This window comes from Lysinibacillus sp. FSL K6-1151 (genome assembly GCF_038630755.1).
Lineage (GTDB): Bacteria > Bacillota > Bacilli > Bacillales_A > Planococcaceae > Lysinibacillus > Lysinibacillus fusiformis_D.
On record NZ_CP152040.1, the window covers coordinates 3,176,589 to 3,234,259 of the forward strand.

45 protein-coding genes, 1 other RNA gene, 1 pseudogene and 2 other annotated features (2 of these 49 cut by a window edge) are annotated in these 57,671 nt (G+C 36.7%); of the genes and pseudogenes, 10 read left to right on the forward strand and 37 right to left on the reverse strand.

Annotated elements, in window-relative coordinates; translation table 11 throughout:
* The 3 genes in view from MHI04_RS15315 to MHI04_RS15325 are tightly spaced (at most 2 nt apart) and all read left to right on the forward strand, a layout consistent with a single transcriptional unit that may run on beyond the window.
* Window positions 1-1,757, forward strand: the 3' portion of a protein-coding gene (locus MHI04_RS15315) for a hypothetical protein (RefSeq protein ID WP_342534990.1). It extends 1,048 nt beyond the left edge of the window; only the last 1,757 of its 2,805 coding nucleotides appear in the window; its start codon lies off the left edge, out of view; it ends in the stop codon at window positions 1,755-1,757.
* 2 nt (window positions 1,758-1,759) lie between these two features.
* Window positions 1,760-3,427 (forward strand): site-specific integrase, encoded by a 1,668-nt coding sequence (locus MHI04_RS15320; protein ID WP_342534991.1) that lies wholly within the window; start codon window positions 1,760-1,762, stop codon window positions 3,425-3,427.
* Entirely contained in the window at window positions 3,417-4,145 is a 729-nt protein-coding gene (locus MHI04_RS15325; protein WP_342534992.1) for a hypothetical protein, read from the forward strand. The genes MHI04_RS15320 and MHI04_RS15325 overlap by 11 nt, the downstream gene beginning before the upstream one ends.
* Window positions 4,146-4,266: 121 nt before the next feature.
* On the opposite strand, the gene MHI04_RS15330 is transcribed toward MHI04_RS15325, so the two are convergent.
* On the reverse strand, window positions 4,267-6,171 hold the full coding sequence (locus tag MHI04_RS15330) for a zinc-ribbon domain-containing protein (protein ID WP_342534993.1): 1,905 nt from the start codon (window positions 6,169-6,171) through the stop codon (window positions 4,267-4,269).
* 639 nt (window positions 6,172-6,810) lie between these two features.
* Here MHI04_RS15330 and dgt point away from each other — a divergent pair.
* Window positions 6,811-8,169 (forward strand): dGTP triphosphohydrolase, encoded by a 1,359-nt coding sequence (gene dgt, locus MHI04_RS15335; RefSeq protein WP_342534994.1) that lies wholly within the window; start codon window positions 6,811-6,813, stop codon window positions 8,167-8,169.
* A gap of 138 nt (window positions 8,170-8,307) precedes the next feature.
* On the opposite strand, the gene MHI04_RS15340 is transcribed toward dgt, so the two are convergent.
* Window positions 8,308-9,591 carry a replication-associated recombination protein A gene (locus MHI04_RS15340; protein WP_342534995.1) on the reverse strand — a complete coding sequence of 428 codons (1,284 nt, stop codon included), beginning with the start codon at window positions 9,589-9,591 and terminating at the stop codon, window positions 8,308-8,310.
* A gap of 130 nt (window positions 9,592-9,721) precedes the next feature.
* On the opposite strand from MHI04_RS15340, the gene MHI04_RS15345 reads away from it, so the two are divergent.
* Window positions 9,722-10,453, forward strand: coding sequence for a hypothetical protein (locus tag MHI04_RS15345; protein WP_342534996.1), 732 nt, complete (start codon window positions 9,722-9,724; stop codon window positions 10,451-10,453).
* 96 nt (window positions 10,454-10,549) lie between these two features.
* On the opposite strand, the gene MHI04_RS15350 is transcribed toward MHI04_RS15345, so the two are convergent.
* The gene (locus tag MHI04_RS15350) at window positions 10,550-14,770 is read right to left on the reverse strand and encodes an ATP-binding protein (protein WP_342534997.1); all 4,221 of its coding nucleotides are present in this window, start codon (window positions 14,768-14,770) and stop codon (window positions 10,550-10,552) included.
* A gap of 156 nt (window positions 14,771-14,926) precedes the next feature.
* Here MHI04_RS15350 and MHI04_RS15355 point away from each other — a divergent pair.
* Window positions 14,927-15,907 (forward strand): annotated as a pseudogene (locus tag MHI04_RS15355) (replication-associated recombination protein A); the annotation flags it as partial.
* Window positions 15,908-15,990: 83 nt separating this feature from the next.
* Here the strand turns inward: MHI04_RS15355 and MHI04_RS15360 are convergent.
* The 16 genes from MHI04_RS15360 to hisS form a co-directional block, all read right to left on the reverse strand.
* On the reverse strand, window positions 15,991-16,707 hold the full coding sequence (locus MHI04_RS15360) for a hypothetical protein (RefSeq protein WP_058844056.1): 717 nt from the start codon (window positions 16,705-16,707) through the stop codon (window positions 15,991-15,993).
* 271 nt (window positions 16,708-16,978) lie between these two features.
* The gene (locus MHI04_RS15365) at window positions 16,979-17,497 is read right to left on the reverse strand and encodes a hypothetical protein (RefSeq protein WP_036124364.1); all 519 of its coding nucleotides are present in this window, start codon (window positions 17,495-17,497) and stop codon (window positions 16,979-16,981) included.
* A gap of 210 nt (window positions 17,498-17,707) precedes the next feature.
* Window positions 17,708-18,094, reverse strand: a complete 387-nt coding sequence (locus MHI04_RS15370) for a hypothetical protein (RefSeq protein WP_036124366.1) — start codon at window positions 18,092-18,094, stop codon at window positions 17,708-17,710.
* Window positions 18,095-18,223: 129 nt separating this feature from the next.
* Complete coding sequence (locus tag MHI04_RS15375) at window positions 18,224-18,985, reverse strand: tRNA threonylcarbamoyladenosine dehydratase (protein ID WP_036124368.1); 762 nt, start codon at window positions 18,983-18,985, stop codon at window positions 18,224-18,226.
* 638 nt (window positions 18,986-19,623) lie between these two features.
* Window positions 19,624-20,706 carry a MupG family TIM beta-alpha barrel fold protein gene (locus tag MHI04_RS15380; protein WP_036124370.1) on the reverse strand — a complete coding sequence of 361 codons (1,083 nt, stop codon included), beginning with the start codon at window positions 20,704-20,706 and terminating at the stop codon, window positions 19,624-19,626.
* A gap of 24 nt (window positions 20,707-20,730) precedes the next feature.
* Window positions 20,731-22,056 carry a PTS sugar transporter subunit IIC gene (locus tag MHI04_RS15385; RefSeq protein WP_036124372.1) on the reverse strand — a complete coding sequence of 442 codons (1,326 nt, stop codon included), beginning with the start codon at window positions 22,054-22,056 and terminating at the stop codon, window positions 20,731-20,733.
* A 46-nt stretch (window positions 22,057-22,102) separates the two neighbouring features.
* Window positions 22,103-22,423, reverse strand: coding sequence for a PTS lactose/cellobiose transporter subunit IIA (locus tag MHI04_RS15390; protein WP_036124376.1), 321 nt, complete (start codon window positions 22,421-22,423; stop codon window positions 22,103-22,105).
* Window positions 22,424-22,440: 17 nt separating this feature from the next.
* Window positions 22,441-22,752 carry a PTS sugar transporter subunit IIB gene (locus MHI04_RS15395; protein ID WP_036124378.1) on the reverse strand — a complete coding sequence of 104 codons (312 nt, stop codon included), beginning with the start codon at window positions 22,750-22,752 and terminating at the stop codon, window positions 22,441-22,443.
* 228 nt (window positions 22,753-22,980) lie between these two features.
* Entirely contained in the window at window positions 22,981-24,156 is a 1,176-nt protein-coding gene (locus MHI04_RS15400) for a GNAT family N-acetyltransferase (RefSeq protein WP_342534998.1), read from the reverse strand.
* A gap of 96 nt (window positions 24,157-24,252) precedes the next feature.
* Window positions 24,253-24,522, reverse strand: a complete 270-nt coding sequence (locus MHI04_RS15405; protein ID WP_340811772.1) for an HPr family phosphocarrier protein — start codon at window positions 24,520-24,522, stop codon at window positions 24,253-24,255.
* A gap of 19 nt (window positions 24,523-24,541) precedes the next feature.
* Window positions 24,542-25,261 carry an SIS domain-containing protein gene (locus MHI04_RS15410; RefSeq protein ID WP_340812709.1) on the reverse strand — a complete coding sequence of 240 codons (720 nt, stop codon included), beginning with the start codon at window positions 25,259-25,261 and terminating at the stop codon, window positions 24,542-24,544.
* A 4-nt stretch (window positions 25,262-25,265) separates the two neighbouring features.
* A complete protein-coding gene (locus MHI04_RS15415; protein ID WP_058844065.1) occupies window positions 25,266-25,988 on the reverse strand; it encodes a GntR family transcriptional regulator in 723 nt (240 codons plus the stop codon).
* Between the two features lie 26 nt (window positions 25,989-26,014).
* Entirely contained in the window at window positions 26,015-27,175 is a 1,161-nt protein-coding gene (nagA, locus tag MHI04_RS15420; protein WP_340811775.1) for an N-acetylglucosamine-6-phosphate deacetylase, read from the reverse strand.
* A 190-nt stretch (window positions 27,176-27,365) separates the two neighbouring features.
* A non-coding RNA gene (gene ssrS, locus MHI04_RS15425) (6S RNA) lies at window positions 27,366-27,565 on the reverse strand.
* Between the two features lie 140 nt (window positions 27,566-27,705).
* The gene (gene aspS, locus MHI04_RS15430; protein ID WP_101966510.1) at window positions 27,706-29,475 is read right to left on the reverse strand and encodes an aspartate--tRNA ligase; all 1,770 of its coding nucleotides are present in this window, start codon (window positions 29,473-29,475) and stop codon (window positions 27,706-27,708) included.
* 65 nt (window positions 29,476-29,540) lie between these two features.
* The gene (gene hisS / locus MHI04_RS15435; RefSeq protein WP_342534999.1) at window positions 29,541-30,809 is read right to left on the reverse strand and encodes a histidine--tRNA ligase; all 1,269 of its coding nucleotides are present in this window, start codon (window positions 30,807-30,809) and stop codon (window positions 29,541-29,543) included.
* 254 nt (window positions 30,810-31,063) lie between these two features.
* Window positions 31,064-31,306 (reverse strand) — a binding site (T-box leader).
* A 164-nt stretch (window positions 31,307-31,470) separates the two neighbouring features.
* Between hisS and MHI04_RS15440 the strand changes: the two genes are divergently transcribed.
* Window positions 31,471-33,054 (forward strand): SH3 domain-containing protein, encoded by a 1,584-nt coding sequence (locus MHI04_RS15440; protein ID WP_101966511.1) that lies wholly within the window; start codon window positions 31,471-31,473, stop codon window positions 33,052-33,054.
* Between the two features lie 491 nt (window positions 33,055-33,545).
* Here the strand turns inward: MHI04_RS15440 and MHI04_RS15445 are convergent, their stop codons facing one another.
* Both MHI04_RS15445 and MHI04_RS15450 read right to left on the reverse strand, forming a co-directional pair.
* Entirely contained in the window at window positions 33,546-34,952 is a 1,407-nt protein-coding gene (locus MHI04_RS15445) for an AbgT family transporter (RefSeq protein WP_058845150.1), read from the reverse strand.
* 128 nt (window positions 34,953-35,080) lie between these two features.
* The gene (locus MHI04_RS15450) at window positions 35,081-35,224 is read right to left on the reverse strand and encodes a hypothetical protein (protein ID WP_157492983.1); all 144 of its coding nucleotides are present in this window, start codon (window positions 35,222-35,224) and stop codon (window positions 35,081-35,083) included.
* 290 nt (window positions 35,225-35,514) lie between these two features.
* Here MHI04_RS15450 and MHI04_RS15455 point away from each other — a divergent pair, with 290 nt between their 5' ends.
* The gene (locus MHI04_RS15455) at window positions 35,515-36,870 is read left to right on the forward strand and encodes a lytic polysaccharide monooxygenase (protein WP_342535000.1); all 1,356 of its coding nucleotides are present in this window, start codon (window positions 35,515-35,517) and stop codon (window positions 36,868-36,870) included.
* 338 nt (window positions 36,871-37,208) lie between these two features.
* Here the strand turns inward: MHI04_RS15455 and MHI04_RS15460 are convergent, their stop codons facing one another.
* From MHI04_RS15460 to MHI04_RS15490, 7 genes are all read right to left on the reverse strand, one after another.
* The gene (locus tag MHI04_RS15460) at window positions 37,209-38,309 is read right to left on the reverse strand and encodes an alpha/beta hydrolase (RefSeq protein ID WP_342535001.1); all 1,101 of its coding nucleotides are present in this window, start codon (window positions 38,307-38,309) and stop codon (window positions 37,209-37,211) included.
* A gap of 272 nt (window positions 38,310-38,581) precedes the next feature.
* Entirely contained in the window at window positions 38,582-38,797 is a 216-nt protein-coding gene (locus MHI04_RS15465; protein ID WP_036124402.1) for a DUF2642 domain-containing protein, read from the reverse strand.
* A gap of 71 nt (window positions 38,798-38,868) precedes the next feature.
* Complete coding sequence (gene dtd / locus MHI04_RS15470; RefSeq protein WP_036124403.1) at window positions 38,869-39,309, reverse strand: D-aminoacyl-tRNA deacylase; 441 nt, start codon at window positions 39,307-39,309, stop codon at window positions 38,869-38,871.
* A 35-nt stretch (window positions 39,310-39,344) separates the two neighbouring features.
* A complete protein-coding gene (locus tag MHI04_RS15475; RefSeq protein WP_036124404.1) occupies window positions 39,345-41,540 on the reverse strand; it encodes a bifunctional (p)ppGpp synthetase/guanosine-3',5'-bis(diphosphate) 3'-pyrophosphohydrolase in 2,196 nt (731 codons plus the stop codon).
* Window positions 41,541-41,744: 204 nt separating this feature from the next.
* A complete protein-coding gene (locus MHI04_RS15480; protein ID WP_058845311.1) occupies window positions 41,745-42,659 on the reverse strand; it encodes a pseudouridine-5'-phosphate glycosidase in 915 nt (304 codons plus the stop codon).
* Between the two features lie 4 nt (window positions 42,660-42,663).
* Entirely contained in the window at window positions 42,664-43,755 is a 1,092-nt protein-coding gene (locus MHI04_RS15485) for a carbohydrate kinase (protein ID WP_036124406.1), read from the reverse strand.
* Between the two features lie 120 nt (window positions 43,756-43,875).
* Window positions 43,876-45,126, reverse strand: coding sequence for an MFS transporter (locus MHI04_RS15490; protein WP_271910509.1), 1,251 nt, complete (start codon window positions 45,124-45,126; stop codon window positions 43,876-43,878).
* 189 nt (window positions 45,127-45,315) lie between these two features.
* On the opposite strand from MHI04_RS15490, the gene MHI04_RS15495 reads away from it, so the two are divergent.
* Complete coding sequence (locus MHI04_RS15495) at window positions 45,316-45,774, forward strand: MarR family winged helix-turn-helix transcriptional regulator (RefSeq protein ID WP_271910511.1); 459 nt, start codon at window positions 45,316-45,318, stop codon at window positions 45,772-45,774.
* Between the two features lie 450 nt (window positions 45,775-46,224).
* On the opposite strand, the gene MHI04_RS15500 is transcribed toward MHI04_RS15495, so the two are convergent.
* From MHI04_RS15500 to MHI04_RS15535, 8 genes are all read right to left on the reverse strand, one after another.
* Window positions 46,225-46,737, reverse strand: coding sequence for an adenine phosphoribosyltransferase (locus MHI04_RS15500; RefSeq protein WP_036124410.1), 513 nt, complete (start codon window positions 46,735-46,737; stop codon window positions 46,225-46,227).
* A 13-nt stretch (window positions 46,738-46,750) separates the two neighbouring features.
* On the reverse strand, window positions 46,751-49,090 hold the full coding sequence (gene recJ / locus MHI04_RS15505) for a single-stranded-DNA-specific exonuclease RecJ (protein WP_342535003.1): 2,340 nt from the start codon (window positions 49,088-49,090) through the stop codon (window positions 46,751-46,753).
* 164 nt (window positions 49,091-49,254) lie between these two features.
* Window positions 49,255-50,046, reverse strand: coding sequence for a tryptophan synthase subunit alpha (gene trpA / locus MHI04_RS15510; RefSeq protein ID WP_342535004.1), 792 nt, complete (start codon window positions 50,044-50,046; stop codon window positions 49,255-49,257).
* Window positions 50,043-51,254, reverse strand: a complete 1,212-nt coding sequence (trpB, locus tag MHI04_RS15515) for a tryptophan synthase subunit beta (RefSeq protein WP_058845305.1) — start codon at window positions 51,252-51,254, stop codon at window positions 50,043-50,045. The genes trpA and trpB overlap by 4 nt, the downstream gene beginning before the upstream one ends.
* Window positions 51,254-51,868, reverse strand: a complete 615-nt coding sequence (locus MHI04_RS15520; protein ID WP_058845304.1) for a phosphoribosylanthranilate isomerase — start codon at window positions 51,866-51,868, stop codon at window positions 51,254-51,256. The genes trpB and MHI04_RS15520 overlap by 1 nt, the downstream gene beginning before the upstream one ends.
* A complete protein-coding gene (gene trpC, locus MHI04_RS15525; protein WP_342535005.1) occupies window positions 51,865-52,656 on the reverse strand; it encodes an indole-3-glycerol phosphate synthase TrpC in 792 nt (263 codons plus the stop codon). The genes MHI04_RS15520 and trpC overlap by 4 nt, the downstream gene beginning before the upstream one ends.
* Entirely contained in the window at window positions 52,653-53,684 is a 1,032-nt protein-coding gene (trpD, locus tag MHI04_RS15530) for an anthranilate phosphoribosyltransferase (protein WP_089934892.1), read from the reverse strand. The genes trpC and trpD overlap by 4 nt, the downstream gene beginning before the upstream one ends.
* Complete coding sequence (locus MHI04_RS15535) at window positions 53,684-55,051, reverse strand: chorismate-binding protein (RefSeq protein WP_340809270.1); 1,368 nt, start codon at window positions 55,049-55,051, stop codon at window positions 53,684-53,686. Before MHI04_RS15535 ends, trpD begins: the two co-directional genes overlap by 1 nt.
* A 99-nt stretch (window positions 55,052-55,150) precedes the next feature.
* Window positions 55,151-55,395: a binding site (T-box leader), on the reverse strand.
* A 322-nt stretch (window positions 55,396-55,717) separates the two neighbouring features.
* Between MHI04_RS15535 and MHI04_RS15540 the strand changes: the two genes are divergently transcribed.
* Window positions 55,718-57,406: a methyl-accepting chemotaxis protein gene (locus tag MHI04_RS15540; protein ID WP_058845300.1), complete on the forward strand. Its 1,689-nt coding sequence runs from the start codon at window positions 55,718-55,720 to the stop codon at window positions 57,404-57,406.
* 74 nt (window positions 57,407-57,480) lie between these two features.
* Here MHI04_RS15540 and secDF read toward each other — a convergent pair whose 3' ends face one another.
* Window positions 57,481-57,671, reverse strand: the end of a protein-coding gene (gene secDF, locus MHI04_RS15545) for a protein translocase subunit SecDF (RefSeq protein WP_058845299.1). The gene runs 2,077 nt beyond the window's last position; only the last 191 of its 2,268 coding nucleotides appear in the window; its start codon lies off the right edge, out of view; its stop codon occupies window positions 57,481-57,483.

The window sequence follows — 57,671 nt, forward strand, 5'->3', positions numbered from 1 at the left end:
AATTTGACTATATTCTTCTTCATAGTCAAGAAACACCTATGAACATTTTTATGACCCTGTGTACATATTTAAATTTTGAGTTTGATTTACACTGTAATGAAACAAAAAAACTTTGGTTCAATTACATTAATCAAAAATTCAATAGTAGCCATGCAGTTGAGAGCACTATTCGTAACTATATTCGAACTTGTCTCAATAGTACAGAAATTTTACTAAAAACCATTGGTGAAAAAGAAATCTATAATTGTACTACAGCTCATTTAAAACTAAATATTTTTACTGAAAAATATACTAAAGAAGCCAGATACGAATTAAGCAGGTTTTTATCTAAGGTTTATGATTCACGTGTTGCAAATGGGTTGGAAATATATTACAAAAAGGAATTCCCTTCTTATTACAATGGCATAAGAAATGTTGACAAAGAAACCTATACTTTAGAAGACTATAAAAAATATTTTGATTACTTGAATTCAAAAGATTTACACCTTAGTAAAGCAATAAAATCTGCTATAGCCCAAATAAATGGCGATTACAGTGACAGATATGATTCGACTTGGTTATATTGCTTACTTCACCTTAATAACGCTTGGAGACACTATGATGTAACAACTTTTCCAGTAGTTGATCTTAGTGGTCTTACGGTCTCGAAATTCCCCCCTATAGAAGCATTAGAGAAAATTAAAAATGTAGGATTAAGTAACGAAGATATTAACTTAATTATTTTCAGATGTAAATCTTTGAGATTAAAACATTCCAAGACAAATAAGAAAAGGCATTTTTTTTGCTCAAAAGATTTATCTAATACACTTGCTCATGCAATAGTAATCTGTATTTTAAGAAACTCTATAGTGACTCCTTTATCAAACATGATTATTGAGACTGATAATAAAAAAAGAAATATTAAGGATAAATTTTTAAATACATTATTCCAAGGAGATGCTCTCCTTCCTAAATTCAAATCAAAACAATTTAATAGAACGGTTATTAGTTTAATTTATTCTATTATAAAAAAACAGACAAACGGTAACCCGTTGGATATTGTAAAAGTTGTTAGAAGTCATATAGATATTGAAACAACAAATATTTATACTAATATTCCACAAGAAGATATTGATTTTATTACTACTCAGCTTTTTGACTTAGGAAACTACGGTCATATTTACGATACTTTAACAAAATTACTGATGAATCCCGAAGAATATAAAAATAACCAACAAGACAAAGCAGTTACTAAAATCATCAAACATTTATTTGGCGATGTATATCATATTGAAAGCACAATACAGTTAATTAGAGAAATATCGCAAGAACGAGAAAGCGTTATTAGCATGCTTACTGAACAGTCTTACGAAAAAAATCAGCAGCTTAAATTAACCCTCTCCTTAGGGCAGTTACCTGCTAAACAAAAGGATTATCAATGTATTTTAAAGCAATGTAAGTTCCCTGATTTTGACTGTAATATGTGCCCTTTTGCTGTTTTCAATTTTTATAATATCAACCAATTATGTGAAGAATTCATAGTATTCCTTGAGGAGTATCTAAATAAATTTCATAAAATTGAGTATACAGCTGAAAAAACTAGATTAGCTAACCGATTATATTTTTATTTAATGTTATTACAAGAATTTAAAAACTCCTTTGGAGAAGAAACATTAAACCTTTTCTTACCCTTTAAATTCAATGATTTAAAGCAAATTTTAAAAGAGATTCCTAGTGCGAAAGAATTTACTACACTATCATTTAAGAAAAGAGGTTAAGAATGGCTATAGAAGTACTTGATTCATATGTAAAAGATGCAGATATAGAATCAACAAATAACTTTCGAATATCTGATGCATATGATAATCAAATGTTTGAAGATATATTTTACGATCAAATAGAACAAGGAAATTTAATAACAACTGATTACAATTCTCTTACTTGGAATTTTTATTATAAAACTAGGCAAACACCAAACAAGTTTGATTTTAATAAAATCAATATTTATGGGTCAAAAAAGCTTGATGAAACAGTTAATATTGAACTCGTTCTGAAAGCTTGGGTTTTAAGTAATATTAGTGATCGCTCAATAGAATCTTTAAAGAAATATTTTGATTATACAGTCGAATTTTTACTCATGTCTGATTTCTTTTCAAAAAGTAAATTGGACTTCTGTAATGAATTCTTAATGAGCAATGATGATCGCAAACGCTGGAATTTGTGCATTCCTATATTAAATTTACTAGACTTTCTAGATAATAGTTCATTTGATGATTACTACAAATTATTAATTCAAATTAAAGCTTCTATTAACGTAGAAAATGTTTCGGGGCAAACTAGAGAATTGCCCAATGTTAAAGATGTATTAGTAATCTCACAAATAGTAGATAACTTTGAAAACAACTTAGAATACAAATCTGATGATTATTACGTATTTTTCCCCATTATTTTATGGTGGAAACTTACTAATATTATTCCTATGAGACCGTCTGAATTTGTAAGTATTAATAAAAACGCTTTAAGTATTGAAAACGGGAAGTTTTATATATCATTACCTAGAATTAAAATAAGAAAAAATAGTCGCAGAATACAAATAGTAAACAAAATCGCTATTCCAGAAGAAATTTATACTTTAATAAAAGATTACTTATTTGCTACCAATAATGATAATGAACGAAATAACCTTTTCTCGGTTAAAGGCATCTCAAAAAAACTTCCTGTTTCATCAAGATATTTAGATTTAAATTATGAAATTATGTCTCGACTGTTAAATCGTTTTTATGACTCAATAGTTACAGTAAGGTATAAAGCAATTTTCGAAGAAAAAGTGAGACTGAATGATACAAGGCATTTTGCGTTCATTAATCTAATGAGGCAGGGGTATCACCCAGTAGAAATTGCCCGTTTAGGTGGACATACCTCTTTACAAGCACAATATCATTATCAGCAGCATTTGGATTATTGGGTTGAATTTGAAACTTTACAACTCCTCTATTCTACTTCTAAATCAATTTTTGATAATGATGGCGGGGAACACTATCCAATAAATATAGACTTTATTTTAAATAAAGTCGTACATCCTATAGAACCTACCTATAAAGCTAAATTGGAATTAGGATATTGTACAGATCCATTAATGCTCTGTAGAACAAAAGATTGCATTAATTGTCCTAACTGGGGAATTGATTTGGATGAATTTAATGCTAAAAAAAACATCATTAAAAAACGATTACAAGAGTTAGAAAGCAATATTGATAAAGCCCTTACATCTTTAAAAAAACTGTATGAAATAACACTAAATGATTGCTTTAACGATGATGAATTTTCTAATTTAAATCCTCTATTTCAAAAAGAATTATTTAACGCTCGACTGAAATTAGACGAAGAGCAATCTAAATTATCAAAATTCAAATATAATATTTTGAAGGGTAAAATATATGCAAACTAGAGTGGGAAGAAAAAAGACTGATTTTCCAGTGGGAAAATATAAATACATTCTAAGTTCATTTCTTAAAAATAAACCTAACACGACAAAAATATCATACTTAGGTATATCAAAGCATGCTACGGAACTATTCCATGAAAATAATATTGATATTTTGATATCTCATCATTATTGGAAAAATGGAGTTGGAAAACGCTTAGTAGATGAATATAATTCACTATTAAACCATCAGGAATCATTAAATCCAAGTGAAACTATTATTAGCACAAGAGAAACAGTTAATAAATTCCCAGTGGCAGATGATAATAGTAAACGTAAATTAATTTCAACTCTCGAGATGAATGAAAAGAAGTTATATCGATACGTTGAAAAAAACAAAAAGCTTGAAAATCAAATACAAATTTTAGAAAACGAAGTAAATGATTTAAAAATATTAAACCAATCTCTTAGCAAAAAAATCGAATACTATGAAAATACTTTATTTCAGTGGTTAGAATTAAGTAATAAGAAAGATATTCCATTAATTAATTTATCGAACACTAGCAAATCCAGAAACAAGTTTACTGAAAAGTTTCTAAAAGATATATTTACAGAAAACCCATTTGATTTGTTTAAACAGATTACCTCTTTGAATCATGAAGAATATTTAGATAAAAATACAATTAATTTCAACATCAGGAAAAAACAAAAAGATAGTTTATTGGATGATTTTGACCTTTAGACATCATCTTTTGCTCCAAATATGAGTCTAATCATACTACTCTTTTTTGAGACATTATTTTATAGAGATATACTACCGATAACTGATTGAACTAAGCTGAGTTTGACCCAGCTTAGTTTTTTTAATAACATTTAGGGCATCCTGTACCAAGAGAATTATCTTTTTTGTTTCTATTACAAATCGCGGCTTGCCATTCATGTCCACGTTCACATTGCCACCATACTTTTTTTCCACTTCTTCTTGTTACTTGATATGGAGTTAAATCTCCATTTTTAGTTGGATGCCATTCTTTAGACAGGAAGAAGTTATTTTCGGCTAAAGTGTTACCATCTCTAATTTTCTGAGTATAATTAGCTCTACTACATCGGAGACATTTACGCCCTTTTGCTCGATTACTTACAGAGGCTTGCCACTCATGCCCCTCTTTACATAACCACCATACTTTTTTATTACTATATTTCGATACCAAACCAGGTTTTAACACCCCGTTTTTGGTGGGATGCCATTCTTTTGTTAATTTTGGAAATTGGTCTGCTAAAGAATTTTCTTTTTCTAAGAAAGACATGTTGTTATATATTTGACCTAAATCTCTATCTATATCAATACTCACATTCTTTAGTGATATTCTCTGCTCTAAAGATGTTGAAAGCCTTTCAATAAAATAAAAGATAAATTCAATTGATTCTTTTAGTGATTCAAATGAGTTATTCTCTCTTTGAAAAATAATACAAGACTTATCAGGAAGAGGAGGACAACCATCTTCACGTATTCTTATTAAATGACATTTACCATGCAATTCATTATTTTTTCTGACATCTTTTTCTGCATTTTGATGATAATAAGATCCGTCATATTCAATAGCTAAATTCAATAATGGTATAAAGACATCAATCTCTTGGTTATGATAATTAAATCGATTAATGGTATCAGGAAACGCATTTTTTAAATAGAAAAAAATGATTTGTTCTGGAAATGAGGTTTGTCGGATTGAGTTGCATTCGGAACAACCCGTTCCACGTGTCCTACTGGAAATGGACGCCTTCCATTCATGTCCTTTTTCACAAACCCACCAAACTCGTCTTTTACTACCGGGAAGTACATCTTTTGGAGTTACTTCCTCGTTTTTATCGTAATCCCATTCTGTGGATAATAAAGGAAATGTATTTAGTAAACAATTATCATTATTCACTTTTACATTAGTGCAATAGGGGCATTTACACCCTGATGTGGTGCGAGAGCGAATTACAGCTTGCCACTCATGTCCCTTTTCACAAATCCACCATACTTTGCGGTTGCTTCCATATGTCACATCAATGGCTGTTAATTTTTCGTTTTTCAAAGGATGCCATTCAGTAGCAACTTCGGGATATAGGTATTGGAGAGACATTTCTAATATAGTTTTTTGATTGCAGCAAAAAGGACAACCTGTACCCCTGACTCTGTGAGATATGCTGGCTTGCCACTCATGCCCGACTTTACATATCCACCAAGCCTTTTTATCACTACCTGATGTAACCTCATTTGGAGTGAATTTGTTTTTTGTAGAATGAAACTCATTTATAAGTCCCGGATGCGTAACTGCTATACTGTTCTCCATTGCTACTTTTTTATTGCAACAGAAAGGACAACGGGTTCCATTAGCTCGGTGGCAAATTGATGTTTTCCACTCATGTCCATAAAAGCATAGCCACCAAACACGCTTATTGCTTTGAGGAGCTAATTTGCAAGGATCAAGATTTATATTTTTTTCTTTGTACCATTCTTCTAATAAATTGGGATGCAATGCAGCAAGCGAACCTTCATAAGTAACTTTTAACCCACTACAATATGGACATCCTCTATTTAACAATGTTCTGTTACAAATCTTACTTTGCCATTCATGTCCAAAATTACACCTCCACCAAACTATTTTGTTACTACCATAAGTCAGATTAGAGGGTGACAATTCTATGTTTTTACCATAGTTCCATTCTGGATGTAATTCTGGGTACCTTTCGAATAATAAATTTGATTGTACAATTTTCATTAGCGCTCCTCCTTTCTATCGTAGTGTCTTCAAATCCAGACGAAATATTACAATAGAATCCTTCTAGGTTAATATCACTAGTTCTTTGGATAAGAGGGACTTTTAAGAATTATCTTTTGATGATTATGTAGCTGAAAAAATATGTTACTAAGATAAAATTATGTAAAAAAGATATATTAAACATTCTTTCTGAACTACCCATTAAAATGAGACAATACCTACTTTTTTAAGGGAATATTTTATGACTAAATCTTCAAATGAAGATAATTAAATCGAAACGGAAGTTATAGGGATGTGCTTATTCATTGGGGATAAAATATCTAATGTTCCAATTTGGGTAAATCAATACAATACCACGGAATATAGGCATTTATAAAATTCTATACAGGTTTTTCGCAACAGTTTAAACTAGATGCTCCTTAGTATGAATGAACTTGGGACATCTATATTTAATATTTAATCTTTAATATTTCATCACCCGAGACCGTACAACAACTGAGGATTGCTTTTGAAACATATGGCATTGACGCTCTCGAATCTAAGAAAGGCTTACAATGTATACTTATATTATTTCGTTTATAGCTACCTGCAGGTAAATCATGGTAAAATTCATCTATATAGATATAGGGAGATGAAAGTATGACTAAAACATTTAATAATGTAAATGAAATTAGAAGTAAGAGGTTTCATGGTAGCGAAAAAAGAGATGGTTTTGATACAAGAAATGAATTCCAAAGAGATTATGGTAGATTAATACACTCGCCATCTTTTAGAAGATTACAAGGCAAATCTCAAGTATTTGGTGCTGGTTCCGGTGATTATTACCGAACAAGGCTAACACATACACTTGAAGTAGCTCAAATTTCTAGACAAATTGCAGATAGGTTATCCAAGCTGGATCATGTTATTAAGTTACCTGATAATCCTGGTTTAAAAATTGATCCTCTTGTTGTCGAATGTGCTGCTTTAGCACATGATTTAGGACACCCTCCATTTGGGCATAAAGGAGAGCAAGACTTAAATGAGTTCTTAAAAGCTGCTAATAAAGAGAATTATCAAAGTAGAGAACTGAGCTTTAGATACGAGGGGAATGCTCAGAACTTTAGAATCCTTATGAATTTAGAAGAAAGATACGGTAACTTTAGTGGTTTGGATTTAACACATGCTGTTTTATTGGGAATTAATAAATATCCTTACTCAATTGATGAAAATGAGGAAAAGGGTTTGTACCATACAGAGTGGGAAAAAATCCAAGACATTAGAAATCAGTGGGGTATTCCGAAGGGGAAAGCAACTCTAGAAGCTCAACTTATGGATATATCTGATGATATTGCTTATTCAACTCATGATATAGAGGATGGGATGAAAGCAAAGAAGATTATTCTCAATAATCATTTTCTATTAGAAAATGATTGGTTGAAAGATGCACTTATTGACCAAGTTTCTAAAGCTAAACAAAAGGACCCAGATTTATGGGAGGGGGTTTCAATCGAAATTGAAATCGACACCGTAATGGGTTCATATTTAAAAATCTGGAATGAAATAAAACAAAGATCTAATAATGAGTCGATTGCTCGTCAAGAGTTAAAAGCTTATTATGTAAATAAATTTGCTAGTAGTGTAGGCGTTATAAAAAATGATGATTGGTATAAAGTCTCACTAGTTAAAAGTGAGGATCCTAACATTGAAGATAAATATCTGTGGCGTCAAATGATAATACTTAAAAAACTTGCATGGGTTACATTAGTAGAGGATTTAAGGGTGCAACGACTTCAAAAAAGAGGTGAAATTATAATAAAAGGTTTATGGGAGGTTTTCTCTGATAGAGAGAAAGGTATGAAAATTATACCTAGACACTGGATAACAATATATCAAAATTCAGGATCACCTTGGGAGCGATTTATAGCAGATTATATATCTGGGATGACTGATTCATATGCAGAAAAGTTATATGAAGAATTATTCGGAAGCAGAGCTGGTAATATATACGGTGAATAATCTATATTGTCCCCTGTCCTAGCAAGGGGACTTTCTACAAAAAATCCATGAGAAATTTATTCTCATGGATCCTTTAAATCTATTTTTGATTCACCTTAATCTATATCTTCTTCAACTCTTTCTAAATCCAGCTCCAAATTATTTTGTATTATTTTTTAAATCTTTTAGCCTCTGATATGTCATACCTAGAAGTTTTTCATGACCGCCAAATTTCGGATCATAATATTTTGTTTCCAATAGTTCCTTAGGTAAATATTTTTGATTAACCCACCCATTTGGATAATCATGCGGATATAAATAAGACAAACCGTTTCCTAATTTAGTAGCTCCATCATAATGTGAGTCTTTTAAATGTTTAGGAATATCAAATGCTCTTTCATTTTTCACTGTATTTATTGCCTTATCTAAAGCTTTATAGGCAGTATTACTTTTAGCTGATAAGCAAAGTTCAATTGTTATTACTGAAAGTGGGATACGCCCTTCAGGAAGACCCAATCTTTCCACTGTTTGAATTGCTGGTAAAACTTGAGCACATAGTTCTGGATTAGCTAATCCAACATCTTCATATGCAATAACAAGTAAACGTCTCGAAATAGCTAGTAAATCTCCACCTTCAAGTAACCTAGCTAAATAATATAGGGCAGCATCTACATCACTGCCTCTTATACTTTTTTGAAAGGCTGACAATAAATCATAGTAAACATCGCCTTTCTTATCATGTTGGAATCCTCTACTAGCTATAATTTCTTTTACAGTATCTGTTTCAACAATATACTGACCAATATCATCTCTATCTGATCCCCAAACAATTGTTTCTAATAATGTCAAAGCAGACCGAGCATCTCCTGTAGCATTGCTTATTAGATCTAATTGCTCATCACTTATCAGGATTTTAAATTCACCTAAACCTTTTTTTTCATCTGACAAAGCATTCTTTAAAACTTTTTTTATAGAGTCAGTGCTTAAATTCGACAACTCTTTAATTTGACCAACACGTGACAATATAGCGCCTCTAACACTATGATAAGGGTTTTCTGTAGTCGCACCAATTAATACGATTGTACCGTCTTCTAAGGCCTTTAAAAGGGCATCTTGTTGAGTTTTATTTAGTAGATGTATTTCATCAATGAAGAGTAATGTATTTCTAGTTAATTTAGACTCATAAATGACATCATCAATTTCTTTTTTACCAGCTGTTGCTGCATGAAGAGCTGTAAAATCTTTTTTTGTACTGTTTGCAATTGCAAATGCTATTGAGGTTTTTCCTGTTCCAGGAGGGCCATACAGAATTAAAGAAGGAATAAAACCATTTTTTACAGATTTATACAATGTCGATTTTGGACCAATAATTGTATCTTGTCCTATTATTTCTTCAATTGCAGTAGGCCGCATTCTATATGCTAAGGGTTCATTAAATAGCATCCTCTTCCTCCTAAATTCTTAAACTATTAATAGATTTTTTTATAAGTATAACAAAAATCTCGCTAGAATATCAGTTCTGTATTTACTAACAAATTACACTTCATTAATATTAAAGTAAGGGAGGTATATAATGGTAATAAATAATGAACAAGCACACAAATTTTTTTTAGAACAAGGCATTACCCATTTATTTCACGCTAATACTCTTGGCACTTCTTGTACCTTTATTAATGCAGGAGGATTATTATCACGAGGTTGCGTAGAAAGGAATGGATTATTCCAGACTGTTCAAAGCTCCGATACAGCTGATAAGACTTTTGATGTTTGGAATGATATTTTCTTAGATAGTGCAGATTTACATAGTCTATTTAATAGAATTAATTTTTATGGCCCTGTACTTTTCAAAATTAAAGTAGATATTTTATTAAGTGAAAATCTACCTGAATTATATGTTACAAAAAGTAACCCACGAGATTGGACCGTACAAGAAACTAAAAATGATCACTACTTTACAAACTTTGATGCATTCAAGCGTGTATATAAACCGGGTAAGTCTTTTCAGGAAATGTTGACACTTAAAAACACATTTTCTCCATTACCATTTGAAGGATATCTAGAAGAAATTATTTTAGATAATCCCCAAAGATCTTTAATGATAAATTCTGCATACAAAGATGTGTATCAAGAAAGCTATACTATTCTAAAGAACTGCATGGATAACAGCCCATATAACTATAACAATGTGAACATTACTACCAGAAATTGTTGGCCATTTTGTAATTGCGATGACATGTATCAGGAAACATTTGAATCTACAATTAGAAAACTTTTCTTAAAAAGAGCTCTAATAACTAATACTTAAATCCTCAATAGATAAATATCCCCAATAATTTTACATGAGAGATACAAGAATATGCCGAAACGTAAATAACAAACGTTTCGGCATATTTATATAGTATCAAAAATCTTTTACATTACTATCTATATACTCGTCTAAAATTTTGTATTGAATCCTATCTTTTTCTACCCAACAAATAAACCACTCTTCTTTTCGCGACCTATCTGACCATTTTTCCATATAGCACTCCCATACTAATTCTAAATTACATGCAGCTAGAAATTCTTGTAAAGATTCCATTTTAAATAATAAGTTGCTTTCAAACCCAAAATATTTCGAATCAAATGCAATTATATCACCCATCTGATTTTTCCATACACTTTCGGAAGACTGAATTAAATTAAAGTATTTGACAAGGTTATGATTTGGCATTAAATAGGTATATGTTGATCTTTCTAAACTGTTAATATCCGTATTACTTTCCCACAAATATTCCCAAATTGAATCTTCAAATTTAATTCCTTCGTTATTCTCATTATAAAAATTAGCTTCAAAAGCAGGGTGCCAAAAATGCTCGAATGCATAAACACCTGATGAATGTGGCCATGAAACACCTAGATTTCTCTTCTCTAGCCTTGTAGAAATATATTTATCTTTATCATTTTCGGACAATAAAATTGCTTTAGTTTTAATACAAAATTCATCTTTATCTTCAAATTTCTCACCTTTATTTTGCTGTACAAGCAGTTGTGCCAAAGAAATATATTTTTCTTCTTCAAAATCGATAAAAATAAACTTTTCTAGTTTATTAAATTCTTCTTTTGACAGAGCCCAATCCTTACTAGGCTTATAGGGTAATAAATTAGATATTAAATTAGTATCCTTCTCTTTCGGCGGAGGAATTATTAATGTAGGATCATAATTTCTTATAAACGAATCCCATATTCCTGTATAATCTCTATATATTTTTTTTGTTCCTAAATAATGTTCATCTTCTTTCAACACCATAATTTCCGTTTCTTGAGGCGTATATATACAATCATTTTCCTTAGAGTTAAATCGATGTCGAAAAGCTAAAAGCCTTCTTTGTGACTCTTTCTCTTTAAACTGCATATACTCTGGTGTATATAATCTTTCTTCTTCATAAATTGGATAATTATCAGTCAATCTAGCCAATAATTCATAAAATGCTAACCATTGATATTTTTTTCCAATACGTTCTACCTTATTCTCATATCTATCGTAGTTTTGTAAATTCCTATCGTAATATCCATGTATCTTTTCATCATAACCATATTCGATTATTCTCATAATAGCTATGTTACTTAAGTCTTGATCATTAAATTGATTTTTCCAATCCCTTAATGCACTACCAAATGTATATCTACCAAAATCTCCGTACCTACCTGTACCTCGCCCATATTCAGTAGTCATTGAATTAACAATGTAATCAAAACCACTATACTTAAGGTTCATCTCTTCCTTAATCTCATTACGTTTTTGATCTATATCTTGAATAGTATATGAATTTCTAAACCATCCACTTGAATACGGTGGGTTAATTTTCAAATAATTTTTAGGACTTGCAATTCCTTTGTCCATAAAAAATAATATAATGCCTCTTGCATAATCTCTGATCAGTATATTTGGATATACTTCATCTTTTTTAAAAATATTATTGTATATAATGTCTACTATGTCTTTAACTTCGGAAATCGATTCCAACCTAACAATCGCTCCATATATACTTGCTAATAATCTTTCTAAAATATACGGATCATTAATACTAATAAATTTTGTTAAACTATCTACCATAATTTTAGGCTCTTTTAAATATACTCTTGTTAATGCATTAGTAGTAATATCTCGTAAAGATTTATTAGTACATATAAGTAGCCAAATTAAGGTGTTAGAAAGTAGTAAGAAATTCTCGTATTTAAAACTTTGATAGCTTATATTTTCTTTCAAGACAAGTTCTATTAGTTTTTTAGAGACTTCTATATTATTATTTATTGCTATTGTCCAACTACTATCTCGATCAGATATAGACATTTCAAATAATAATTCATTGAGGAATAGAATATTAATAGGTGAATCTTTAACTATAGCTTGCTTAATTAACCTTTCATATGTTAACCCTACCAAATCTATATCATCTTGCGCTAAGCAAATTTTTATCCATCTTTTTGTATTATTATTAATATATTGTACATTTCTCCATGAAATCCCTCTAATAAAAGATTCAGCCAATCCAATTCTAATATTTTTGTCTTCTAAAACATCTAATAATTCCAGTTTTAATTTTTCAGCAAATACAATAGTCAAACTTTCATTTATACCAGCATAAAAATAATCATCCGAATTAATTAAATCCGTTATTATTTCTGGATTATTATTATATCTCTCAGTTATATTCAATGAGATGTAAATATCTGAAAATCGCTCATACGTGAAATAAACTAATCCCTTACCTTTATATCCATTATTTACAGTCAACAAACTTTCTTCTACTAACCCTAATATTAGTTCTCTATAACCTGATGTATATGTACTAGATACATCTTTTATTATTTGATAGAATTGTTCATCTTCAATATATTGTTCTTCATTTTCTAGAAATGTCTCTGCAAGGGCTCTCAAAATCTTGTCTACTAAATTTATTGAACTTGGAAATGAGAACCTTGGATCTATTGATAATCTCCCATTAACTTTATCTACATATTTTTCTAACACTTCAACTATGCTCCAGCCTTTATAACCATCGTACTTTTCATCAAAAGCTTCACAATAAATTTGCAAAAACAAAGGATTATAACACTCACTCTCCATAGAAGGAAAAATTAGAGGATTTATTTTATAAAAATTAAAAAAAGGTCCTAATTGTTCTATTGTTAACTCTTCAAATCCTTTATGTTCTAACCTATGTAATGGAAAATCTTTATCTATATTTTCTGGTAAGATACTTCTGATAAAGTTGCTTCTAACAGATAAGACTACAGAAATCCACTCAAATCCTTTAAAATAGTTCAAAAAATTCAAGAGATAATTTCTCCAGAAAAATTTACCTTCACCTTCATTCATTGCATCAATAATTAGCAGCATTTTTTTATTTTTCTTTTTCGCTCTATTATTCATCTCATGAAAGAAATAATCCTTAGAACCTTTATAATCTATTAGGCTTAACATTTGATTAATAGGAGGCTCTTTAGTGTTTAAATGTTGGCCCAAATACATCAAAACCGTATGTCCATTTATCGCCAATTCTTTCGCATTATCAGCTAGTAAATGTGACTTTCCTATACCACCATCCCCATAAATCAAAAGAAAGGGTTCTTTTATTAAATACGGATTATACAAATTTACCTTTTCTTGTATTTCTCTCTCCTTCGTATAAATTTCATTAATTGAACTCAAAAAAAATGATTTAATATGATTAAAATTTTCTTCGTACATTTTATATTTTAATTCGTCAAGCTCTCTACTGAATTTCTCTATTTCATTCAAAAGTATATTAAGATTTCCGCTTATATAAAAATCTATAGAATAATATTTTGATTCATTTAGAGTATTTAGCAAATCTGTTATGAAGGTTTTATCTATCTGTGATTCAGATAAATGATCATTGAATAAGATTTCTAACTCCGTAATTTTTCTATTTAAATTATCGAAATCATTTCCAAATTCAATAATTACCGAGCTATTTGCAACTAAGGATTTAAAAATTTTATTATGTTTAGTTTCCACGTTAGCTTCTGCATTATATCTTTTGCCTAAATCATTTATGTTTCTATCTAAGAACTCATTTAAATATTCTTCATCAAATCTCTTTATATGGGATTTTTGTTCCATTTCGTAGAGATTTGATTCTAAATAATTCTTTAAGCCCTCAGTATTCTCAATAATACTACTTTGAATGTTTGCAATAATACTCATTTCATTAGTTTTAAATTTTGTATCTCTAATATTTTCCAAGTAATTCAAAAGATCTTCAAAATAAGCATAGACTGAGGGGTCGTTTGATAATTCTTGTAACTTAGCATTTCTTCTATAATCATTGATTGAATGAAGAGCTAATTCAGATAAATACTCTATAAAATCTACTTTCGATTGATTCTTAAAATCTGCTCCAAAAACATAATGAAATATTAAATAAGAATTTTTCTCTTTATTTAAAAACTGCTGAAATGTATTTGAATCAACAGAAGTACCTTCATATTTTTTTTGAAAATCTTTAATTTTTTTCAACTTATTCTTTATATACATTTTTTTAAATATTGGACCAGCTATTAAATCAGCAATTTTTCCAATAACTGGTTTAAAAGCGAATGTTATTATTGACAAATTAACCACCTCTATCTAATCAATACAATAATTATAATCTATAGCTATATTAAGTTAAATGCTTAAAAATAATCCATAATTTCTTGGATAAAATTATTACAATACTGCCACTAATACATTTTGTCATTTTATCCAGCCATTATTAGTTATACATAGATATATCGTTTCAATAAATTACAGCAAGATACTTTGTTACCACATGTTGAAAATGGCTCAATTGTATTAATTGGGGCCACAACAGAAAATCCTTACCATGACGTCAATCCAGCTATTCGTTCACGCTGTGGAGAAATTTACCAGCTAAAACGACTAACAAAGGAAAATTTAATTGAGTTGATTGAAAAAGCACTAGCAGATGAAAAACGAGGGTTAGGTAAATATCATTTTGTATTAACACCCACTCAAATTGAGCAAATTGCAGGAGCCGCAAACGGGGATGCGCGGAAGGCATTAACACTACTAGAATCCATTTATTATGCGAGTGATGAGGTTGATGGGCAGACGCTTGCAGCCGATCATGTTATTGAGCATCTCATTAACCGAATTGGTGTTTATGGCGATAAAAAAGGTTCACATTTTTATAATTTACTTTCCGCCTTGCAAAAATCTGTACGTGGCAGTGATACCAATGCTGCTTTATATTATTTAGCGCATTTACTGGAAACAGGCGATTTAGTGGCCGTCAGCAGGCGCCTGCTTGTGATGGCTTATGAAGATATTGGTCTTGCCAATCCCGATGTTGGTCCTCATATGCTGGCTGCCATCCAAGCAGCTGAACGACTAGGGTTACCTGAGGCACGTATTCCACTCGCAAGCGCCGTCATAGAAATGTGCCTTGCCTCTAAATCCAATTCTGCCATAGCTGCAATAGACGCTGCCATTACAGCAATTCATGAAGGCAAAACGGGTGATATTCCTCATCATTTACGAGATGCTCATTACGAGGGAGCGAAAGATTTAGGACATGTTGGCTATCAATATCCACATAACACACCCATTGGCACTTTTGGTGGTTGGGTAGACCAGCAATATTTACCGGATGAACTTGTAGGAACAGAATTTTATAAACCTGTTATTGCTGGAGAAGAAAAACGAATGGCAGGCATCTATGAAAAGCTCAAATCGTTCCATCAATAACAGCACAAAAGCAAAGTCACGATTTCCAGTACTGATAGTGACTTTGCTTTTTTACAAAATAACAGGATGGGCTGCTTTGATGATCATCCTGTAAAGCTCTGGTTATTTGCTGTGTATCGCTCTTTATAAAACAAATTTAATGGTTCTGCTACATGTCGAAGTAATGACAGAAGGGATTCTTTCCCATCCTCTTCATTGACCTTACTATGCAAAAAAACAATCAAATTATACGATTGATACAACACACTCGCGAATTCTTGATTGTTTTCTCTCACTTCAAAGCGAATTGCTTTTACAGCAATAGCTTGTGCAATTTTTTGTTCTCTTGTTTCATAGGATGGCTCTCTAGTTAATTCATCATCCGTCACTCTGTATAACCGCTTTAATGCACCATATACCTCTTGGTTTCCACTAAACCGATCCTTTAACCACTGCAAGACAAATTGTATAAGAATAACTGCATATATAAGGGAAAGACATGCATCACCACGCGACTTTTTTGCTAAGCGCTGGAAAGATTCTGCTTGTGTCACTAATTCAAAAAGAATTAAACGAATTGGGTACAGCATGGCATGACCACTATTAATGTATAACTTTTCTCGATCCCTATACATTGCCAACCAAATATCTTTGACCAATGAAATAGATTTTCTTGTAGAGAGCGCTAATTGACACTGTATAAGTTCCTTCTCAATCGTTGGTTGGATAAGTCGTTGAAATAAATGCTCATCTTCCTCACTAACTAGTAAAAGCGGTTTTTCCAAATTCGCCAAATCTAATTTTATACCGTTTACAATCATTGCCTAGCCCCCTTTCAATAAGTTCTTACAGTGTTGAATAAAATGATCATAGGAGAACCCATTTTTTAACTATAATTCGACAAAAAATCATAATTCCCTTTAAGTAAAATGGTCTTTTTTTACTTTCCAAATAACAAAAAAGAACCCACGAAACAAAACGAAGCAAGTAAATCCACTTTTTTCTAGTATAGAAAAACGAGAATTACTTACAAAAGTTACGTAGATTCTTGTCGTATAGGCTATTTTCTGAAAATAGCTAGTCTAATAATGTCTAGGCTGTCAGTTCTTCATCAACAAATGCTTTGAACTGTTCCAGACACTGCTTCACATCACCCTTTTGTGCAAGCACTTCATTGCGTATCGTTGTCATTTTCTCTTCATCCTCTAGCACTTCCGTTAAGAGAGCAAAGATATCTGTTAATAATAATTCATTCTCTTCCTGTTCAATTCCCGGTAAGGAATAAGCTGCTATTGTTAATAAACGCTCCACTTTTTCAGGCGTTTTTTGCAAGGCATTCGAAGAATAATAGGTCGATGCAGCTAAAAAATAACATAATTTTGCACAACAATCGATAAACAAATGCCAATACGTATTTGCGCTTGGTAATTCCCCTGATCGATGATCAACATACTCTTTATAATAAGTTGTTACTTGACTATATAAAGGATTCAACCCTCTCATAGCTTTCGGATAATTATTAGATGTATCCAAATAGTCAAATACAATGGCATTCATTTTCTCTTGAAGTTTGACAATATCTAAATGATCACGAATTACTTGAATTTCCATTTCCCCACTCTCCCATATGTCATTTGCTGTTTTAACTTCCTGGCTATTTACTAAGTAGCTCGGAGCATCCCAAACAAACTGATCGATTATCTAATGGATGATTTAAATTATATCAATAAACTATATGGAGTAGTGAGGACATGAAAAAAATAAGACAATTTCGTGAATTAATAGCATTTTATGTACATAAGACGAACTATTTTGGTAAAATTATACCCTTTGTACATAATCATCAAATAACCAGGGTTCCTTTGCGCGATCAACAATTTCAATAATGCTCCCCTGCATATATTTTTTAATGCGCTTTTGAGGTATATAAAAATAAGCATTGTTCATAATTAACCATTCACTTAATGTTACATTATTATCTGCTTGATGATTCGTTAAGATTTTCTTATGCCGCAGAACATCCGCCATTTTATAAAAACCATCGGACAATTCATAGGCAGATACATCAAAATTAAAAATGGGGCTGACTACTTGTCCAACATCAAAAATATGTATAGTTTGCTTCTCTTCATCAATCGCTAACTCTACAGTGCTAATTTCATCGAAAAGATTTAAACCTCTATATTCCATTTGATAAATTTTTTCCATCTGTATGCGCCTCCTTTTTTCAACGGTCTAATTGTAACATAGAAAAAGTAGCTACTTCTCAAAACAATGAGGCAGCTACTTCTACGAAAATAATCCATTATGTTGTTTTTTTTTAGTAATTCTCTGACATTATCCTTGTACGCGCGTAATTTTTACATCTTTTAAGATGGTATTGACTACCCAGCTCGCCGCAATTAAACCTGCTACGGACGGTACAAAGGCATTGGATGAAGGCGGCATCTTTGCCTTACGAATTGCCGCATCAGGCTTACCAACATGCTCTACGACATCAGGACGTACAACAATTGGACTTTCATCAGAAAAAACAACCGTTACACCCTTATGAATACCCTCTTTACGAAGCTTTGTACGAATTATTTTTGCTAATGGATCTGTATGTGTTTTTGATATATCCGCAATTTGGAAACGAGTAGGATCCATTTTATTTGCTGCACCCATACTCGAAATAATAGGAATATTACGTTGCAAGCATTCCTTCATTAGATGAATTTTGTACATCACTGTATCGCTTGCATCAATGACATAATCAATGCCTTGTGCGAAAAACTTTTCATAGGTTTCTTCCGTGTAAAACATGTGCATATCAATGACTTCACATGCTGGGTTAATATCTGCAATGCGCTCTTTCATGACAGCTGATTTAGATTTGCCTACAGTTGATAGATATGCCACTAGTTGTCTGTTGACATTTGTAATATCGACATTATCCTTATCAACTAAAATAATGCGACCGATTCCACTTCTTGCGCATGCCTCGGCTGCAAATGAACCAACACCACCTACACCAAGTATGGCAACCGTTGTATTTTTTAATTTTTCGAGACCCTCTGTTCCTATAGCGAGCTCGTTACGTGAAAATTGATGTAACATCCTGACACTCTCCATCTGTATATTTTATTAGTAAACCTAGTTATATACTAAGATAAAATCAAAATCTATCTTACATTTTATCATGTTATTGTTCAAGAGAAAATTATAAAGAAAAAAATGAAGATTGCCTACTGAAAACCATCCAAATAAAAGTAATTAAACAAGGATTTTAAAATAAAGTCGGAATGCTTCCTCGGCATTATTTTCTAAAGGGAAACCGTTGATTTCCACTCCAGGCTGATACTTTCCACATGCGGTGTCGAGCTGCTTTCCCCGCAGGAGTCACCGTCCTTCGCTATATTCAACATCTATATAAAGCAACTCCATCCATATATGTTGATGAAAAGTAAACTTTTAAAGTGAAAAACGATGCTGACGAAGAATAAAATCAACGAATGTAAACAATTAGAAATGTTTACGATTGATCAATTAGTACGACAAGATCATTAAGTGCGAAAATTAGAAACCACTATTAATTTTTCGTTTATTTATCCATTAGTAGCAAACCCCTATTCTGATTATGGAATGGTTTATCAACTATTGAACAAAGAAAGAAAAATGACAAAAGCCATCGAGAGTGAAGTTCTCGATGGCTACAGTCTGTGAGATTGATGACTCAATCCCTTTCTCACCTTTTTTCATTTTGTAAAGCCGAATGATGCCCATGGTTGAATATGTGCTAATAAAAATTGTTCTTCCTCAACAACGCTAGCGATAACATTGCTCGACCCGGCATTTGGGATTTCTTTTAGAACAATTTGTAGCTCTCCCTTATAACGAACATCCAAATTATTATCAATCGTGATATCGCCTCTTTTTAATGGTCGTGTATCATGCACAGGAAAATCTCCGTTTTTATATTTAACCCGAGATTGTGTGCTACGAATGACATACTCAGAGACATCCCCTCTATTAAAATGGGGCTCTTTAAAAAGAATCGTTTCCTCTAAAATACTCGTGTCTGCTGACGGGACAACCTTTATTTCAAGCTTATTGCGATTTAATTGACCTAACGCACGTATTTCCTCCTCTGAGGCATACATATTGCCAATAATACAATCATCAATGAGCCCTGTATGCCATAAATCTTTCGCTTGTACAGTGATAGGAAGATGACGATGCTCCTCTAATGTAGGTAACCCGTACTCCGTTTGCTCCCAAGGCCCAAATTGACCATGCTGCGAGGAGATCATCGCGGCAGTTCTCAAGTTGTGTGCTTTAAAGTGTTGGGATGTTTGTAAAAAGTGCTGACGAGATAGCCCAGTAAAGCGTCTTGGATAAAAATTATGACACCCGATAATGTTCTCTTTATTGGGCTGGTAAGAAACAATATTGTCTACATATTTCGTCCCGTTACTAATGTTTAATTCTATTTTTAGATTACTTGCGTCAAGTGACATCAACGCTTCTTCCTGACCAGAAAATCCCATATCTAAACGTAAGGCTGCCAAATAATAATGTTCCTTCAAATAGCCAATATCTTTAAAGGTTAAGCCTAAATCATCAAAAACAGCTGGTGCGATATCAGCCGATATGTCAAAACCAAGCTGCTGCGCAAAGGCATTAATTTGCTGTAATTTCTGACGCTCCCCCTCCTGTTTTAATGACATCAAACAGGTAAAGATCCGATCAAAGCCATTGTCATGAGCAAGTTGAACATAGCGCTTCATTTCGTCTAGTGTACTATGCTGTGGATATAGCGAAATTCCTAATCTTCTCACTTCAAACCCTCCGTTAATTGACGCTTATACTTCTACTTTTTCCCCTTGGGATTCCACAACAGATTGTTCGCTCTGTGCTGCTAAAGCAGCCTTTTGTTCATTCTGTCTTGACAAGCGATTAGCCATGGATAAAAATGGTAAATAGATACAAATAGCTACAACAATTAAGACAATACTCAGTACAGCTCCACGCCAAGATTGCGTGACTAGGAAACCATTAATAATTGGAGGCGTCGTCCATGGAACAGCAATCGTTGCTGCTGGCACCCAACCCCATTTTGTTACAAAGAAAGCAATTGTCACATTGACCATTGGTGTCAAAATAAATGGTACAAATAAAATTGGATTTAAGACAATTGGTAAACCAAATAGTAATGGTTCATTAATATTAAATAATCCGGGAGCAGCGGATAATTTACCAACCGTATTATATTGTTTGTTTTTACGAGCAATAATGAATATTGCGATAATTAAAGCGATCGTTGTACCTGAGCCACCCATATTAATAAAAGCGTCAAAGAACGGTTTGTTAATAATGTAAGGTGCGACTTTTCCAGCAGAAATGGCTGCAACGTTAGCATCAATTGCTTGTAGATTAATCGATTGCATAAACGGCTCGATAATATTTGCCCCATGAATACCAAATGTCCATAAAAATGTTGGAATGAAGGCTAAAATAAGTCCAGCTACCCATGTATTTGTTAAGCCCATAAATGGCTCTTGAATCGATGAATAAAACGTTCCAATAATATCAGGTATATCAAACCCAGCAGAAATGATCGTACGAACTAATGCTAATAAACCAATTGTTATAATTGCTGGAAGTAATGCTGCAAATGACTTTGACACAGCGGATGGCACACCTGCAGGCATTTTAATTAAAAGCTTTGGATTGCCAGATAAACGAGAAAATAGTTCTGCGGAAATTAAAGCGGTAATGAGGGCAACAAATATTCCTCCTGTACCTGTCGTTAAACCCGTTAATCCCCCTTCACCAAACGTACCAAATGTCATATAACTGGCAAGCCCTATTACCCCACCAGATAATGCATCCTTGTCATAGCTTTTTGTCAGATGATAGGCAACACAAAAGGCTAATAATAGAGAGATAATTCCAAATGTCGCTCCCCAAATATTCCCCCCAAACTGTGTCCATGTCTCATGCTTCCAAATGGCATCGAGTGCATTTTGATATAATTTAATGGGCAAATTGTTAATAAGTACAGCTAATGATCCAACAATTGTCAACGGCATGATCGTAATAAAGCCGTCACGAATAGCAACTAAATGACGCTGATTCCCAACCCTAGCAGCAACCGGTACAAATTTTTCTTCTAAAAAACGGAACATCCACATACACTCCCTTTGCTTTTTATTGTGACATCAAAATTTGATGTTACTCCCCTTTGATTCGTTCATATAACTCAATCATTTCTTGCGCTAAATCGCGAAAAGTAATAGCATTCATTAAATGATCTTGCGCATGAATTAATAACATGGAAACCTCTACTTTTTCTCCCCTTGCTTCTTGAGACAGTAACCCCGTTTGAGCATGATGTGCTTCAATTAAAGACTCATTTGCTAATTTAATTTTTTCTTTTGCTTCCTCAACTTGCCCCTTTTTTGCTAGCTGAAGAGCTTCCATACACTCACTTTTCGTATTGCCACTATGCACAATAAGACCCATAATGGACTCCATTAATGCTGCTTCTCCCATTCCCTTTAACCCCTTTTTCATCCAATTAAGTGTAGTGCTTGCTTCAGGACATTTTCACCATTCATCATGCCATAATCTGCCATATTGATGACATCGATTGGAAAGCCCCTATCCTTGAATTTTGTTTCAAATGACCCCTTTAAATAGCGAACCTGAGGACCTAATAACAGCACATCCGCTTTTTTCGTCGCTAATACTTTTTCCACCTCACCTTCAGCAATGGCATAAATATCAGCTTCAATATTTTGCTCTTGAGCAGCTTTTTGCATCTTAGATACTAATAAACTAGTACTCATGCCCGCTACACACACTAACATAATATTTTTCATTCGAAACACTCCTTTTTATGTTTTTTTGATTGTGTAATCGCTTACTTATTTTGAGAATAGCACCTATTGGTATATACCACAATACACTTTTTACATTAATTTTATATCCGTGTAATTATTTACAAAATTGGGCTACTGTTTTTTATAGCAACATAAACGATTCTACTCAACTGGTATAGTCCAGAAAAAAAACCCAAAAAAATTTAAAATTTTCAAACCATTTAGTGCTTAAAAATACTCATAAAATGCTGGCTTTTCAGTAGGCAATGCCCTTTGCCATCGTTGTAGAGTCTTTTCCACTGTCGATTGATTAGCATAGACAACAGCCTCTTTGACGGAAAGATAACCAACCATCATTGCAGAAAAAAGATTAATTGGTAGTGTTAACATATGCTTGTCAGAGACCGAATTTGTCTCAATTATGGACACTTGACCATTTTTATTTATTTGATAGACATGCTCATTCCAATGACAAAATGGATCGTCAATACGTATCGTCAATGTTTCTGTGATATCTCCCCATGGATACCGCTGCATAAAAGCTGCAACGTCTACGACTCTAACCATCACATCCTGTATGACTTCCCTTTTGAATTGCGGCTCTTTGAAATAAAAACCAAAGGGATAATGATTGCTAGTAACACCTGTAATTTGATCGACACTTGCTGCATGTGACGTAATATAACGCCATATGGCTTGCTCCGCTAAATAATTAGCTACAATAAAGTCTTGAATGACAAACGTCCCCTGCTGAATGGTATAACGAATATAGCCCTCTATTTTATCTGCTTGAAAATAGGCTGCAAAATGGCTGTCAGGGCTCCTTCTCTCAATTCTTTTCCACCAGGCATCATCTCTTACCATACCTCCATTTTGCAATATTGCCATTATATTATGAAAATCCTTTATTTCCTTGAACAGCTCAGGCTCAACCCATTCAAAGCTCATCCGTTTGACGATATCCAGTTGTTTCCCAAACGACGGAAATTGTGCTTGTGGGATCGTGTAATGAAGCTTCTCAAAAAATAATTCCCAACCAAAATGTCGATAGAAGGACACAGAAAAAGGCGCTAAAACTGAAATGGTTTGCCCATTATCACGCATTTTTTGTAGGGCTTCTATCATGAGCCTTTTAATAACCCCTTGTTGTCGGTACTCAGGATATGTTGCAACAAAGCCGATTCCGCCCATTTTATAAGGAACACCATGAACCGTCATGTTGAGTGGCAATATTAAAAGTTGACCGACAATCTTTTTATGATCATAAGCTCCTAATGTCGTACTCTGCTCTATCCAATAATGAAAGTCCTCTCGTCGAGCCCCTGTGTATTTATTCGGAAAACAATAATCTCTTAATTGATGAATCTGCCTATAATCATTAGGCGAGACGATGTGGATATCCATATAATCACCCCTATTTTAATTCTGAAAATTCAGTTATTTATAAAAGATTCTTCTGCAGTGAGATGAAAACAATCACTGCAAGAATCTTTTGTCCTCTTAACATTCTTCTCCTATTTCTTTTGACACCATGATTTCTGTTACGGTTTGAAATAATTTTTCAATATCTGGACCAGCCGCTGAAATTTCTACTATACTACCAGGTGTTACACCCAATGACATAACGCCCATAATGGACTTTAGATTAACAGATTTTCCCTTGTACGTTAATTGAATATCACTTTCGAATGGAGTTACTGCAGTTACTAGTAGTGCAGCAGGTCTGGCATGAATGCCCTCAGGTGAAGTAATTTTATACGTTTTTTTCATTTACGATGTCTCCCCTTTTTCATGTAAAATCTATACGATGTTGATAGTTGGCCATCATTGTTTCATTATGCGACCAATCCGAGTCAACATTATTGCTGACAAAAATAGGTAACTCCTTTGTCGTCTTTGCTATTATTTCGATGACTTCGCTGAACAAGGCGTTTAATAATAAGGAACCAATGACAGTAGAAGCTGGCGCATACTGCATTTCATGTAGATGCAAAACACCATCTCCAATAGGGATATGTGTATTGATCACAAAATCTACCACGTCTTCAAGCCTGTGCCCACTGTGATGACGTGCAACCTGCTCTCTATAGAGGAGCGATTGTAGAGATAACACGTATACCCCTGACTCCTTTGCCAACAAAGCAGCATCTATAGGGACCGCATTTCTCCCTGAAGTTGAAATGACAATGCAAACGTCATTTTCACGAAAATCAAACTGTTCCTTATGTTGTTCAATAATAGTGGGATCCTTCTCATTGATTGAGGAAGCTAATGCTCCAGCATGTAATGCCAAAGATTCTATAAAAATCGGACGAACAGGTACTAAACCACCAGCTCGATAAAAAGCCTCCTGCGCTAATAGCTGAGAATGGCCGCAGCCAAATAATTGGATGATTCCACCTCTTTGAAGACGTTGAACAATGATTTGTGCTGCTTCCTTTAAATGAACAGTCTCCTGCTCCTTCACAATCTGGATGAGCTTTTCGATTTCAGAAAAATATGCATGCATATAATCACCTTTTAATTTCACTTATAAATTTATAGCGATCAGCTCGATACGTACTGCGTACAAGCTCAAATGGTTTACCGTCCGATAAATAACTCGTACGTTTGATAATTAAAACAGGTGCTGTTTGATTTATCTGTAGAAATTTACTATCTTCTTTTGAGACAATGGCTGCCTCCATTTGCTGTACGGCATTCCCAATCTTTTGATGGAACTTTGCTTCGATTAAAGCATAAAGCGAGCCCATTATCTGCTTTTCATCCAACTCTGGATAGATTTTGACTGGGATATACGTTCTTTCAATCGCCATTGGCTGAGAATCGGCATTTCTAATTCGCACCACAAAGAATACCTCTTCTCCAGGCTCAATCATTAAATCTCTTGCAATATCCACTGGTGGTATGATTTTTTCAAATCGTAACACCTTACTGCTTGGTTCCATTCCTCTAGCGCGCATATCTTCCGTAAAGCTTGTTAAGCCCTTTAATGGCTGCTCCAATTTGGGATTAGCAACATAGGTACCTCTCCCTTTTTCTCGATATAACAGACCGCTGTTTACGAGATTGGTAATGGATTGACGCACAGTCATTCTACTAACATTAAATTGTGCAGAAAGTTCACGTTCTGAAGGTATCGTTTCACCAATTCTGTATTCTTCTAAATAAATTCTTTGTTTAATAATCTCTTCTATTTGTATATAAATAGGTATATGAGAATTTTTCTCTAACAAATCTTGCACCTTCCTTATCGCCTCTTTTATGATTTCTCAAATACAACTTTACCTCGACAAATCGTTTTTTGCACATTTAATTGTTGATCTAGCAAGACAAAATCTGCATCAAAGCCTTCTTCAATTCGACCTTTCATGGGAAGCTGCAATTGTTCAGCGGCATTCGTAGAAGACATGGCGACTATTTCTTGTAAGGAACAATTCGTAATGGCCTTCATATTTTTAACCGCCTGTTCCATTGTTAACACACTGCCAGCTAATGCTCCGTTCGCTAAATGGGCTCCTTTTTCACTTACATACACCGTTTGCCCACCTAAATCATATTCACCATACTGCAAGCCTTTCGCTCGCATGGCGTCCGTAATAAGAATGATCCCCTTGGCACCTTTTGTCCGATAGGCTAGCTTGACTGCTTGAGGATGACTATGCACACAATCAACAATTAATTCCACTTTGATGTTATCTTCTAATAATACCCCACCAACGACACCTGGATCACGATGATGAAATGGTCGCATTTGATTATATAAATGAGTGGCTTGACTTATACCTAATGTTACTGCTTGATGGACTTCCTCTATTGTAGCATCTGAGTGACCAATAGACGGAATCACATTAAAGTTCTTTAATGCTTCAAGAAATGTGAATCCACCTTCTATTTCTGGTGCGACGGTAATTTGTTTGATACGATAACAGCTCATTTTTTGCCAATTAGCAAATTGTTCAATCGTAGGACTAATCATGTATTCTTCTGGCTGTGCACCTGCACGTATTTTCGAAACAAATGGACCTTCAACATGAATGCCCAGTAAAACGGCTTCTCCCTCTTGCTGTTCAAATTGCGCCACATTGACTAAAGCGCTTTCAATTTTGGCTATAGTTTGTGTCATAGTTGTAGCAAGGAAACCTGTAACGCCTTCTTGCACTAAGGACTGTGCTATTTCATGCAAAGCTAATGGACTAGCATCCATCGTATCATGCCCAGCTGATCCATGAATGTGCATATCAATATAGCCAGGGAGCAGTAGCCAATCATGATTTTGCCCATCAATACGTTGCATTGCCTTTCTTGACAAACACTGCCCTATTTGAATGATCTTACCATCTTCTATATAGACGTCACCTTTAAACGGCTGATCATCAGGATTAATAATCCTCACATTCGAGATTAATAATGTGTCCTTCAAACTTATCACCTCCAACCTTTTTATGAACGCTCTCCAAAAGGTATAGTTGTCTATACCAATTATATGCTCGTTCATCTAAAATAAAAAGTTATTTTTTCATATTTTCAAAATTTTTCTATAAATCTTTCTTTTAAAAATTGGCAACAAAAAAGGAGCTACTCTCAAGCTCCTTTTTAATCCTATGTATAGGACGAATCCCAATTGTGCCGTAATGCCAAGAAACATTCGTTTTGAACCCGCAATTTGCAGGGGGGTGCCCGCTTTGCAGCTTTAAACGTCCCGCTCCGCTAGGGGCATGTTTGCGACTACAAAATGAAGGCTCCCGATTCGATAGTGTTCGGTCAAAACTGTGAAGTAGATTTAGCAGTTAGACAAACACATCAGGATTCGTATTACAGTTATCATAACACCACTTTTCTGATAATTCAAACGATTTTCTCTCATAATCTATATTTTCCTGAAAAAACACAAAAAAATACCTAGATTCTCAACAATATTTGCTAGGAAATCCAGGTATTTTGTTTTATTCATTATTTTTTAAATGGTTTGATGGCTAAGCTTAATTCACTTAGTTGCTCTGGTGATACTTCGCTCGGTGCTTCTGTCATTAAGCAGCTAGCACTTGCTGTTTTCGGGAATGCGATAGTATCACGTAAATTCGTACGTCCTGCTAGTAGCATCACAAAGCGATCAAGACCAAAGGCAAGACCTGCATGTGGTGGCACGCCATACTCAAATGCTTCTAATAAGAAGCCAAATTGCGCTTGTGCTTCTTCTTCTGTAAAGCCAAGTAATTCAAACATTTTTTCCTGTAGGTCACGTTCATAGATACGTAATGATCCACCACCAAGCTCGTAACCGTTTAATACGATATCATAGGCTTGTGCACGAACTGCTGAAGGATCTGTATCCATTAACGCTATATCTTCATCGAACGGACGTGTGAATGGATGATGTGCTGCATAGTAACGTCCATCTTCCTCAGAGAATTCAAATAATGGCCAGTCAGTAATCCAAAGGAAAGCAAATTGTGATTCGTCAATCAAGTTTAAATCTTGTCCTAATTTCGAACGTAATGCCCCTAAAGAAGCTGCAACAACAGGTGCCTTATCCGCCACGAATACAAGAATATCGCCAACTTCTGCTCCCATACGTTCGATTAAAGCTGCTGCTAACGCTTCGTCAAAGAATTTCGCGATTGGGCCATTTAAGCCTTCTTCTGTAACCTTTAACCAAGCAAGACCTTTTGCTCCGTAAATACTAACGAATTTTGTTAATTCATCCATGTCTTTACGAGAATATTTGTCCGCTGCTCCTTTAATATTGATACTTTTCACTTGTTTTCCTTGTGCAACAGTATCTGCAAATACTTTGAAATTACAGCCTTCAAAAATATCATTTAATGCTACTAGCTCTAATCCAAAACGTACGTCTGGCTTATCTGAACCATAACGATCCATTGCTTCTTGATACTTCATACGCTGGAAAGGTGCAGGGATATCGATTCCTTTTACTTCTTTCATAACAGCTTGAATTAAGCGTTCATTCATTTCTAATACTTCTTCTTGTGTTAAGAAGCTAGTTTCAATGTCCACCTGTGTAAACTCTGGTTGACGGTCAGCACGTAAGTCTTCATCACGGAAGCAACGGGCAATTTGGAAATACTTTTCAAAGCCTGCAACCATTAATAATTGTTTAAACAATTGTGGTGATTGTGGTAATGCATAAAATTCACCCTCATGGACACGGGATGGTACTAAATAATCACGAGCACCCTCTGGCGTTGATTTTGTTAAAATCGGTGTTTCTACTTCTAAGAAGCCTTCATTTTGTAAGAAGTTACGGATTGTACGTGTAACATCAGAACGCATTTTGAATGTATCGAACATGACTGGACGACGTAAGTCCAAATAGCGATATTTTAAACGTAGGTCTTCTGATACGTCTGTGCGATCTTCAATTTGGAATGGTGTTGTTTTGGCCGTATTAATTACGATTAAACTTGTTGCTTCTACTTCAATTTTACCGTTTGGTACATTCGGATTAATTTGATCCTCTGTACGAAGGATAACTGTTCCTTCCACTTCAATCACATATTCACTACGTACTTTATCCGCTAGTGCATGTGCTTCAGCCACGTCTGGACTAAATACGACCTGTGTAATTCCCGTACGGTCACGTAAATCAATGAAAATCAAACCACCAAGGTCACGACGACGCTGCACCCAACCTTTTAATACGACTTTTTCGCCTTGTAACGCCTCTGATAGCTCGTTACTAGCATGTGTTCTTGTAGCCATTGTTAAATTCCTCCAAAATATCTTCAATTTATGTAGCATCTACTAGCAATGCCCCTGTATCTACTTTAAGATTGTTGTGATAAATAATTCACTAGCTCTGAGAATGCCACTTTGTGCTGTTCACCAGATTCCATATGTTTCACGGCAGCTGCTTGCTCTTCAAGCTCTGTTTCGCCAAGAACGATTGTGTATTTTGCACCTAGACGATCCGCTGATTTCATTTGGGCTTTCATTTTACGATCTAAATAATCCATTTCTGTCGCAAGACCCTTTGCACGGAAAGTACTAGTTAGCTCTACAGCCTTTTGCTTGGCTTCAGCGTCCATTGCGATAATATAAACATCTAGTCCTGAAGCGGTATCTAATTCAACGCCCTCTGCTTCAAGTGCTAATAATAAACGCTCAATACTTAATGCAAAACCAATACCTGGTACATCTGGACCGCCAATTTCTTGCACTAGCCCATTGTAGCGTCCGCCTCCACATAGTGTTGTAATCGCACCAAAGCCAGCTGCTGTAGACATAATTTCAAATGTTGTGTGATTGTAATAATCAAGCCCACGTACAAGATTTGGATCCACCTCATAAGAAATGCCCAATGTATCTAAATACGATTTCACCTGACTGAAATAAGCAGCTGACTCCTCTGTTAAGAAATCAGTTAACGCTGGAGCCGTTTGCATTAATGGGTGTTCACGATCCACCTTACAATCTAAAATTCGTAATGGATTTTTTTGCAAACGATTTTGACAGTCAGAGCAAAACTCTTGAATATGTGGCTCAAAATGCTTTAATAAGGCTGTACGGTGAGTATTACGCGTTTCTTTATCACCCAGTGAATTAATCACTAGTTTTAAATCCTTTAAGCCCGCTGATTCATAAACATCCATCGCAAGAGCAATGACTTCCGCATCAATTGCAGGATCTGCTGAACCAATGGCCTCTACTCCAAACTGTACAAATTGACGATAACGCCCAGCCTGTTGACGCTCATAGCGGAACATTGGTCCTAAGTAAGAAAGCTTAACGGGCTGATCTGGAGCACCAAACATTTTATGTTCTACGTAGGCACGTACGACACCAGCCGTATTTTCAGGACGTAATGTTAGTGAACGTCCCCCGCGATCCTCAAATGTATACATTTCCTTTTGCACAACATCCGTTGTTTCACCAACACCACGCGCAAACAAATCCGTTTGCTCGAAAATCGGTGTACGAATTTCGTTATAACGATAAACACGACAAATATCACGAATAATCGCTTCAACCTTTTGCCATTTTTCAGATTGACCTGGCAAAATATCTTGTGTCCCTCGTGGCACTTTAAAACTCATGTAAATCCCTCCTATATCGATTGCTTATGATAGAGCAGCTGTCATTCTACTTGGGGCGGAGGCATGCTTCGATTGAGCAGTTTTCATTCAGGTTGGAGTTTGGTTACACCTTCAAAGAGCGGTCTTCACTTTGATTAGAGCGGGTTCGCAATTTTGATGAGCAGACTCACCACCTAAAACCGAACCCATCCCTTTTCTCAAAAGAATCTCGCAGTTTTTTCGAACAACAAAAAAGCCCCCGTCACCTTGCCATAGCAAGGGACGAGAGCTGTATAAGCTTCCGCGGTTCCACCCTAGTTGACACAATTAATTACATGTGTCCTCCTCGTAATCGGATAACGGCCGATTCCGTTTTTTCCTACTAAGCACTGCTTTTCAGAAAAAAGCCTCTCAAGTGTTATTCGCGTGATACATTTTTGTAGGAAAGATTGCAGCCTAAGTCTTTCCCTCTCTGTTCCAATAGAGGTATACGCTACTTGCTTGGTCATAAGCGATTAATCATTTTTCGATTACCCTTTATGTTAGTCACTAGCCATGCCAATGTCAACTGTTTTTGTATTTTTCATAGGGCTATAATGAAAATAACAAATTCCGTTACCATTTTACCACGAATTTTATGACAAAAGCATGGTAAAATAGCACAAGGAATAGGAGGAATCTGATGAGGACAAAAATTTTACATAGTATAATCATATTCGTACTAATGGTAACGATTGCGATGCCAAATAAGAACTTTGTTCAAAGAGCTTCCGCTGACACCAGTGATCTAAAAGTCGCTGGAACGATTCTTCATTTGCGTGAGGGTCCTGGATTATCATATCCCATTATTACGACATTAGAAGAAGGTGATCCTTTAACCTCTATCGGTCGTGAAGGTGATTGGATTCAAGTAAAAGCAGGTAACTATGAGGGCTGGGTTGCTTCATGGCTGACGGCTCCTACAAGTGCTAAACAGGCCATCGATAAATCCGTCATCTCACAAGTTGACCGTTTAAATATACGAACAGATCCAGATATTTCTTCAGCTGTTCTTGGTCAACTTTCTACAGGCAACCAAGCCAACCTCATTGAAGAAAATGCTGAATGGGCAAAAATTGATTGGAATGGACTTACGGGATGGGTTTCAAAGGATTATGTCACGATTAATGATAATCCTAAAAAAGAAAAGGAACCTAAAGATGATGCCGTAGAAGTAACGACAACTACAACACCTGTTAACAAGGACACAACCTTTACTATTTTAGTAGACGTCCTCAATGTTCGTAAAAAACCAGACTTGAATGCTAAAAAAATCGGCACTGCGAAAAAAGGTCAAGCCTTTAAAGTAATTGCACATGAACATAATTGGGTACAAATTCAGTACAATGATAAAAAAACAGGCTGGGTTTATAGCTTTTATGGTACTTTCTCCAATAAAGTTAAAAGTACATCCAAAACTTCCTCTTCCAAAGAGTTGGAATCCGTTACCATAATCTATAATGGGACAAACTTACGAACAGATGCCTCAACAGCAGCTGAAGTGGTCGAACGGGTAGATGCTGGCTTAAATTATCCAATTGTCGGCGTAAAAAATGATTTTTATGAAATTCAATTAGACGAAGATCAAACAGCATTTGTTGCAAACTGGGTTGTAACAACAAGTTCTAATAAAACGATGATTCCTCAAAAGGAAAAAGAAGAGCCGCGTAAAAAAGGGACGTTAAGTGGGTTAACAATAGTTGTTGATGCTGGCCATGGGGGAAATGATCATGGCACAACGGGTCAACGTGGTACAGAGGAAAAAGGCATTACGCTGAAAACAGCTACTATGCTTGCATCCAAGCTAAGTGCGGCTGGCGCCAATGTAGTCATGACGAGGGAATCCGATGAATATGTGGCATTGCGGAAGCGTGTATCAATTGCGCATCAATATGAAGCAGATGCCTTTATTAGTCTCCATTATGATGCAACAGACGATAGCTCTATTAACGGCTTCACCTCCTATTATATGAATAGTAATCAAAAAGGGCTTGCTGAAGCGATTCATGATGGACTATCAAGTAAATTAGAGTTAAGAGATCGTGGCACACAACAAGGTAACTATTTAGTACTACGAGAAAATCGTCAAAAAGCAGTCCTTATTGAGTTAGGCTTCTTAAGTAATTCAAGTGAAGAGCGTGTCATCACTACAGCGAAGTTCCGTGAACAGGCGACTCTCGGTATTTATCAAGGAATTCTCAACTACTTTAATGAGCAAGAGGAATAATGAAAAAAGATCATGTCAAAGACAGAAAAAGCAACTTTGCAAGGGGAGGGGGAGATTTCCGTTCCGCCAGCGTCCTTTCCAGGGGGCGTCCGATGAGCCGCTTCACTCACTTACGCTCGCTCCAGGGTCTCATCTGTGACGCTAAATCCCCTAGGAGTGACGCTGGCTCCACTCCAATCAACCATTCTGCAAAGAGTCTTTACTTTTTTTCATAGTAATATAGCGATTAAATAGCCCATTATTTGTATTCTTAGAGGGAATAAGCTCTTATTTTTAATGTAGAGAAGTGATGCGTGACAACACCTCTCCATAAAGAGCAGTGAAGACCTTCACTTTATTTGAAAACCTTCACTAAAAAGGTAACACTTTTGTAGGTTGGAATGGAGTCAAGTAGCCTGCAACGGAAATCCATTTCTACCTTCCAATTGACTGTTTTGTTTTTCAACACTAAGAAAAAAGCTGCGGATGCTATCCACAGCTTTTTTCACGTATTAAGAAACCCCTATTGCTACCGCAGCAATTAACGCCAGGCATGCAATCACTGCCCAGCCAAGAATCATCTTCCAAATGAATTTGATCCACTTTTCATAGGGAATGCCTGCAACCGCTAAATAGGCCATTAAGGCAGATGAAGTAGGAATAATAGAGTTCGTTAAGGAATCACCATATTGGAAGGCTAATACAGCCACTTGTCGTTCTAACCCTAATAAATCGGTAATTGGTATCATAATCGGCATTGTTGCGGCTGCCTGTCCACTACCAGATGAAATAAATAAATTTAACAGTGCTTGAATAAATAACATACCGATTGCACTGATAGCATGTGGTAAATGCCCAATTGTTTCCGATGCCGCATAAACGATAGTATCGATAATTTTCCCTTGCTCTAAAACAACCGTAATCGCACGGGCAAAACCTACAATTAAAGCACCGAATGTTACAGCCTTCGCTCCTTCAATGAAGGAATCAAAAATAGTTGCAGGTTTCAACCCACCAATTAGCCCTGCAATTAACCCCATAATTAAAAAGGAGGCGGTTAACTGTGTTAAGAACCAGCCCCAATTAAATACACCATAAATATTAAAGCCAATTCCACAAGCCATCACAATAAATACAAATTTATGCTTTCCTGTTAATGTGGGAATGTCAATAACGGATACATTAGATTTAGCTTTTTGCTCGATGTCATAAATAACACTTGCCTGTGGATTCTTTTTCACCTTAAAGGCATAGCGAGATACATAGAAAATAGCAAAACCTAACACAAAAACATAGACAACTGCACGGAAGCCGATCCCAGAGAATAACGGTACATCTGCTAATGATTGTGCAACACCCACCGTAAAGGGATTAAGCATCCCTCCAAAAAATCCACTGGCCGCTCCAAGTGTGATCATGGCAGTCCCTGTCACAGCATCGAAGCCCATCGCACGCGCAATTGCTACACCAATCGGTACGAAAATAATTGTTTCTTCGGCCATCCCCATTGTAAAACCACCAACAGAGAATAAAATCATTGATAATGGGATAAGTAATTTTTCTCTTCCCTCTAAAGCTTTTACCCCTTTATAAACACCAGCTTCAATGGCACCCGTGGAACGAATAATCCCAAAAACACCACTGACTAAGAAAATGTAGAAAATAATTTGAGCCCCTTTTTCAAGACCCATTGGAATAGCTGTAAACATTTCGAAAAATGAAACTGGATCACTCTCAATATGATGATAGCTTCCATCTACAACGAGCATTCGCCCTTCCTTATCCTCTATTCGTTCAAACTCACCTGCTGGAATAATATAGCTTGCAATACCCGCTAAAAAAATAATAGCAAAAATAATGGTATATGTATGAGGTACTTTCAGCCAGCTTCTTTTCTTTACACCTTGTTCATTTTCCATGACATCACCCTCCTTTTAATCAATTTAGACATTTGCATTATATTGTCGCTATATGTCGTTAATTGAAAATAAATATACATGAGTTCAAATTTATTGTAAAGTATTAATTTTCTATTATTTCAGAAATTCTATTTATTTGTTGCCATAGCAAGCTTTCTCAGACGACCCTGCTGATAAGGATGCTTATCCTCTGCTAGCATAAAATATTCATACTCGATTAATTGGATAATTATGCGTTCAGCAGAGCGCCGTAACTTGAGTATTGTGACCAAGGTTAACAACTTCTATAGCTACATTTCACGAATGAGAAGAGTAACTGTACGTAAATTGACAAATTTTAATAGATTTGAAGATTTTATTATAATACCTAATTATTTTTAATAGAAAACAATCCTCTAAAGTAAGATATTCACCTAATTAAGGTCTATATACTCATTAATTTTGCAACAAAAGTTATTTGCACAACAAAACTATTATCCTATAAAAACAGACTTTGAATAATTTTCAATATATTGCTATCATACTAGTTGCTATCCAATTCCAACAAAAGGAGACTATTTATATGAATACTAAATTCACAAAAAAATTAAGTAAAAAGGGAATAAGCGCTGCCATATTAGCAGCTGGAATCATGGGTATTTCAATGGCACCAAATGCATATGCCCATGGGTTTGTTGAAAAACCAGCTAGCCGAGCTGCTTTATGTAGTCAAAATTATGGAGCACTTAATTTAATGTGCGGAAACATAATGTATGAGCCACAGAGTTTAGAGGCACCTAAGGGATTTCCACAAAGTGGGCCGGCTGATGGAAAAATCGCATCTGCTGGAGGTCTGTTTGGTGGCATACTCGATCAACAAACCGCTGATCGTTGGTTTAAGAACACGATTACAGGAGGTTCAAATACTTTTACATGGAAGTATACAGCGCCACATTTGACAAGCAAATGGCACTATTATATTACTAAAAAGGGATGGAATCCAAATAAACCATTAAACCGTGCTGACCTTGAGCTAATTGCAACTGTAGAACATAATGGTTCTGCTGCATCGAATAATTTAACTCATACAATTAACGTGCCAACTGATCGTAGTGGTTACCACATTATTCTAGCTGTTTGGGATGTAGCTGATACTTCAAATGCATTCTATAATGTAATCGACGTTAATTTAGTGAATAATGGAAATGTAGATATAGAAGCTCCAACTCAGCCAAATGGATTACATACTACGAAAGTTACTTCAAACAGTGCCGAGCTAAAATGGAGTCCTTCTACAGACAATGTGAGTGTAAAAGAATATCAGATATTACGTGATAATAAAGTAGTTGGAGTGGTACCAGGAACAACATTCGCAGATAAAAATTTAAAACCAACTACCAAGTATACATATACGGTAAAGGCAGTGGATGCAGCTGGGAATGTTTCTAATGAAAGTGAATCGATAGTTGTAGAGACAATGCATACAGCTCCAGATACAGAAGCACCAACGCAACCGACTGCACTTCACACAATGGGCGTAACATCTTCAAGTGCAGACTTAATGTGGAGTGCATCAGAGGATAATGTAGCAGTTGACTATTATGTTATATATCAAGGAACACAAGCAGATCAAATGTCTGTTGTTGGAACATCAAAAACTACATCATTTATGGACATGAATCTCCAATCGAATACAACATATATGTATGCAGTAACTGCAGTGGATGCGGCTGGAAATGAATCAATTAAAAGTTCCATTTTAACTGTGACTACAAAAGATCTAGGGGCTTCTTATGAGCAATGGAGTCCATTTAAGGCGTACACAAAAGGAGATAAGGTTGAGTACCAAGGAAAGATTTATGTAGCCGTTCAAAGCTATCAAGGATACGGAGATCCAAATTGGATAAACGCATTGTCTTTATGGAAAGAAATTGAGTAAAGTCCTAGTATGAGATTGCAGTGATTGAAAAGATCCTTTTAAATCAACAATAGTTTTATTTCTATAGATAATAGCTATCAATTCATTTTAGAAGTTAAATAAATTCATACAAAGGCCATCGAGAAGTCGCTCTCGATGGCTTTTGTCATTTTTCTCCCTCTTTAATTTCCAATATTTAGTAAAACATTAACGTATCCAACCCCTGCACGGAGTGGAAGCGGTTAGGCGCTCGCCCACAGGAAAGCAAGTAGCCCATGCATGTGTATATACTAATTATATCGCTTGCATTATTGATTCTGCTTCCACAAGTTACAATTAACAAAAGTAAAAAAGACACATTATAAGGAATTGAAAACCTTTTTTACCCATTCAAGAAACTCTCTCATATAGTGTTCCTGCTTAAAGCCATGATTCTGACCTTCTACTACAATTTCAGTAATATCCGCATCTGCTACTCGTGCAGATTGAATATATTCTTGTGGCCCTTTTACCCCAACAGCTAAATCATTCGTCCCATAAGCAATAAACTGAGGTATATTTGCTGTGCTAAAATGTTTAGATAAATCTGTCTGATTCAAAAGCTCTTCACGCACTTCTGGACTTCTTACATCTTCATCTTTAAAAGAAGCAAAGAGCATAGGCACATTATAGCGATAGGTCAATGCTGGATAAATCATAGCTGCAGAGACTACTTTATCATCGACTGCATCGATGTCATCAAGCTGATAACTATTAGGAAACAGATTTTTCCCCTGAATGAGATTAATAAAGCTACCGGTTTGAAAACCACCCGCGCTAAAACCGATTAATCCAATTTTATCTGGATGAATACCATAATCATTTGCATGATAACGTAGATAACGGACAGCCCGCTGAACATCCAATTGGGGAATAGGCCATTCATATGGGTTAGAACGATAGTGTAGAACGAATGCATTGATACCTGCCTTATTTAATGATTCAGCTACTTCTTTTCCTTCAGCAGTTCCACCATCCATTTCCTTAAAGCCATAGCCACCTCCTGGAATAATAATGATGGCACTGTCACTGTTTGGCCTCGTATAAGGAATCAGATATGGTTCATCTTCATAGGTAGATTTTTCATAGCCTCCTACAATTTCATGGACATATGTAAAGGTATCAATTGCAGCTTCATTGTCTTTATATTCTTCTCCCACAATACTAGTAGAAAATTTGAATGTCGCTAAGAGTCTGTTAGGATTACCCTTAATATTCATATCGTCTAGCTTACTTCCAGAATGATTTCCTGCAACTTCTTCTCCCCAAATTTCAACCTTGTGCTCAATATCCGCAACTGGCTTGCCTAGTTTATTCCCAAATGGATTAATCTCAAGAATAGCGTATCCACCCCCTATAAACAAAGCGAAAATAGCTAGAATTATTCCCACTATCTTGGCTATTTTCTTCATTATGTTCATAATATATAACCTCCTTTAAACCTATTCATGACAGTATTAAATAGTATATTAGCAGCCATTCCTACTTGTTTCTTAGTTGAGTATAATTCTAGTCGCTTTATGACCGATTTCACAAGAGACATACCAAAAGTGTCTTTCTCCATGAACGATCCCTGCTTCTGCCCTCAAACCAATATAAACTCCATATTCTAATAATTAAATTTGCTCATTATACCTTAAAATATAAAAAAGAACCTTCTATCATCTTTTATGATTCGAAGGTTCGTACTTCATCAATTTTTTGTAGTTTCCAATGTAACCCATACAATTTCCTCCATTCGAATGAAGAAAGGGGTACGATTCATCTCAAGGATCATATGGTCAGGTAGTATGGATAATAAAATACCTTTTTGCATCGTTTTTTCTGTTTGCACCACTACTGCCTGGCCAATCATCATGTTAAGTGTTTCGTATAAATATGGATTAGATCTACTCCCTATCTGCGTCAAGTTCAAGACACTCCTTCCTATAAAACTAACCATACTCATTAGTATATGAAGGATTTATAGGAAATGTTCCATTATTTTGATTCTAGAAGTATTGTTACTGGACCATCGTTGATTAGTGCAACATCCATCATTGCACCAAAAATACCTGTTTCCACATGTAAGCCGAGCTCACGCAATGCTTGATTAAAAGCTTCCCACAGCGGTTCGGCTACTTCTGGTCTAGCTGCACTGATGAAACTAGGACGATTTCCCTTTTTTGCATCCCCATACAATGTAAATTGTGAGACGGATAAAATTGCGCCTCCATGCTCTAGGATCGAATGATTCATTTTTCCTTCCGCATCTTCCCAAAGGCGTAAATTAGCTACTTTTTTCGCTAAATAAGCGACATCCTCATGTGTATCCTCATGTGTAATACCTACTAGAAGAACATAGCCATTATCAATCGCTCCTGTGACAGTTCCGTCAACCGTTACAGAAGCAGCTTTACTGCGCTGTAATACTACTTTCATGCATTAAAACCCCAATTCTATGTTGTTGCCAATCATTAATTGATGACACGCTGCACCGAATAAATATCAGGTGTTTGTTTAATCCGCTCAACAACCTTATGCAAATGTGAAATGTTTGAAATGGAAATCGTTAAATGAATTGTTGCCATTTTATCACGATCAGCACGACCACTGACTGCTAAAATATTTGTTTTTGTTTCACTAACAATTTGCATAATTTCATTTAAAATACCAGGTCGATCAAAGGCTGACACTTCGATATCCACTGGATATTCTTTTTTCTCAGGGATGATTCCATGCTCCCATTCCACTTCAATTAAACGTTCTTGCTCATCCTCAATTTGAATATTTGGACAGTCTGCACGGTGTACAGAAACACCTCTACCTTTTGTAATAAAGCCTACAATCTCATCACCAGGTACAGGCGTACAACAACGAGAAAGTCGAATAAGCATATTATCAATGCCCTTGACGATGACACCCGATTCCGTTCGTTTTTGCGGAATTGGATTTTTCATTTTTTGTTCGATTTTCTCTAAAGCTTCTTCCTGCTCACGCTCTTTACGACGTTTTTCCGCTAAACGATTAACCACTTGCTGTGCAGTAATGCCATTCACCCCTACTGCTGCATACAAGTCCTCCTCATTCGTATAGTTGAATTTATCACATACACGTTTGAGGTTTTCTGATGACATCGTTTCCTTTAAATCGAAATCCTGAGCACGAATTTCCTTTTCAATCATTTCTTTCCCTTTGATGATATTCTCTTCACGTAAATGTCGTTTAAAGAATTGCTTAATCTTATTTTTCGCCTGTGAGGATTGTGCTATTTTTAGCCAATCGCGGCTCGGACCAAAGGATTGCTTAGATGTTAAAATTTCAATGATATCGCCGGTTTTCAGTGGTGTATCAAGCGGCACCATTTTCCCATTGACTTTTGCCCCAATCGTACGATTTCCGACCTCTGAATGGACACGATAGGCAAAATCGATGGGCACAGAACCCGCCGGCAATTCGATGACATCGCCTTCAGGTGTAAATACGTAGACCATATCAGAAAATAAATCGAATTTTAAGGATTCCATAAATTCTTCTGCATTAGAAGATTCATTTTGAAATTCTAAAATCTCACGGAACCATGTTAATTTTTGATCGACATTTTGCTTTTGATGATCAACATTTTTGCCCTCTTTATACGCCCAGTGTGCCGCAATCCCGTACTCTGCAATTTTGTGCATTTCCTTCGTACGAATCTGAACCTCTAATGGATCACCATAGGGTCCAATAACGGTCGTGTGTAAGGACTGATACAGGTTTTGTTTTGGCATGGCAATATAGTCTTTAAAGCGCCCTGGCATCGGTTTCCAGAGTGTATGCACAATCCCTAAAACCGCATAGCAATCTTTAATACTATCGACAAGTACACGTATGGCTAATAAATCATAAATTTCATTAAATTGTTTCTTTTGGAGCACCATTTTTCGATAAATACTGTAAATATGCTTTGGACGACCATAGATATCTGCTTCAATTTCAACCTCATTAAGCTGTGACTTCATCTCAGCCATGACATTCTCTAAATAAGCCTCACGCTCATCACGCTTTTTCTTCATCAAACTGACAATACGATAATATTGTTGTGGGTTTAAATAGCGAAGTGCTGTATCTTCAAGCTCCCATTTTACAGTCGAGATTCCCAGACGATGTGCAAGTGGTGCAAAAATTTCTAGCGTCTCTTTCGATATACGTCGCTGCTTTTCAGCAGGTAAATGCTTTAACGTACGCATATTATGGAGACGGTCTGCTAGCTTAATTAAGATGACACGAATATCCTGTGCCATAGCTACAAACATTTTTCGATGATTCTCTGCTTGCTGCGCCTCTTTTGATAAATATTTAATTTTCCCTAGCTTTGTCACACCATCAACAAGCACGGCTACTTCTTCGCCAAATTCCCGTACCAAATCATCCCGCGTAAAATCCGTATCTTCGACAACATCATGTAAAAAACCTGCCGCTACTGTTTCCGGGTCCATTTGTAATTCAGCTAGAATACCTGCCACTTGTACTGGGTGAATGATATAAGGTTCACCAGAGCTACGGAATTGCTCAATATGGGCATCCCTTGCTAATTCATATGCTTTTTTCACGAATGTGACATTTTCATCATTCATGTAGGATTTGACTAACTCAAAAACGTCCTCAGGAGTCAAAATTTGCTCTTTCGCCATAACATGTCCACCTTGCTCGTCAAATTTTTCAGATTAGATATAAACTTAATTGTATAAAATTTTGTAGCCTATTGTAAAGAGACTGTGTCATTTAGTTTAGTTAATCTCGTGAACAGTTCGAAAAATGGAAAAAATATTCTTCTTTTTAATGAAAAAGACCCTTTGCGACAGGATGTCACAAAGGGTTCTTGTTTCGACAAATGATTAGTGTAATTGATTGTAGGCAACAGCAATTTTTGCGCCAACGACTGCATTGTTTTTCACTAATGCAATGTTCGCATCAAGACTTTTACCTTCTGTTAATTCTTTTACTTTACCAAGTAAGAATGGTGTAACGTTTTTACCTTGAATACCATTCTCTTCAGCTTCAGCTAAAGCTTTTTCAATAATGTTTGTAATAAATGTATGATCTAATGCTTCAGCTTCTGGAATTGGGTTGGCAATGACAGCGCCACCTTTTAACCCTAATTGCCATTTCGCAGATAGCATTGCTGCAATCTCCTCTGGTGTATCAAGCTGGAAGTTGACATCGAAACCACTTTGACGTGTGTAGAATGCTGGTAATTCATCTGTACCATAACCAACTACTGGTACCCCTTTTGTTTCAAGGTATTCTAATGTAAGACCAATATCTAGAATAGATTTTGCACCCGCGCAAATAACAGCCACATTAGTTTGTGCTAATTCTTCTAAGTCAGCAGAGACATCCATTGTTGTTTCAGCACCACGGTGTACACCACCAATACCACCTGTTACAAAGATTTCAATGTCTGCAAGTTCAGCACAGATCATTGTAGCTGCAACTGTTGTCGCACCTAATTTTTTTGTTGCAAGTAAGTAGCCTAAGTCACGACGTGAAGCTTTTGCAACGCCTTGTGAATTTCCAAACATCTCTAGCTCTTCATCTGATAAACCGATTTTGATTTTGCCATCTATTAAGGCAATGGTTGCAGGTACTGCACCATTATCGCGAATAATTTGCTCAACTTCACGCGCAGTTTTCACATTTTGTGGATATGGCATACCGTGTGAAATGATTGTAGATTCTAATGCCACGATTGGTAGACCTTTTGCTTGTCCTGCTTTTACTTCTTCTGATAATACGATGAATTCTTTCATGTTGTTATTCCTCCATTTCATTTTTTAACAAATCTACTGATAATTCAGGTCTTACTGTATAAGGAGATGCCAATGTATTTTTAGCATTTGTTAACCCCGCATCAATACATGTCTCAAAAGATTGACCTGTCAACCAACTGTGTATCACAGCGCTGACAAACGCATCTCCTGCTCCTGTAACATCTTCAATTTTGTTGATCACTTTCGCAGCGAAATGACGAGGTGCGATCGTCGTAGATGCTGCATAAACACCCTTGCTACCAGCTGTGATAATGACATGTTCAGCACCTAGTTGTAAGAGCTGTTGTAATGCTTTTTCATAATGGGTAGCGTTTTCAATTTTATGTCCAACAATTGTTTCTGCTTCATCCGTGTTACAAATAAACCAAGTTACACCTTGTAATGTTTCAGGTAGTCGATTCATTTTTGGCGAAGATACTGGCACAATGACTAATGGAATGGCACGAGCAATGGCTACTTGCTGGATATACGCCACTGTTTCTTTCGGGCAATTTAAATCCAAAATAAAGCAACCAGCATTCACTAGCATTGTTTCATGCTTTTTCAACAAACTCGGTAACAGCAGGTCATAAACCTCCATATTGGCTACAGCTAATGCTAGCTCACCTTGTTCATCCATAATAGCTGTATAGGAACCCGTAGAAGCCTCAGCTAGCTGCTCCACATAACGTAGATTCATAAAGGATTCCGAAGCTTCTTGGATCACTTGCCAATCAGCATCTTTACCAGCCGTTGTTAATAACGTCACTTGATGGTTTAATCTGCCTAAGTTTTCAGCAATATTTCGACCAACTCCACCTACACTAAAAGAAGAGCTGGCAGGGTTAGATGTTCCAAATTGAACATTGCCCTTCACATGGAATTTTCGGTCTAAATTAGCTCCCCCGATGCAAATAATTTCATTTTCCTCGGGTAAAATATAAGCACGACCTACAATTTTTCCTTGCTTTGTTAAACTAGACACTAAATTAGCAAGCACGGGACGGGACAGATTCATTGTATCTGCCATCTCTTGCTGAGACATAAACGGGTTTTGGCGAATTAAAGCAAGCACCGCCTGTTCTCTTTCATTCATAGCATCACCTTTTATTATATTTGTTTACATTGTAAACTTTTGTTTGTTAAATGTCAAACTAATATTGATAAAAAAAGTTGAACCTCTTTCTGTCGAGGTTCAACTTTTTTAGTCGACTGTTTATCCTTGCTGAGGCGTTTGTTTTTTTACAATGATAACGAATAAGCTTGCCAATGCACAGAATAGGCCAGCAAGGAAAAAAGCCCATGTGTAGGAATTGAAAAATTTATAAATTAACCCACCCCCATACGCAGCAACTGCCGCTCCTGCCTGATGTGAGGCGAATATCCATCCGTAAATAATGCTGCTTTTTTGCATCCCAAAAATTTGTCGTGTAATGCTGATAGTTGGTGGTACTGTGGCAATCCAATCGAGTCCATAAAAGATGCTGAAAATCGTCAATAAAACAAAGGAGCCTTGAGCGAGTGCATAAGGGAGTAGCAAGAGAGAAGCTCCCCTTAACAAGTAATACCAAAATAATAGCCAACGATTATCAAAGCGATCCGATAGCCAGCCAGAGACAGTCGTGCCTAATAAGTTAAACACCCCCATAAAAGAAAGAAGAGATGCAGCGGTTACTAGCGGAACGCCAAAGCTAATACAATATGACACAAAGTGAGTTCCGATTAATCCACTTGTCGAAAGACCACAAATGAAAAAGCTGCCTGCTAAGAGCCAAAATGCTTTGACTTTAACTGCCTCTGCTAAACCAAGAAATGCCATACTAATTGGATTCTTCTTGGGCTGTACTTGCGGCTCTTCTATAATCTCATCATGACCGTAAGGGGTTAGACCAATATCTTGCGGCTTGTTTTTAATAAACATAGCAATCATGACGAACATCATGGTACTCAGGAGTAGGATTAATCCCATTGCCCATCGCCAAGAATAATGTTCAATAATAATGGCTAGCACTGGCAGTAAAATTAATTGACCTGTGGCTGTACTAGCCGTTAAAATCCCAACTGCCAGCCCTCTGCGTTTAACAAACCAATGATTCGCTACATAGGGACTGAGCACCGTTAAAAAAAGGCTCGCACCAAGCCCAATGATGCCTCCCCAAATAATGATTAACTGCCAGGATTGGCTCATCCAAAAGGTTAAGGTCATTCCTACTATTAAAGTAGACATGGCACTAAGCATCATTTTCTTTAAGCCAATGACTTCAAGCAGCGCCGCCATAAATGGTCCAGATATGCCATATAAAAATAAACTTACAGCAAATGCTAAAGCAATCGTTGAGCGATCCCATTGAAATTCTTTTTCGAGGGGATCCAGGAAAACACCAGACGATGACATTGTAATCCCTGCTACAATAATCGAGAAAAATGTGACAATCAAAATCAACCAGCTATAATGAACTCGCTTCATCCTAACACCTTCTTTTCTTGTGAGATGCATAACAAAACATGTATATACATGTTTTGCGATCTCTTCATTCCATTTATATGTATATACATGTATAATGATAATAATCGTTCCTATAGCTGTCAAGCAGTCTTTTCTAGCTCTTAGGTGTATACTTACAATTAGTAGAATCCCCTCAAAGGAGTACTGACGATGAAGAATCAACTTAAAACAATCGATTATACACAAATCTGTGTTTGTGCAAACCTTAGAAAAAAAACAAGGGTTGTCACACAATTATATGATAAGCTGCTACAGCCCACTGGTTTAAAGGTTACACAATATTCCATGCTGGCCCATATCGATCTTCAGCAAACTGTCTCAATTAGCCGTTTAGGTGAAATTTTACAACTTGATCAAACGACTGTGACCCGTAATATTAATCTATTAAAGCAACATGGCTATGTTGAATTAAAGCGAGACACAAGCGATGCGCGCACTAAAAAGATTACGCTCACTGAAAAAGGATTAGAAAAGCTGCATGAAGCCGCACCCATTTGGCAAACGATTCAAGATAGAATCATCGAAGATATAGGGGTTGAAAAATATGCAGATTTCTATGATACCTTGCGCACAATACAAAAGATCATCCAAGCATATGATGAAGATTAAAAAGTACCTACTTTATTGAGCGCTTCAAACTGCAAACAACAGCCATCGAAAAGTTCACCTCGATGGCTGTTGTCATTTTTTCTTCTAATTACTTACCAAATATAGAGTGGCATGATCAATATTTGGGCATCCATAAGCTTAGTAAGTCGTTTCTACTAAAGGGTAAATAGCAGCCTCTAATTTTCGCTCAAATGATATAAATTGATCAACCGTTACCATTTCTAATTGTTCATGTTTATTGATTTAATTTTCCGTCTTCAGCTTTCATCAGCTTAAAAGTTTACGGTTAATCAAACAGTAATAGGGAAGAAGTTGGATGGAGTGAGGAAAGCAGCTTGGCCCGTATCGGCTTTACTTTATTTCATTGTAAAAGAAAAAGACTGTAGGCAAACTCGTAATTTCTTGAGTTTGTCTACAATCTGAAGTGCCCACTATGGTAGACGCTTTCTCTTAATATTGAATAAGTGTTTTAATATTTAGATCTCCAAGCTTTGCACGACCATTTAATTCTAAAAGTTCGATTAGGAAGGCACAGCCTACTACCTGACCACCTAATTCTTCTACTAAACGAACAGTTGCTTCAACTGTCCCACCCGTTGCTAGTAAATCATCACAGATTAAAACCTTTTGACCAGGCTTAATCGCATCATGATGCATTGTTAATGTATCTTGACCATATTCAAGACCATAGTCTGCACTAATAACCTCACGTGGTAATTTACCTGGTTTACGAACAGGTGCAAAGCCAATTTCAAGTGCATAGGCAACTGGGCAACCGATGATAAAACCACGAGCCTCAGGGCCAACTACAATTTCAGCTCCTACTTCTTTTGCATATTCTACAATTTGGTCTGTTGCATATTTGTACGCTGGTCCATTATCCATAATTGTCGTAATATCTCTGAAGCTAATGCCCTCTTTCGGCCAGTTTTCAACTGTTGTAACATATTGCTTTAAATCCATGTTATTGCTCCTCCTACGAAACGCTGTACGTCCGTTTAGTTAATCGTTCATCAAACCATTGTTTTAATTCTATATAAGGAGCATAGACAAGCTTTTGCTCCATTTCAATCTGTTCTGAACGTTGTTTGTAAGACGGTGCCTCTGTTAGTGCTTGTTTTGGGGCATTCACGTTGACAGTCGTCAGTCCACTCTCCATTTTAACAAAACCAAGCTCAAAAAACACCTGTGTCATAAATTTTAATACATCCAATGGCCAACCTGTATGCTTTGCTAAATCTGCTATATGCATATCAAGCGGAAAGGCTGGTCGATTTTTCAAAAATTTATAATACCAAGAAAATTGCTCACGAGTAGGTAAACCACTAAAGTATTGCGAATCAGGCATATAAAAATGCGCATAAATACGTGAAGGTGTCGTCTTCTGTAACACCTCTTCTAGTCTTTGAACTTGTTGTGGCAAATCTAAGAGCACAATATAATCACTTTGTTCCACATTGGATAGCGCTGGGTCAACTACTGTAATAGGAGCACCAATCAATGATTGATAATACGCCATCGTTGCTGGATGAAAGGCAATAAACTGTGCCTCATCCTTCGGTACCGTATTAAGCCAACGCGCAGTTTGACGGATACCACGAATATCAAATAGCTGCCATTCCGTTGTTTGGACATCCTCGATCATAAATTGGGCTTTTTTACGTCCCTGCCATTCATTAATTTGTAAATCGCCTATAAAGGATACTTTAATGCCATACGTTAATTCATCATGTAAATGTCCTTTATTAAAGCCGACACTATCTAATTTATCATAGCCATTTGTTAATTCCATTTTAATATGATTCTCAGCTGCTCCAATTTTACGCATAGATGAGATTTCAACATCCTCAAGTACGTAAACAGGCTTTGGAAAATCTGTTCCAAATGGTCCTAGTGCTGAAATTTCTTCAATAGCATCTGCTGAAACTTCATCGATGCTTAACGGAATATCAATATGGACGATTGGTGTTAATTGCTCCTCTGTTAAACATTCTCTTGCCTGTGCATCCAAGCGTGTACGTAGTTCATCCACATGCTCTAACGATAAGGTCATGCCTGCGGCCATAGGATGTCCACCAAAATGCGGTAAAATATCTCGGTTTTTAGCTAGTTCATTATATAGATGGAAGCCTTCAATGCTTCGAGCGGAACCCTTTGCTGTGCCCTTTTCAGGATCAAGTGAAAGGACAATGGTTGGACGATAGTACTGCTCAACAAGTCGTGAGGCAACTATTCCAACAACGCCTGCATTCCAGCCTTCCCCCGCCACAACAAGAACTAAGGAATTGCCGATTTTTTCATCCGATTCAATAAGTGCAATGGCCTCATCTGTAATGCTTTTCACAATATCTTTGCGCTCTGTATTGCAGGCATTAAGCTGCTTTGCCAATGCGCTTGCTTTAGCACTATCATCTGCCATTAATAACTCGACTCCTGGAGCTGCTTCTCCGAGTCGACCAACAGCATTTAATCGAGGACTAAAATAAAAGCCAATTGTCTCTTCCGTAATTTTTGCCTGCTCTGTACTGGCTATATCACACATTGCTTGTACCCATGGACTAAGGGAACGACGCATTTCCTGTATACCTCGCTTCACGAGATAGCGATTTTCATCCACTAAAGGAACTAAATCGGCTACAGTTCCAATCGCCACCAATTCCATTAAATGAATTGGTAGTTCACCATATAAAGCATGTGCTAACTTAAAGGCTACACCTACTCCAGCTAGCTCTCCAAACGGATAATGACCTTCTGGTAATCGAGGATGAAGAATAATATCTGCTGGCGGTAGTTCCTCACCTGGCTCATGGTGATCTGTCACAATGACATCCATGCCAAGCTCTTTAGCCACTCGAACAGGTTCGATACCAGATATCCCGTTATCTACTGTAATGATTAACTGTACACCCTCTTCATATGCTTCACGAAATAATGCCTCATGTGGACCATAACCATGAATAAAACGATTGGGGATTTTAAAGGATACATCCGCTCCAAGATCTAGTAAAACATTTAGCATAACAGTCGTGCTTGTGACACCATCGGCATCATAATCGCCATAGACTAAAATCTTCTGCCCATTTTCTAATGCTTGCTCAATTCGTGCTACTGCTTCAGCCATACCGTACATAAGAAATGGGTCATGGACATTTGCTTCAGTCATATTTAATAAGCTTTCTGCTTCAGCCGTAGTTTCACAGCCTCGTGCTGCTAAAATTTTTGCAGCAATCGCGGAAAGTTGTAAGTCATTTTGTAATGCTTGTACAAGTGTGGCATCTGGACGCTCCACCTGCCATCTTTTTTTCGATAGAATCATCTTCTCACTTCCTTACGAAAGCTATTATACCGAAATTCTATTGGATACGCACTATCCGTTAGATTGATAGTTTTATCCATAAATGTGAAATTTCTATCCGCCCCTTTTACTGATTAATCCATCAGTTTAAACTTACTATCCATCTAGCAGCAAAAAAGCCTACTCTATAGAGTAGACTTCTCGAATACACCTTTTGAAGCGGCCACTAATGCTGCTACGGTGGTCATATCTTCTTCATGCAATGCTGTTACAATAGCACTACCAATAATAACTCCATCTCCCAATGACCCCATCCTTTTCACTTGCTCAGGTGTTGAAATACCAAAGCCTGCAAGCACAGGGATTGAACTTGCTTGACGTAGACTTGCAAAATGCTGCTCTAAGTTTGCAGCAAAACGGGACCTTGCCCCTGTAATTCCATTCACAGTCACAGCATAAACGAAGCCCTGACTAGCTGCTGCAATATGAGCAATACGCTCAGGAGGACTTGTTAAAGAGACAAGTTGAACAACATCAATGGTATATGGGTTTAATGCCTCCCGTAATAGAGCACTTTCTTCTAATGGAACATCTGGTACGATTATTCCCTTAACGCCCCCAGCTACACAGGCTTTTGCAAAAGCCTCTAAGCCATACGCTAACACTGGATTGAAATAAGTCATGACAACTAGAGGTACCGTGATTTCATCTCTAAATGAAGTGAGCGTTTGCAATACCTTCGTTAATGTTACGCCAGCTGCGAGTGCACGTTCTCCTGCCCGCTCAATTGTTGGCCCATCTGCAACAGGGTCTGTAAAGGGGATACCTACTTCAATAGCTGTCACACCTAGCTGCTGTAGTGTTAGGATGGTTGGCTTGATCGTTTCTAGCCCTCCATCACCTGCCATGATATACGGAATAAAGGCTTTGTTTCCTGCTACCTTTGCTTGTTCAATTGCTTGTTGTAACGTCGTCATTTGCCATCTCCTCCTAGTACCGCCCTAACCGTGTGTACATCCTTATCTCCGCGACCAGACAAGCACACTACAATGATCTGGTCTTTCGGCATGGTTTTAGCAAGTTTTGCTGTGTAAGCAATAGCATGGGAACTTTCAAGCGCAGGAAGTATCCCCTCTGTTCGACTTAACAATTGTAAGCCTTCTAGTGCCTCAGCATCTGTGATGGCGTCAAACTGCGCTCGACCGATATCATGTAAATAACAATGTTCTGGCCCTTTTCCCGGATAATCTAACCCCGCGGAAATCGAATGTGCTTCTTGGACAAAGCCATTTTCATCCTGTAATAAATACATGTAGGCACCATGCAATACACCTAATTGTCCACCTGCAATTGCCGCAGCGTGTTTCCCTGTTTCAAGACCACTCCCTGCCGCCTCTACACCATATAAAGCGACTGATGCATCATCTACGAACGGATGAAACATACCAATTGCATTACTGCCGCCACCAATACAAGCCACAACAGCATCAGGTAAACGACCTTCCTTTTGCAAAATTTGCTTTCTCGTTTCTACCCCAATGACACGCTGAAAGTCTCGAACGATTTTAGGAAATGGGTGAGGTCCTAAGGCAGAGCCTAAAATATAATGCGTATCCTCAACATTTGTCACCCAATAGCGTAGTGCTGCATTCACAGCATCCTTTAAAGTTTTAGAACCACTTTCCACCGATTGAACCTTTGTGCCAAGCAACTCCATGCGAAAAACATTTAACTGCTGACGTTTCATATCTTCCGCACCCATAAAAACAACACATTCTAGATTTAATAAGGCACAAGCAGTAGCCGTTGCCACACCATGCTGTCCTGCACCTGTTTCAGCAACAATTTTCTTTTTGCCCATGCGTTTGGCAAGAAGCGCCTGCCCAATCGCATTGTTAATTTTATGTGCACCTGTATGATTTAAATCTTCACGCTTTAAATAAATCTTAGCTCCTCCAAGTGCGTTCGTTAAATTTTCTGCGTAATAGAGTGGGGTTTCTCGCCCTACATACTCCTGTAAATAATAGGATAGCTCCTCTGTAAACATTGAATCCTTCATCGCTTCTTCATAAGCTGTTTCTAATTCTAGTAAAGCTGTCATTAATGTTTCTGGCACATAACGTCCACCAAATTGTCCGTAACGACCTTCCTTAGTCGGTACATTAAATGCGATTGAATTTCCCATTATTCGCTCCCCCTCTTTACTGCCTGCAAAAATGCCTGTATTTTTATAGAATCTTTGACTCCGTCTGTTTCCACGCCACTTGATACATCCACCATTACAGGAGCTACACTTAAAATGGCCGCTTCAATATTGTCCACATTGAGACCACCCGCTAATAATAATTTCTCTCGTGGAATACCTACTTCCTCAAGTAACGTCCAATCAAAAGTATGACCGCTACCACCTTTAAAATCTGTTCCAGGCGCATCAAATAAATAATAATCCACCTGATAATGAACAGCTGCTTGAACATCCTCTCTTCCTCGTATCGACAATGCCTTAATGGCTGGGTAGCCTTGCTCCTGAATAAATGCTGGCGTTTCCTCTCCATGATATTGCACATAGTCTAAAGGCACGCGCTCTACCGCTTCCTTTAATTCAGCTGGTGTGGGATTGACAAAGACACCTATTTTCAAAACACCTCGTGGCACCTCCTTCGCTAACTGTTGGGCTTGCTCAACAGTTACACGACGTTTACTTGGTGCAAAAACAAAACCAATGGCATCTGCGCCAGCATGAATGGCTGTTTTGACATGTACTTGTTCTTGTAATCCACAAATTTTGACTTTTGTCATATAGAAGCTGCCTCCTTTAGTACCTGTAAACGTTGTAGTGCTTGCCCCGCGTCTTCACTGCGCATCAATGCCTCCCCTACAAGAACGCCACTAGCTCCCATTGTGGCAACTTGATTGGCATCTTCCTGTGACCAAATACCACTTTCACTAATTAATACACGTTGCTCACTGAATGGGAAAACTTCGGCAATTTCTTTTGTCCGTTGTAGACTAACCTCAAAGGTACGTAAATCCCGATTATTGACACCAATCAACTTTGCATCTACTGCAAGAGCACGTTCAAGCTCCTCTGTATCGTGTACTTCCACTAAAACTTCTAGGCCTAAGCCCGTTGCATAACTATATAAGTCGCGTAAAGCGTCATCCGTTAAGGCCGCCACAATTAATAAAATAATAGAGGCACCTGCTGCCTTCGCAAATCGAATCTGCACCCGATCTATCATAAAATCCTTACAAAGAAGAGGCGTGTCAACAACATGAGCAACTGCCGCTAAATCTTCAAAGGAGCCTTTAAAAAACGCCTTATCTGTTAAAACAGAAATAGCTGCTGCTCCTGCCTGTGCATAGACCTGTGCTTGAGCAACTGGATCTGCCGCACCAGCGATGACCCCCCTGGAGGGCGAAGCACGTTTCATTTCAGCAATGACCTGTAATGTTGTAGCTTGACGTAATGTTTCGACTAATGAGGGTCGTGACTTTTCTGTAAAATTTGCTAAAGGATCTGGCTGCTCTAATAAAGCACCTATCTCAATTTTCTTTTGCTGCAGAATTTTATAGAGTATATTCATTGCCCTACCTCCACTTCTTTCATTTGTTCACTGTAAGTAATAACTGCTTCCAATTTTTTCAATGCTCTCCCACTAAAAATACTTTCCTTCGCCATCGCGACACCTTCTTTAATGGTTTCTGCTTGACCATAACCGAATAAGCCAATACCCGTATTTAATAACACCGTATCTAAGTACGCACTGTGCTCTCCAGCCAATATTTTTTTCATAATGACCGCATTGTCATCTGCATTGCCACCACGGATAGCTTCTAAAGGTGCTGCTTGAAGACCAACATCTTCAGCCGACAAGGAGAAGGGAATTAAATCTCCTCTATCTACTAGGACCAATGTATTTTGTCCTGCTAAGGAAGCCTCATCAAGCCCCTTAGGACCTGAAACAACAATGGCTCGCTCCCGCCCCAGCATCTGTAGGACTGAGGCATATTCCATGACAAAATCAGGACGATTAATACCTGTGAATTGCGTAAATAATGGTACTGGATTGGTTAAAGGACCGACTAGATTAAAAATCGTTGGTTTTCCTAATGAACGACGAACTTCGCCAATTCGCTTTAATTTTGGATGAACATTCGGTGCATAGATAAAAGCAATTCCTTCTTTCTCTAGCAATTCAATCGTTTGAGGTATGGAAATAGCTGTATGAATACCTAATGCCTCCAACACATCTGAGCTACCCGAGGATGAAGATATTTTACGATTCCCATGCTTTGCCATTTTGACACCTGCTCCAGCTAGTACAAAAGCAGAGGCTGTACTAATGTTGAAGGTATGAAGACCATCTCCACCCGTACCACAATTATCCATATAGTCGTCTTCTTTTACAGCTACATCACGTGCAAAAGAACGCATAATAGTTGCTAATGCTGCTACCTCGTGTGCTGTTTCCCCTTTCACAGCTAAAGCCGTTAAAAAACTGGCGATTTCCTCTTTAGGTGTCTCATCCTGAAATAACCATTGCGCGACCTTCAGCATTTCCTCATACATCAGATGTTCACCTTGCACTACTTTCCGTTGTAATTGTTCCATCAGTTTCGCCCTCCATCGTTAACCAATAACTGTAAAAAACCTTTCTCTTCCTCTTGCACTTGCTGTAACACGTTAGGGATATTCGTATATTTAGTCATTGTTATTGTGGATTGCATATACATCGTTTCATGTTCAACTACAATGGATTGCGCTGTTAAAGCAAAATCCAAATGGCCATTGAATCCAATAAAGCCAAGAGCATCACCAAAAATACCTGCCATGTGTGACCCATTTTCTAAGTAACGTATCACCTGCTTCTTAGAAATCTCTGTAACTGAAAATGGTGGGATTGTTACTGCCAGTACATCCAAAGCGTGCAACATAGGTAAAAGCCGACCTTCTACTCTCGACGTCAAGTGCAGTGCCTGTTTTGACCTTTCAATACGCATGGCCTCAATGACCTGAACAGAGTCTCGAAAACAAACAGACTGTAATTTTTGCTGAATGGCACTAACGAGTATTGCATGTGAATTTCGAATGTCCGTTTGTTCATATAATGTGCGCTCATTTTTTAGGTCTTCACTTTTAGTCTCCCCACGTGGATAGGTGCCCTCCGTTGGTGTGGCTATCACTCGCTCCCCCTTCACTCGTATAAGGCTGTCAGGAGAAGTGCCTAATATAACGTGATCCTCAAACTCTACATAATACATATAGGGTGCAGGTTTTTTTTTGCGTAGCTGTCTGTATAAGGAAAACGCATCACCTTGAAAATTTGCTACATAACGCTTAGGCAGTACTACCCTTGTTATGTCATCATTTAACTTGGTTTGCATCGCCTGTAACTCTGCTGCAAAGGATTCATCCGTTGCCTTTTCTATTGCGTGATAATGATAAGTTGCTTCGTCATAAGCATCACCATTTAATAATTGTTGGGCCAGCACTTCCAAATCAGGTTGCTGTTTTTCCGCATCAATATTTGTATGAATCAGTGTCACTTCATCTGTTAAATGATCGAACACAATGATCGTTTCATACACATGGAAGTGCGCATCAGGAAGCCCTATTTTCTCGTCAGCGAACATTGTCGTTCCACCATGACCTATATATCCGACAGCACCTCCTGAAAACGGAAATTGTGTCGTATTAGAGATACGTGGCATAAGTCGTTTAAGGAGGACAAAAAGCTCCCCTTTATGCACATATGTTTTTCCCGTTTTATAGGATATCTCCTGAATTTCTTGTCCCACACCTTTATAGGTTTTTCGTGGATTCGCACCAATAAATGAAAATCTGCCTGCTCCCTCATGCTGTGCAGAGCTCTCCAGCAAAAATTTATATTTCCCCTGTAAACGTCTGAAAATTAAAATAGGTGTTAAAGAATCGCCATTGATAGTTTTCATTTTTGTTCTTGAACTCGTTGTTTGCATAGCTTATAAGCTCCTTTTCAAAAATTCCTTTTGCTAATGTCTAGACGAATGCTGAAGCAAAATAAAAAAAGCCCTCTGCAAAAAGGATTATTCCTAATTGCAGAGGACGATCATGACCGCGTTGCCACCTCATATTAGAGCATATGCTCTCACTTTTGTGCTTTCTATGATGACCAGCTTCATTTTAGCCATACATTCAAAGCACCCCTATAACGTGGGGAATCACGTTCGCTTTTAAAAGCGACTCTCATAAGTCCATTCACATAAGCTGTAAATCAGTTCACACCACCCACTGACTCTCTAAATTACATACCTATGCTACTACTCTTATTCAACAATTTCTCAGCTATTCTCATCTAAACTCAGCTCATCTGTTCTTAGGCTGACCTCGCTCCCGAAGCCTTCTACCTTGACCGAACAAAAAGTTAGCCTTAATTCTATGCCAAACCAATTTAATTGTCAATTAATTCTGAAGAAAAAGATTGAAATTTATGTTTTCGTAAGAACTTTTTATGTAGGTATATTATCCTTCAAAAAGACCTTAAAAGGGAAAAGGATTCCTTACTATTGAATATTTTCTGAGTATTGACCATGTAAATATATCAAGTTATAGTAATTTCAGAACAATAATTTTTTCCATATAATATATAGAAAGTAGGAACGTATATGTCCGTTCGCAAAAAATTAAATTTAGGCTTCATTTCTTTAACCTGTTTACTACTCATTTCAAGCATCTTATCATTTCTTCAATTCAAAACAACACAAAATGATTTAGAGGAAGTATTGAAGCATCGTATTGTTCAAATTCAATTAACGGAGAATATACAGCAACAACTTGCGTCTCAAGGTTTATTTTTACGCTCCTATGTTTTAAATAATAAGGATGAAGCAGCTCGGGATAATTTAGAGCGTTATCACAAACTTTTACCTGAAACAGTTCAAGAACTTTCTGGTCTTGTTCGCTCTGATTATACAAAAGATATTATGCAACAAGTCACTGCATTACAAAACGAGTTACTAGCCTCTTCAGCGAAAGCCTTGCAGACGTTTAATAGTGGCAATACGGATTTAGCTCTCACTTACATAAATAACGATGTCACAAAATACAATAAGGAAATCTTCAAGCTAACAACTGATTTATTAGCTTATCATGATGAGCAGCTTCAAAAGGTCGATCAAGAAGTAAATCATACCGTTTCACGTGCTCTTATTATTTCCATTAGTCTACTAATTGCTAGTATTATTATTGGTATATATTTTATGTATTTTGTTAAAAACTCCATTGTTCAGCCATTACGGAAGGTCACTGAAGCAGCAGACACATTAGCACAAGGAGATTTAACAATCGCTGAGCTTGACCATCAGACAAAAGATGAAATTGGCATACTTGCGGGTGCAGTCAATACATTAAAACAAAGTCTAGCTGGTCTGATGACGAACATTCAAGACAGTGCATCCCATTTATCAGCTGTCTCTGAAGAGCTTACTGCGAGCACAGAGGAAGTAACGGTAACATCCGATGATATTGCACAAAGAATTCAAGAAAACGCAACATCGCTCACTTCTTCCGCTCGTACCTCGCAGCAAAGTGCTCTGGCAATGGATGAAACAGCAGCAGGTGTTCAACGCATTGCTGAGGCGACACATAGTCTTCACCACAATGCAGAGAGTATGCGCCAACTAGCCCATACAGGAGGAGCAACGATTTCAACAGCGGAAGAACAAATGAATATCATTTCTGTGGCTACCTCTGAAATTGCCACATTGACCCAAAAGCTAAGTAAGCAATCGGAAGAAATCGGACAAATTACAACCGTCATTACAGCCATTTCAGAACAAACAAATTTACTTGCACTCAATGCGGCCATTGAAGCAGCAAGAGCTGGAGAACATGGTAAAGGCTTTGCCGTTGTAGCTGATGAAGTGCGTAAACTAGCAGAGGAATCCAATCAATCTGCTAATCAAATTGTTGCCATTACGAAGGAAATCCTAACAGATACGCGCAATGTGGCTAATGCAGTGGACCATGGCTTAGCTTCTGTACAGGACGGCGTGTCTAAAATTCACGAGGCAGGAGATGCTTTCTACTCCATCACTTCAGCTGTTACAGCCTTTACAGAACAAATTGAAGAAATATCTGCCACATCCGAAGAAATTTCAGCAAGTGCCGAGCAGGTTGCCGCCTCTGTCACCGAAACAGCCAATGTTTCAAATCAATCGGCTAGCAATTCTCAACTAATTGCAGAGTCTGTTGACGAACAAGTAGCGACAATGCAGCAAGTGAATGCGGTTGCTGAGGAATTAAGTCAGAATGCGCAACAGCTCCAAGAAGTCCTTCAGCAATTTAAATTATAAATACACTCGGCAATCTCGCCTACAAAAAAGCAGGGAATAGAAAACGAATCGTTTTCTATTCCCTGCTTACTAAATTATACTGTAGGTTCGTCAGTTCCCCATTGTTTTTTCTCTTTCTTGAGTAGCTTTCCATCTGATTTTTTCATTTCACGAATTTTTAATGAATACCAGATTTGAGCGGCGATACAGATAGAAGAATACATACCTGTAATTAAACCAATCAATAAAGCGATAGAGAAGTTTTGAATAGATGGTGCACCAAAAA

Bases quoted from the DNA above. Each gene is read 5' to 3' on its own strand.
- MHI04_RS15320 (WP_342534991.1), top strand. From the start codon at position 1,760: ATGGCTATAGAAGTACTTGATTCATATGTAAAAGATGCAGATATAGAA.
- MHI04_RS15325 (WP_342534992.1), top strand. From the start codon at position 3,417: ATGCAAACTAGAGTGGGAAGAAAAAAGACTGATTTTCCAGTGGGAAAA.
- MHI04_RS15330 (WP_342534993.1), bottom strand. From the start codon at position 6,171: ATGAAAATTGTACAATCAAATTTATTATTCGAAAGGTACCCAGAATTA.
- dgt (WP_342534994.1), top strand. From the start codon at position 6,811: ATGACTAAAACATTTAATAATGTAAATGAAATTAGAAGTAAGAGGTTT.
- MHI04_RS15340 (WP_342534995.1), bottom strand. From the start codon at position 9,591: ATGCTATTTAATGAACCCTTAGCATATAGAATGCGGCCTACTGCAATT.
- MHI04_RS15345 (WP_342534996.1), top strand. From the start codon at position 9,722: ATGGTAATAAATAATGAACAAGCACACAAATTTTTTTTAGAACAAGGC.
- MHI04_RS15360 (WP_058844056.1), bottom strand. From the start codon at position 16,707: ATGATTGTAAACGGTATAAAATTAGATTTGGCGAATTTGGAAAAACCG.
- MHI04_RS15365 (WP_036124364.1), bottom strand. From the start codon at position 17,497: ATGGAAATTCAAGTAATTCGTGATCATTTAGATATTGTCAAACTTCAA.
- MHI04_RS15370 (WP_036124366.1), bottom strand. From the start codon at position 18,094: ATGGAAAAAATTTATCAAATGGAATATAGAGGTTTAAATCTTTTCGAT.
- MHI04_RS15375 (WP_036124368.1), bottom strand. From the start codon at position 18,985: ATGTTACATCAATTTTCACGTAACGAGCTCGCTATAGGAACAGAGGGT.
- MHI04_RS15385 (WP_036124372.1), bottom strand. From the start codon at position 22,056: ATGTTCCGTTTTTTAGAAGAAAAATTTGTACCGGTTGCTGCTAGGGTT.
- MHI04_RS15390 (WP_036124376.1), bottom strand. From the start codon at position 22,423: ATGGGAGAAGCAGCATTAATGGAGTCCATTATGGGTCTTATTGTGCAT.
- MHI04_RS15395 (WP_036124378.1), bottom strand. From the start codon at position 22,752: ATGAAAAATATTATGTTAGTGTGTGTAGCGGGCATGAGTACTAGTTTA.
- MHI04_RS15400 (WP_342534998.1), bottom strand. From the start codon at position 24,156: ATGGATATCCACATCGTCTCGCCTAATGATTATAGGCAGATTCATCAA.
- MHI04_RS15405 (WP_340811772.1), bottom strand. From the start codon at position 24,522: ATGAAAAAAACGTATAAAATTACTTCACCTGAGGGCATTCATGCCAGA.
- MHI04_RS15410 (WP_340812709.1), bottom strand. From the start codon at position 25,261: ATGCATGCATATTTTTCTGAAATCGAAAAGCTCATCCAGATTGTGAAG.
- aspS (WP_101966510.1), bottom strand. From the start codon at position 29,475: ATGGCTACAAGAACACATGCTAGTAACGAGCTATCAGAGGCGTTACAA.
- hisS (WP_342534999.1), bottom strand. From the start codon at position 30,809: ATGAGTTTTAAAGTGCCACGAGGGACACAAGATATTTTGCCAGGTCAA.
- MHI04_RS15440 (WP_101966511.1), top strand. From the start codon at position 31,471: ATGAGGACAAAAATTTTACATAGTATAATCATATTCGTACTAATGGTA.
- MHI04_RS15445 (WP_058845150.1), bottom strand. From the start codon at position 34,952: ATGGAAAATGAACAAGGTGTAAAGAAAAGAAGCTGGCTGAAAGTACCT.
- MHI04_RS15455 (WP_342535000.1), top strand. From the start codon at position 35,515: ATGAATACTAAATTCACAAAAAAATTAAGTAAAAAGGGAATAAGCGCT.
- MHI04_RS15460 (WP_342535001.1), bottom strand. From the start codon at position 38,309: ATGAACATAATGAAGAAAATAGCCAAGATAGTGGGAATAATTCTAGCT.
- dtd (WP_036124403.1), bottom strand. From the start codon at position 39,309: ATGAAAGTAGTATTACAGCGCAGTAAAGCTGCTTCTGTAACGGTTGAC.
- MHI04_RS15475 (WP_036124404.1), bottom strand. From the start codon at position 41,540: ATGGCGAAAGAGCAAATTTTGACTCCTGAGGACGTTTTTGAGTTAGTC.
- MHI04_RS15480 (WP_058845311.1), bottom strand. From the start codon at position 42,659: ATGAAAGAATTCATCGTATTATCAGAAGAAGTAAAAGCAGGACAAGCA.
- MHI04_RS15485 (WP_036124406.1), bottom strand. From the start codon at position 43,755: ATGAATGAAAGAGAACAGGCGGTGCTTGCTTTAATTCGCCAAAACCCG.
- MHI04_RS15490 (WP_271910509.1), bottom strand. From the start codon at position 45,126: ATGAAGCGAGTTCATTATAGCTGGTTGATTTTGATTGTCACATTTTTC.
- MHI04_RS15495 (WP_271910511.1), top strand. From the start codon at position 45,316: ATGAAGAATCAACTTAAAACAATCGATTATACACAAATCTGTGTTTGT.
- MHI04_RS15500 (WP_036124410.1), bottom strand. From the start codon at position 46,737: ATGGATTTAAAGCAATATGTTACAACAGTTGAAAACTGGCCGAAAGAG.
- recJ (WP_342535003.1), bottom strand. From the start codon at position 49,090: ATGATTCTATCGAAAAAAAGATGGCAGGTGGAGCGTCCAGATGCCACA.
- trpA (WP_342535004.1), bottom strand. From the start codon at position 50,046: ATGACGACGTTACAACAAGCAATTGAACAAGCAAAGGTAGCAGGAAAC.
- trpB (WP_058845305.1), bottom strand. From the start codon at position 51,254: ATGGGAAATTCAATCGCATTTAATGTACCGACTAAGGAAGGTCGTTAC.
- MHI04_RS15520 (WP_058845304.1), bottom strand. From the start codon at position 51,868: ATGACAAAAGTCAAAATTTGTGGATTACAAGAACAAGTACATGTCAAA.
- trpC (WP_342535005.1), bottom strand. From the start codon at position 52,656: ATGAATATACTCTATAAAATTCTGCAGCAAAAGAAAATTGAGATAGGT.
- trpD (WP_089934892.1), bottom strand. From the start codon at position 53,684: ATGGAACAATTACAACGGAAAGTAGTGCAAGGTGAACATCTGATGTAT.
- MHI04_RS15535 (WP_340809270.1), bottom strand. From the start codon at position 55,051: ATGCAAACAACGAGTTCAAGAACAAAAATGAAAACTATCAATGGCGAT.
- MHI04_RS15540 (WP_058845300.1), top strand. From the start codon at position 55,718: ATGTCCGTTCGCAAAAAATTAAATTTAGGCTTCATTTCTTTAACCTGT.